Origin of the sequence: Mesorhizobium sp. ESP-6-4, from assembly GCF_020164735.1 — a bacterium.
Lineage (GTDB): Bacteria > Pseudomonadota > Alphaproteobacteria > Rhizobiales > Rhizobiaceae > Mesorhizobium.
The window spans coordinates 1-56,599 of the sequence record NZ_JAIUGS010000008.1 but is presented as its reverse complement, the minus strand read 5'-3'; the positions used below and the strand labels follow the sequence as shown (position 1 = coordinate 56,599).

54 protein-coding genes and 1 tRNA gene (1 of these 55 cut by a window edge) are annotated in these 56,599 nt (G+C 63.2%); 24 read left to right on the top strand and 31 right to left on the bottom strand.

From position 1 onward, the window contains the following. The 4 genes from mgtE to LB523_RS16780 all read right to left on the bottom strand — a co-directional run. Positions 1–1,175 carry the 5' portion of a magnesium transporter gene (gene mgtE / locus LB523_RS16795; protein ID WP_224604778.1) on the bottom strand. The gene continues 190 nt to the left of window position 1, outside the view, so only the first 1,175 of its 1,365 coding nucleotides appear in the window; the start codon lies at positions 1,173–1,175; the stop codon falls past the left edge of the window. A gap of 259 nt (positions 1,176–1,434) precedes the next feature. Continuing rightward, a complete protein-coding gene (locus LB523_RS16790; RefSeq protein ID WP_224604764.1) occupies positions 1,435–3,324 on the bottom strand; it encodes an ABC transporter ATP-binding protein/permease in 1,890 nt (629 codons plus the stop codon). A gap of 670 nt (positions 3,325–3,994) precedes the next feature. Beyond that, a complete protein-coding gene (locus tag LB523_RS16785; protein ID WP_140843327.1) occupies positions 3,995–4,675 on the bottom strand; it encodes a DsbA family oxidoreductase in 681 nt (226 codons plus the stop codon). 38 nt (positions 4,676–4,713) lie between these two features. After that, positions 4,714–6,534: an extracellular solute-binding protein gene (locus LB523_RS16780; RefSeq protein ID WP_224604763.1), complete on the bottom strand. Its 1,821-nt coding sequence runs from the start codon at positions 6,532–6,534 to the stop codon at positions 4,714–4,716. Positions 6,535–6,826: 292 nt separating this feature from the next. Between LB523_RS16780 and LB523_RS16775 the strand changes: the two genes are divergently transcribed. Further along, on the top strand, positions 6,827–7,447 hold the full coding sequence (locus LB523_RS16775) for an invasion associated locus B family protein (RefSeq protein ID WP_095765425.1): 621 nt from the start codon (positions 6,827–6,829) through the stop codon (positions 7,445–7,447). Positions 7,448–7,544: 97 nt separating this feature from the next. Here LB523_RS16775 and hspQ read toward each other — a convergent pair whose 3' ends face one another. Together hspQ and LB523_RS16765 are read right to left on the bottom strand one after the other, a co-directional pair. Next, positions 7,545–7,868, bottom strand: coding sequence for a heat shock protein HspQ (hspQ, locus tag LB523_RS16770; protein WP_224604761.1), 324 nt, complete (start codon positions 7,866–7,868; stop codon positions 7,545–7,547). Between the two features lie 238 nt (positions 7,869–8,106). Next, the gene (locus tag LB523_RS16765) at positions 8,107–9,318 is read right to left on the bottom strand and encodes a UbiH/UbiF family hydroxylase (protein ID WP_224604758.1); all 1,212 of its coding nucleotides are present in this window, start codon (positions 9,316–9,318) and stop codon (positions 8,107–8,109) included. Positions 9,319–9,419: 101 nt separating this feature from the next. Here LB523_RS16765 and LB523_RS16760 point away from each other — a divergent pair, with 101 nt between their 5' ends. The 8 genes from LB523_RS16760 (at position 9,420) to LB523_RS16725 (ending at position 17,960) form a co-directional block, all read left to right on the top strand. Beyond that, the gene (locus LB523_RS16760) at positions 9,420–10,310 is read left to right on the top strand and encodes a DUF2182 domain-containing protein (RefSeq protein WP_224604756.1); all 891 of its coding nucleotides are present in this window, start codon (positions 9,420–9,422) and stop codon (positions 10,308–10,310) included. A gap of 11 nt (positions 10,311–10,321) precedes the next feature. After that, positions 10,322–10,936: a DUF1326 domain-containing protein gene (locus tag LB523_RS16755; RefSeq protein ID WP_224604754.1), complete on the top strand. Its 615-nt coding sequence runs from the start codon at positions 10,322–10,324 to the stop codon at positions 10,934–10,936. Then, entirely contained in the window at positions 10,933–11,751 is an 819-nt protein-coding gene (pcsA, locus tag LB523_RS16750) for a phosphatidylcholine synthase (protein ID WP_181174816.1), read from the top strand. The genes LB523_RS16755 and pcsA overlap by 4 nt, the downstream gene beginning before the upstream one ends. 138 nt (positions 11,752–11,889) lie before the next feature. Next, entirely contained in the window at positions 11,890–12,867 is a 978-nt protein-coding gene (locus tag LB523_RS16745) for a quinone oxidoreductase family protein (RefSeq protein WP_224604741.1), read from the top strand. A gap of 295 nt (positions 12,868–13,162) precedes the next feature. Continuing rightward, positions 13,163–14,740 carry an ABC transporter ATP-binding protein gene (locus tag LB523_RS16740; protein WP_224604738.1) on the top strand — a complete coding sequence of 526 codons (1,578 nt, stop codon included), beginning with the start codon at positions 13,163–13,165 and terminating at the stop codon, positions 14,738–14,740. Then, positions 14,737–15,867 (top strand): ABC transporter permease, encoded by a 1,131-nt coding sequence (locus LB523_RS16735; protein WP_224604735.1) that lies wholly within the window; start codon positions 14,737–14,739, stop codon positions 15,865–15,867. The genes LB523_RS16740 and LB523_RS16735 overlap by 4 nt, the downstream gene beginning before the upstream one ends. Beyond that, on the top strand, positions 15,867–16,841 hold the full coding sequence (locus LB523_RS16730; protein WP_224604731.1) for an ABC transporter permease: 975 nt from the start codon (positions 15,867–15,869) through the stop codon (positions 16,839–16,841). The genes LB523_RS16735 and LB523_RS16730 overlap by 1 nt, the downstream gene beginning before the upstream one ends. 51 nt (positions 16,842–16,892) lie before the next feature. Continuing rightward, positions 16,893–17,960 carry a BMP family ABC transporter substrate-binding protein gene (locus LB523_RS16725; RefSeq protein ID WP_140700241.1) on the top strand — a complete coding sequence of 356 codons (1,068 nt, stop codon included), beginning with the start codon at positions 16,893–16,895 and terminating at the stop codon, positions 17,958–17,960. Positions 17,961–18,036: 76 nt separating this feature from the next. On the opposite strand, the gene rimO is transcribed toward LB523_RS16725, so the two are convergent. From rimO to LB523_RS16695, 6 genes are all read right to left on the bottom strand, one after another. Then, positions 18,037–19,350 carry a 30S ribosomal protein S12 methylthiotransferase RimO gene (gene rimO / locus LB523_RS16720; protein ID WP_224604727.1) on the bottom strand — a complete coding sequence of 438 codons (1,314 nt, stop codon included), beginning with the start codon at positions 19,348–19,350 and terminating at the stop codon, positions 18,037–18,039. Between the two features lie 176 nt (positions 19,351–19,526). Then, positions 19,527–20,213 (bottom strand): TerC family protein, encoded by a 687-nt coding sequence (locus tag LB523_RS16715; protein ID WP_095765435.1) that lies wholly within the window; start codon positions 20,211–20,213, stop codon positions 19,527–19,529. Positions 20,214–20,483: 270 nt separating this feature from the next. After that, positions 20,484–20,891 (bottom strand): DUF930 domain-containing protein, encoded by a 408-nt coding sequence (locus tag LB523_RS16710; RefSeq protein WP_224604713.1) that lies wholly within the window; start codon positions 20,889–20,891, stop codon positions 20,484–20,486. A gap of 271 nt (positions 20,892–21,162) precedes the next feature. Next, the gene (locus tag LB523_RS16705) at positions 21,163–21,486 is read right to left on the bottom strand and encodes a hypothetical protein (protein WP_224604712.1); all 324 of its coding nucleotides are present in this window, start codon (positions 21,484–21,486) and stop codon (positions 21,163–21,165) included. 834 nt (positions 21,487–22,320) lie between these two features. Continuing rightward, positions 22,321–22,506, bottom strand: coding sequence for a hypothetical protein (locus tag LB523_RS16700; protein ID WP_224604710.1), 186 nt, complete (start codon positions 22,504–22,506; stop codon positions 22,321–22,323). 36 nt (positions 22,507–22,542) lie between these two features. Next, positions 22,543–22,632: transfer RNA gene (locus tag LB523_RS16695), tRNA-Ser, on the bottom strand. A gap of 312 nt (positions 22,633–22,944) precedes the next feature. Here LB523_RS16695 and LB523_RS16690 point away from each other — a divergent pair. The 11 genes from LB523_RS16690 to LB523_RS16640 all read left to right on the top strand — a co-directional run bounded on the left by LB523_RS16690 (position 22,945) and on the right by LB523_RS16640 (position 34,464). Next, positions 22,945–23,313: a YybH family protein gene (locus LB523_RS16690; protein WP_224530208.1), complete on the top strand. Its 369-nt coding sequence runs from the start codon at positions 22,945–22,947 to the stop codon at positions 23,311–23,313. Positions 23,314–23,866: 553 nt separating this feature from the next. Further along, positions 23,867–25,129 carry a septal ring lytic transglycosylase RlpA family protein gene (locus LB523_RS16685; RefSeq protein ID WP_224604708.1) on the top strand — a complete coding sequence of 421 codons (1,263 nt, stop codon included), beginning with the start codon at positions 23,867–23,869 and terminating at the stop codon, positions 25,127–25,129. Positions 25,130–25,251: 122 nt separating this feature from the next. Continuing rightward, entirely contained in the window at positions 25,252–26,430 is a 1,179-nt protein-coding gene (locus LB523_RS16680) for a D-alanyl-D-alanine carboxypeptidase family protein (RefSeq protein ID WP_224604704.1), read from the top strand. 72 nt (positions 26,431–26,502) lie between these two features. Continuing rightward, entirely contained in the window at positions 26,503–27,177 is a 675-nt protein-coding gene (tmk, locus tag LB523_RS16675) for a dTMP kinase (protein ID WP_224604702.1), read from the top strand. Continuing rightward, on the top strand, positions 27,174–28,229 hold the full coding sequence (locus tag LB523_RS16670; RefSeq protein ID WP_224604700.1) for a DNA polymerase III subunit delta': 1,056 nt from the start codon (positions 27,174–27,176) through the stop codon (positions 28,227–28,229). Before tmk ends, LB523_RS16670 begins: the two co-directional genes overlap by 4 nt. Positions 28,230–28,356: 127 nt before the next feature. Further along, positions 28,357–29,907 carry a methionine--tRNA ligase gene (gene metG, locus LB523_RS16665; protein WP_224604698.1) on the top strand — a complete coding sequence of 517 codons (1,551 nt, stop codon included), beginning with the start codon at positions 28,357–28,359 and terminating at the stop codon, positions 29,905–29,907. After that, entirely contained in the window at positions 29,907–30,701 is a 795-nt protein-coding gene (locus LB523_RS16660) for a TatD family hydrolase (RefSeq protein WP_224604685.1), read from the top strand. The genes metG and LB523_RS16660 overlap by 1 nt, the downstream gene beginning before the upstream one ends. A 3-nt stretch (positions 30,702–30,704) precedes the next feature. Further along, complete coding sequence (locus tag LB523_RS16655) at positions 30,705–31,526, top strand: MBL fold metallo-hydrolase (RefSeq protein ID WP_224604682.1); 822 nt, start codon at positions 30,705–30,707, stop codon at positions 31,524–31,526. A 340-nt stretch (positions 31,527–31,866) separates the two neighbouring features. Beyond that, positions 31,867–32,709: an alpha/beta fold hydrolase gene (locus LB523_RS16650; protein WP_224604681.1), complete on the top strand. Its 843-nt coding sequence runs from the start codon at positions 31,867–31,869 to the stop codon at positions 32,707–32,709. 138 nt (positions 32,710–32,847) lie between these two features. Then, on the top strand, positions 32,848–33,291 hold the full coding sequence (locus LB523_RS16645; protein WP_224604674.1) for a class I SAM-dependent methyltransferase: 444 nt from the start codon (positions 32,848–32,850) through the stop codon (positions 33,289–33,291). Between the two features lie 258 nt (positions 33,292–33,549). After that, positions 33,550–34,464 (top strand): agmatinase, encoded by a 915-nt coding sequence (locus LB523_RS16640; protein ID WP_224604671.1) that lies wholly within the window; start codon positions 33,550–33,552, stop codon positions 34,462–34,464. A gap of 16 nt (positions 34,465–34,480) precedes the next feature. Here LB523_RS16640 and LB523_RS16635 read toward each other — a convergent pair whose 3' ends face one another. The 5 genes from LB523_RS16635 to LB523_RS16615 form a co-directional block, all read right to left on the bottom strand. Further along, on the bottom strand, positions 34,481–34,891 hold the full coding sequence (locus LB523_RS16635) for a hypothetical protein (RefSeq protein ID WP_224604669.1): 411 nt from the start codon (positions 34,889–34,891) through the stop codon (positions 34,481–34,483). Positions 34,892–34,894: 3 nt separating this feature from the next. Beyond that, on the bottom strand, positions 34,895–35,770 hold the full coding sequence (locus LB523_RS16630; protein ID WP_224604667.1) for an aldose 1-epimerase family protein: 876 nt from the start codon (positions 35,768–35,770) through the stop codon (positions 34,895–34,897). Positions 35,771–35,949: 179 nt separating this feature from the next. After that, positions 35,950–36,666 carry a Bax inhibitor-1/YccA family protein gene (locus LB523_RS16625; protein WP_095765448.1) on the bottom strand — a complete coding sequence of 239 codons (717 nt, stop codon included), beginning with the start codon at positions 36,664–36,666 and terminating at the stop codon, positions 35,950–35,952. Between the two features lie 36 nt (positions 36,667–36,702). Further along, a complete protein-coding gene (locus LB523_RS16620; protein ID WP_224604664.1) occupies positions 36,703–37,476 on the bottom strand; it encodes an anti-sigma factor family protein in 774 nt (257 codons plus the stop codon). Further along, positions 37,473–38,006 carry a sigma-70 family RNA polymerase sigma factor gene (locus LB523_RS16615; protein WP_411966472.1) on the bottom strand — a complete coding sequence of 178 codons (534 nt, stop codon included), beginning with the start codon at positions 38,004–38,006 and terminating at the stop codon, positions 37,473–37,475. Before LB523_RS16615 ends, LB523_RS16620 begins: the two co-directional genes overlap by 4 nt. 133 nt (positions 38,007–38,139) lie before the next feature. Between LB523_RS16615 and LB523_RS16610 the strand changes: the two genes are divergently transcribed. Beyond that, positions 38,140–39,324 carry an aromatic amino acid transaminase gene (locus LB523_RS16610; RefSeq protein ID WP_224604657.1) on the top strand — a complete coding sequence of 395 codons (1,185 nt, stop codon included), beginning with the start codon at positions 38,140–38,142 and terminating at the stop codon, positions 39,322–39,324. A 69-nt stretch (positions 39,325–39,393) separates the two neighbouring features. Continuing rightward, complete coding sequence (mazG, locus tag LB523_RS16605) at positions 39,394–40,218, top strand: nucleoside triphosphate pyrophosphohydrolase (protein ID WP_224604652.1); 825 nt, start codon at positions 39,394–39,396, stop codon at positions 40,216–40,218. 8 nt (positions 40,219–40,226) lie between these two features. Here the strand turns inward: mazG and hflX are convergent, their stop codons facing one another. From hflX to dusB, 8 genes are all read right to left on the bottom strand, one after another. Next, positions 40,227–41,612 carry a GTPase HflX gene (gene hflX / locus LB523_RS16600; RefSeq protein WP_224604650.1) on the bottom strand — a complete coding sequence of 462 codons (1,386 nt, stop codon included), beginning with the start codon at positions 41,610–41,612 and terminating at the stop codon, positions 40,227–40,229. Next, positions 41,613–41,858, bottom strand: coding sequence for an RNA chaperone Hfq (gene hfq / locus LB523_RS16595; RefSeq protein ID WP_006202172.1), 246 nt, complete (start codon positions 41,856–41,858; stop codon positions 41,613–41,615). It abuts the gene before it with no gap. A 143-nt stretch (positions 41,859–42,001) separates the two neighbouring features. Then, complete coding sequence (locus tag LB523_RS16590) at positions 42,002–42,865, bottom strand: D-amino-acid transaminase (RefSeq protein ID WP_140843390.1); 864 nt, start codon at positions 42,863–42,865, stop codon at positions 42,002–42,004. Positions 42,866–42,947: 82 nt separating this feature from the next. Beyond that, complete coding sequence (locus LB523_RS16585; RefSeq protein ID WP_095765455.1) at positions 42,948–44,309, bottom strand: sigma-54-dependent transcriptional regulator; 1,362 nt, start codon at positions 44,307–44,309, stop codon at positions 42,948–42,950. Then, complete coding sequence (locus LB523_RS16580) at positions 44,299–46,590, bottom strand: sensor histidine kinase NtrY-like (protein ID WP_224604646.1); 2,292 nt, start codon at positions 46,588–46,590, stop codon at positions 44,299–44,301. The genes LB523_RS16585 and LB523_RS16580 overlap by 11 nt, the downstream gene beginning before the upstream one ends. A 121-nt stretch (positions 46,591–46,711) precedes the next feature. Then, positions 46,712–48,172, bottom strand: a complete 1,461-nt coding sequence (gene ntrC / locus LB523_RS16575; protein ID WP_095765457.1) for a nitrogen regulation protein NR(I) — start codon at positions 48,170–48,172, stop codon at positions 46,712–46,714. After that, entirely contained in the window at positions 48,169–49,311 is a 1,143-nt protein-coding gene (locus tag LB523_RS16570; RefSeq protein ID WP_140843396.1) for a two-component system sensor histidine kinase NtrB, read from the bottom strand. Before LB523_RS16570 ends, ntrC begins: the two co-directional genes overlap by 4 nt. Then, positions 49,308–50,336 (bottom strand): tRNA dihydrouridine synthase DusB, encoded by a 1,029-nt coding sequence (gene dusB / locus LB523_RS16565; protein ID WP_224604644.1) that lies wholly within the window; start codon positions 50,334–50,336, stop codon positions 49,308–49,310. The genes LB523_RS16570 and dusB overlap by 4 nt, the downstream gene beginning before the upstream one ends. 140 nt (positions 50,337–50,476) lie before the next feature. Between dusB and LB523_RS16560 the strand changes: the two genes are divergently transcribed. Further along, the gene (locus LB523_RS16560; RefSeq protein WP_224604641.1) at positions 50,477–51,706 is read left to right on the top strand and encodes a bifunctional 2-C-methyl-D-erythritol 4-phosphate cytidylyltransferase/2-C-methyl-D-erythritol 2,4-cyclodiphosphate synthase; all 1,230 of its coding nucleotides are present in this window, start codon (positions 50,477–50,479) and stop codon (positions 51,704–51,706) included. Then, the gene (locus tag LB523_RS16555) at positions 51,703–52,191 is read left to right on the top strand and encodes a CinA family protein (RefSeq protein WP_224604638.1); all 489 of its coding nucleotides are present in this window, start codon (positions 51,703–51,705) and stop codon (positions 52,189–52,191) included. The genes LB523_RS16560 and LB523_RS16555 overlap by 4 nt, the downstream gene beginning before the upstream one ends. On the opposite strand, the gene LB523_RS16550 is transcribed toward LB523_RS16555, so the two are convergent. The 6 genes from LB523_RS16550 to LB523_RS16525 form a co-directional block, all read right to left on the bottom strand. Beyond that, the gene (locus LB523_RS16550) at positions 52,188–52,643 is read right to left on the bottom strand and encodes a type II toxin-antitoxin system RatA family toxin (RefSeq protein ID WP_140542906.1); all 456 of its coding nucleotides are present in this window, start codon (positions 52,641–52,643) and stop codon (positions 52,188–52,190) included. The genes LB523_RS16555 and LB523_RS16550 overlap by 4 nt on opposite strands. Positions 52,644–52,649: 6 nt before the next feature. Then, on the bottom strand, positions 52,650–53,615 hold the full coding sequence (gene lipA / locus LB523_RS16545; protein WP_224604636.1) for a lipoyl synthase: 966 nt from the start codon (positions 53,613–53,615) through the stop codon (positions 52,650–52,652). Between the two features lie 128 nt (positions 53,616–53,743). After that, a complete protein-coding gene (locus tag LB523_RS16540) occupies positions 53,744–54,001 on the bottom strand; it encodes a GlsB/YeaQ/YmgE family stress response membrane protein (protein ID WP_095765464.1) in 258 nt (85 codons plus the stop codon). A 155-nt stretch (positions 54,002–54,156) separates the two neighbouring features. Continuing rightward, positions 54,157–55,623, bottom strand: a complete 1,467-nt coding sequence (gene lpdA / locus LB523_RS16535) for a dihydrolipoyl dehydrogenase (protein ID WP_224604633.1) — start codon at positions 55,621–55,623, stop codon at positions 54,157–54,159. A 27-nt stretch (positions 55,624–55,650) separates the two neighbouring features. Next, complete coding sequence (locus tag LB523_RS16530; RefSeq protein ID WP_224604631.1) at positions 55,651–56,289, bottom strand: SGNH/GDSL hydrolase family protein; 639 nt, start codon at positions 56,287–56,289, stop codon at positions 55,651–55,653. A gap of 133 nt (positions 56,290–56,422) precedes the next feature. Next, positions 56,423–56,599, bottom strand: a 177-nt coding sequence (locus LB523_RS16525) for a 2-oxo acid dehydrogenase subunit E2 (protein ID WP_224605151.1), incomplete at its 5' end; no start/stop codon positions are given.

Genomic DNA, 56,599 nt, shown 5'->3' with positions numbered 1-56,599 from the left:
ACCGTCGCCGCGATCAGCATCCAGTGCGGGCCGTAGTCGTAGAAGCCGAAATACTGCCAGAGCGCGATGCGGCAGATGCCGACGATGCCGAGGATCGAGCCGAGCACCAGACCGGTCGGCAGCTCGCGCAAGGCCACCCGCCACCAGTCGCGCAGCCCGATCTCGCGCAGCGCCAGCGCGCGAATGACGAGCGAGGTCGCCTGCGAGCCGGAGTTGCCGCCGGAACTCATGATCAGCGGGATGAACAGCGTCAGCACGATCGCCTTTTCCAGTTCGCCTTCGTAGCTCTGCATGGCGTTGGCCGTCAGCATCTCGCTGAGGAACAGCGCGCAAAGCCAGCCGGCGCGCTTCTGGATCATGGCGAGGAAGCTCATCTTCATATAGGGCTCGTCCAGCGCCTCCATGCCGCCGAAGCGGTGCACATCCTCGGTCGTCTCCTCGATCATCGTGTCGATGATGTCGTCGATGGTGACGATGCCGAGGAGCTTGCCGTGGTCGACGACCGGCAAGGCCAGCAGGTCGTATTTGGAGATGGTCTGCGCCAGGGTCTCGCGATCGGTGAGCGGCGTCACCGTCACCGGCATGCGATCGGGCGCCACCGACAGGATCGAATCCTCCGGATTGCCGGTGATCAGCCGGCGCAATCCGGTCGCCCGCAGTAAAAGATGCGTCTCCGGGTCGACGATGTAGATGGCGTAGATGGTTTCGCGGCTGCGCTCGACCTTGCGGATGTAGTCGAGCGTGCGCCAAACGGTCCAGTCGGAAGGCACGCTGACGAATTCCGTCGTCATGATCGAGGCGGCGCTGCCTTCCGGATATCCCAGAATGGACAGCAGCGTCGCGCGCAGCGGCGGCGCCAAGGCGCCGAGCAACTCCGAGCGGGCCGGCTCGTCCAGCTCGCGTAGGATGTCGGCGGCGCGGTCGACCGACATGGCAGTCAGGAGCTTGCTCGCCTTCGGGCGCGGCAGGGCCTCGGCAAGCTCGGGTGCTGCTTCGAGCTCAGGCTGGTCGAAAATCTCAACCAGCCGCTCGAACGGCACGGCGCAGAGCAGCTCGATCACCGTCTCGCGGGATTCATGGTTGAGGGCTTCAACGACGTCGGCGACGTGATCGTTGGCAAGAACACGGGCGACAGCGATTGCTTCGTCGTCCAATACGGGGGCGAATTCGTTCATGGCTCACTCCTTGCCGTCCGGCAGGACGTGAGCCGTCAGGTCACGTCAGGGCGGACGGCGGTTGCGTTCGACTGTGACTGTCGCCAGGCATGGCGGGTTGACCTTTCTGCTCGCGGGGTTCGAGTTTGACTTTGGCGAGCGGGCGCAACATAGGAGCGGTTTTTGCCGAGTCAATCGCGAAGGGCGCCGAAAAGGGACGCGGGCAGGCCGGATCGCGAGACTGTGATCGAAGACGCCGGTCAAGGGCTTGGTAGGACTGCTATTTCTGCTTCAGCCGGCGGAAGCGCAGCCACTTTTCCTCGACCGGCCGAGGCTGGGCGAGAATGGTGGTGAGCTCGCGCGGCAGGCTGGGCGCAAGCGGCTTCTTGGTGGCCACGCCGTCGGCAATCGAAACCACGCTGTGGTAGAACTCCTCACCGGACAGCGAGCGCGGCGCCACCGCCTCGTGCATGACGCTGATCACGGTGACGTTCGGGCAATTGTCCTTGATCGCCTGGTGGAAGGCGATCTTACCTTCGGGATCGAGCGCGCCGGTCGCTTCGTCGAGGAACAGAAGTCCCGGCTGCTGCAGGATGATGCGCGCGACCACCAGCTTCTGCTTCTGGCCGCCCGAAAGCACCTGGTCCCAGATCTTGCCCTCGCGGCTCTCGTCGGCCAGCTGCCCGATGAAGTCGCCGAGGCCGGCCTTGTGCAGGGCCGCGGCAACCTGCGTGTCGCTGTGATCGCTCTCTGAACCCGGCAGGCAGACGAGCTGCTTCAGCGAGACCTGCTGCAGCTTGACCTCCTGAGCGGCGTAGAAGCTCGTCACGCCCTCCGGGAAGACAATGGTGCCGCGGCCATATGGCCATAGACCGTTGATCGCCTTGATCAGCGAAGTCTTGCCGCAGCCGGACTCGCCCTTGAGGAAGGTCCATTCGCCGCGACGGAAGCGCAGATTGGCGGCGCTGAGGAAAGGCGTCGCGTCTTCGCCCTGATGCGCCAGCTCGAGCTTCTGGATGGTCAGGCCGAACACCGGGTTCTGGGTGGCGTAGCCGAAGTCGGAGCGGCCGGTCTGCTGATAGAATTCGCGCGGGTGCTGGACGTTCTCGATGGCATCGGCGAGTTCGGTGACGCGCTGGCTATTGGCCCTGAGCGTCGCGATCGCCGGCATCACATGGATGAACCACGAGCACTGGCTGATCAACTGGGCGACCATTTCGGAGCCGGTGATGTAGCCTTTGTAGTCGAGGCGGTTGTGGATGAACGACACAAGGCCTGGTGAATAGGCAACAATACGGGCGCCGACGAAATTGTAAATCAGCTCGAACGAGGTGTAGCTGGTGTTAACGATATTGAGCCGCCCCCACGTCTTGTCGATGTCGACATAGAGCCTGTCATGCATCGACTTTTGCACGCCCTCGCCATGCGAGGCGGCGACGTGGAAGCTGCGGCGCAGGAACGTCGTCAGTTCGCTGCGGTAGCTGCCCTCGGCCTGCTGCATGCGCACGTTGAGCCGCTCGAGCAGCCGCCCGAGCTTGACGGCGATCCAGGTGTTCAGCGGCACGTAGATGGCGACGGCGAGGAAAGCCAGCACCGCGGTGCCGTAGCCGCCGAGGAATTCCAGGCCCTTGACCTCGACCGAGGACCCGATCAGGTTTTCGCCGATGAAATAGAGCGAAGTCGCGACACCCAGCACGCCCATGGCAAGCCCGATGGCGCCGCCGGTCATGTCCTTGATCGATTCCTGGATGCGCTGGTCGATGTTGTCCGGAGCGACGATGCCGCCGGCCGCCGAGCCGTGCTGCGCATGAAAATGGGTATGGTTGCCGTCGAGCAGCGCCTGGTTGAACTGGCTGTTCAGCCAGCCCCGCCATTTGCGGTGCAAGGTCGTTGAAACGAGATTGCGCACGCCGGTGAAGCCGGCATCCTTCAGCACGACCAGCAGCACCAATATGCCGGCATTGGTCAGAATGGTCTGCAACGGGTGGGTGTTGGCGGCGTCGTGGAGGAAGGCGATCGAATTGCCCAACTCGCCCAGTGCCAAGGCGAACCAGACGCCAGCCTTGCTGGACAAAGCCGTCAGCAGCGCGATGACGAATGTGAGGGTCCAGGCTTCCTTCCACCGGTCGGAGAACCAGTAGGCTCGCATCAGCCCCCAGAATGTGCGCATCGACGATACCGGCGTCAGCGACGAGGTCTTCGCCTCGTTGGATGTTTGCTCCGGTACTGTTCGTTGCGGTCTACCGACCCCAGTCACGATCCCGCCCAAACCTTTCTTAGTTTTGTTACAACACCAATTGATCATTTTCCATTAATTTTCTGCCAACGAATGTGAACAGGGTTACTCGCCGTGGCATCAGGGCAACAGAAAGGCTGCGCCGGGCGATCGCTATTCGCGGCGATTTCATCTTGTATTTCAGTTTGCTAGAGCTGTTTTTGCCAGCCGGCGGCAACCTTCCCTAAGGGAAGTGGAAAACACGGGTTTGTGAATGAAAAAGAAGTGTCCGCAGGCCGCGATGACTACTGGCGGTGACCGGGATGACCGAAAATTTGCCGCCCGTGAGCTACTCAGGGTTTACCTGATTCGTCTTTTCCGGAGGCGCTGAAAATGGCCGGAAATGGTCTTGTCGGCAGCGTTGTATCTGTCGAGGGCGATCTCGCCGCTGCCGAAACGGACATGGCCGTCCCGGCGATCAGGGCTGTTGAGGCGAGCTGACCAAGCTTGGCTACGGCAACAGCTTCTTCCTGAGCAAAGCCAAGGCGACCGCGAAACAGGAGGACAATTTTCAGGAAGCGCGCGGCGGTCAGGTCGGCGGCTACGGATCGCGCTGACGGAACATTCAGTTCGCGGTTTCGAGCTCGCCGCGCGCCTTGGCCTGGGCCACCTGGCGGATGGCGTCGGCAAGCGTGTCGGCATCCTGCGCGCCCATCACGGCGTATTTGCCTTCGAGCAGGAAGCAGGGCACGCCGGTGATGCCCATGCGCGAAGCGGTGGCGATCTCGTTGCGGACGGCCTCAACGTCGGCGTCGGTCGGCAGCAGCGTCTCGACCACCGACGCATCCATGCCGGCCTCGCCGGCGGCCGTAACCAACACGGCATGGTCGCCGATGTTCACGCCTTCCTCGAAATTCAGCTGGAAGAGGCGGCGCACCAGCCGGTTCTGCACGTCCTCGCCGGCTGCGCCCGCCCAGCGGATGACGCGGTGCGCGTCGAGGGTGTTCGGCGCGACCTTGATGGCGCCAAAGGCAAAGCTGATGCCCTCGGCTTCGCCGAGCGGCTCGATGCGCGCGTGGATCTGATGGATACGCTCCTCGCTGCCGAACTTGCCGAGCATGTATTGGCGGCGATCCATGCCGGCTGGCGGGATGGTCGGATCGAGCTGGAATGGCCGCCAGCGCACGCGCACGTCGATGTCGCTTGCAGAAGCGATGGCCTTGTCCAGCCGCTTCTGGCCGATGAAGCACCAGGGGCAGACGACATCGGACACCACGTCGACGGTGATGGTGTTCTTGGCGCTCATGCTCGTCTCCTGTTTGGTCTCAGCCGGTCGGGCCTGCCTCAGTTGGGCTTTCGCCACCAGGTCGGCAGCTGGTAGCCGAATATGGGGGTCTTTTGCGGATGTTCCAGATAGCTCCAGTAAGCGACCCATTGCTGCGTGTTGTACTGCATCGGCACCATGTAGCTGCCTGAGATCAGCAGCCGGTCGAGCACACGCACCGCCGCGACATAGTCTTCTTTGGTGCGGGCGTTCAGCATCGCGTTGATCGCGGCGTCGATCGCCGGATCGGCAACGCCGGCGAGGTTGAACGATCCTTCCGTTTTCGCGGCGACAGATCCCCAGCGGCCGACCTGCTCGCTGCCGGGCGACAGCGAATTGCTGAAGCCGCTCGTCCCGATCAGAACCTCGAAGTCGAAACGCTGCTTGCGCGACTGGATCTGGTCGCCGTCGAGGGTGCGGATGCCGACGTCGATACCGATCTTTTCCAGTGTGCGCTGATAGACCGCCGCCAGCCGCTCTTCGTCCTGCGACGAGGTCAGGATCTCGAAGCCGAACGGGTTTCCTTGCGCGTCGAGCATCTTGCCGTCCTGCACATGGAAGCCGGCGCTCTTCAGCAATTCGAAGGCGGTTTTGAGCACCTTGCGGTCCTGGCCTGAACCATCCGTCACGGGTGGGCGCCAGGTGCCGTCCATCACGTCCGGCGGCACGCGGCCGGGGTAGGGCGCAAGCAGCGCCTTTTCGCGATCGTCCGCAGGGTGGCCGAGCGCCGAAAGCTCGGAATTCTGCCAATAGCTCATGGTGCGGTTGAACTTGCCGCCGAACAGATTCTTGTTCGTCCATTCGAAATCGTAGAGCATGCCGAGCGCGCGGCGGACGACGGGATCGGCGAATTTGGCCAGCCGGGCGTTGAACAGAAAGCCGGTCACAACCGGAGGAATGCCGGTGTTGAAATACTCTTCCCTCACATCCCCCTTTCGGAAGGCTGGAAAGTCGATGTCGCGCTCACGCTTGACCGGATCGGTCTCGTCATCGAGAGCGCAAATTCCTTTCTTGAACGCTTCCGTCTTGGCGTTGGCGTTGAGAAAATACTCGATCGTGACCTGATCGAAATTGTCGAAGCCGCGCTTCGACGGAATGTCTTTGCCCCAGTAATCCGGATTCCGCTTGAAGACGATACGCTGCCCCGGCAACACCTTGTCCACGGTGTAGGGGCCGCTGCCGATCAGCGGCTTCAGCGTGGTCTTGTCGAACGTGTCCTTGTCGAAGGCGTGCTTGGGGACGATCGGCGTCAACGCGACGATCAGCGGGAATTCGCGATTGGCCTTGTCGTTGAAGGTGAACTTCACGCTGTGCTCGCCGGTCTTCTCCAGCTTGGCGATCATGCTCATGCGGTCGCTGTAGGGCGGGCGGCCCTTCGCGGCGAAGACGTCGTAGGTGAACAGCACGTCCTCCGGCGTCACCGGCTGGCCGTCCGACCATTTTGCATTGGGGTTCAGATGGAACTCGATGCTCTTTCGCTCCGGGTCCATGTCGGCACTGTCGGCAAGCAGCCCGTAAAGGCTGAAGGGCTCGTCATAGTTTCGCTGCATCAGCGGCTCGAAGACGAGATTGCCGTAAACCGTATCGATCATCCCGCGCGCTGTGGTGCGCAGGCTTTTCAGGATAAAGGGATTGAGGTTGTCGAAGGAGCCGACGACGCAATAAGTGACGCTGCCGCCTTTCGGCGCGACCGGATTGACGTAGTCGAAATGCTGATAATCGGGCGGCAGCGCCGGCTCGCCTTGCATGGCTAAGCCGTGCTTCGGCTCCGACTGTGCAGGAAGGAGCGAAAGAGCCAGAAACGAGGTCGCGGCGATCAGCCGGACGAGAACGCGGTCCATGACCGTCTCCTTGCCGGACGGCTTTGTGATTCGCCATGCACCCTAGAGCATTTCGCTATCCGATTGAATCGGCGCGCAATGGGAATCGGGTTCCCCCGCTCCAGCGCCGATCGATGCTTGCCCTGGACATCGAACCGCGAAGAAATCGCGGAAACCGGGCTGGATTCGATGTCGCTGGCAGTGTAACACGCGCTCCGAAGTCATCCTGTTGCCTCATTTGGGCAACAGGTAGCTGGACCACACGGCACGAAGAAGCCGGTCCCCGGGATCATTTGAGAGGAAAGTGCACCATATGACGATCAACGCGTACCGCCTTTCGGTGCTGGCCGCAGGCGTGGTCGGCGTTCTGGGCGCCGGGCTTTTCACCGCCTCGGCCCAACAGCAGCCGCAGATCCCTCAGGGCTGGTTCAAGGCCTGCACCAAGCAGGAAGACGTCGACATTTGCAATGTGCAGAACATCGTCACGGCCGGCAACGGCCAACTCGTCACCGGCGTCAGCCTGATCGAGCTCAAGGGCAAGGTGAACCGCAAGGTCTTCCAGGTCACTGTGCCGACCGGCCGCCTCGTGCCTCCCGGAATTGCGCTGCAGATCGATGCCGGCAAGGCGCAGAAGCTGGACTATGTGATCTGCTTCCCGGATCGTTGCGTGGCGGAAGTGCCGCTGAGCGACCAGCTCGTCGCTTCCTTCAAGAAGGGGCAGGGCATCACGCTCACCTCGATCAACTTCCAGAACCAGCCGAACCCGATCAAGATCGCGCTCACCGGCTTCAGCGGCGCCTATGACGGCCCGCCGCTGCAGCAGTCGGACATCGAGGACCGGCAGAAAAAGCTGCAGGACTTCGTCGCCAAGAACAATCAGGACTTCGCCAAGAAGCTCAAGGACGAGCAGGACAAGGCCAAGACCGCGAACTGATCGCGCGAGCGCGTTTCTCGGAAACAAAAGCGGGGCAAATGCCCCGCTTTTTTTTATTGCTCCGCGCCGCGCGCCCTAGGCGTCGTTCGTTAGCGCTTCAGTGCTTCGACTGGCGCTTCGGCTCGTAGCGGCCGTCCGGCAGCTTGTCGAACATCTCGCCGATCTGCGGATGCCGGACCGGCTCGCCCGACCGGTCCTCGAGCAGGTTCTGCTCGGACACATAGGCGATGTACTCAGTCTCTGAATTTTCCGTCAGAAGATGGTAGAAAGGCTGGTCCTTGCGCGGACGCACGTCAGCCGGAATAGCCTCGTACCATTCCTCTGTGTTGGCGAATTCGGGGTCGACATCAAAGATCACGCCGCGGAATGGAAACAGCCTGTGGCGAACCACTTGCCCGATCGAGAATTTGGCCGTTTTCATCACATCCACCACTTAGGGTCCGAGGCGCCTGTCGTGGCTGCGCGCAAGGCGCCTAAGGCCTTGAATTTACACATCACCCGGCCAAAAATCGACCCCGACTTTCGGCTGGTGCCTATTTGGCGCAGACGCGGCCGCAGTTCAATAGCCAACTGCTTGATCTTGGCTGAAGCAACGGGTTAGCCCGCGCGGGAGTTTTCCGCCTGAGCGAAAAAATTCCGGCATCATCGGCCTTCGAATACTACCGGCCGAGCTCTTTCCTTAGGCCGCCGGCAATGGCGCGAAAGCCGCTGCCCGGCCGCAGCCCCTCGCGCATGAAGAAGGCGCGCAGCGGCGCGAAGCCGCCAAGCGCACTAAGGCCGGCGCTGCGCGCCATCTGCGCCGGCAGCATGTCGGACAAGAGCGACATGTTGAGCAGGTTCACGGCGCCGCTGCGCGCCCAAATGTCAGGCCGGCGCCTCGTGTCATAGGCGGCAAGGCTTCGGCGCGATCCTGGATCATTGCTGTTTTCACTCGCGATTCCAATCAGATCGTCGATGTCCCTGATGCCGAGGTTGAGGCCTTGCGCGCCGATCGGCGGAAACACATGCGCTGCCTCGCCGACCAGGGCTACGCGGTTTTGCGCGAAGCGACCGGGCGAGGCGGCCGACAAAGGATAGATCTGGCGGCCCGGCTCGACAGAGACCCGGCCAAGCATCGATTGCATCTGCTCCTCGATACGCCCCGACAAGGTTGCATCGTCGAGCGCGGCAAGCTCCCGCGCGGTCTCCGGCCTCACCACCCACACAAGGCTCGAGCGCCTGCCGGGCAGCGGCACCTGCGTGAACGGCCCTGTCTCGGTATGGAACTCGGTTGAAACGAAGCCGTGCTCGCTGCGGTGGCCGAAATTGAGCACAAGCGCCGACTGCGGATAGGGACGCGCAAAGGCGCGAATGCCGGCGGCTTCCCGCGCCAGCGACAGGCGTCCGTCGGCGGCGACAGCAAGCGATGCTGAGAGTTCGCTGCCGTCGGCCAGCCGGGCATGGGCCCGATCGGCGTCCAGGCGCCACGACTCGACGGTGGATTTCAGCCAGTGAATGCCATAATGAGCTGAAACCGCCTTGGCAAGAATGGTGATCAGGGCCTTGTTCGGCAGATTGAGCCCGAATTGTTCCTCGCCGATCTCACTGGCGCGGAAGGTCACGGTTGGACTGCGGATCAGCCGCCTTGTGGCATCGACGATGCGCATCACCTTGAGCGCCGCGGCCTGCGGCCTCAGTTCGGCAAGGATGCCCAGTCGTTCAAGGACTTTCAGGGCGGGGTTCATGAGGGCGGTGGTGCGGCCGTCGGCGGTGTTGGCCTCAGGGCCGACCAGCGTCACTTCGAAGCCGGCCTCGGCGAAGCCGAGCGCGGCGATCAAACCGGCCGGACCGCTGCCGGCAACCAGGATGCGGGCTTTGTTATTGTGCTCCACGCCAGGCTTCCACAATGCGAGGCGACCCGTCGGGCCTTTGTCCGGATATAGGGCAGATTGGCCGGCTTGATCAACGCGGCGATTCAGCCCATTCGATTGCCATGAGCGGCGAGCAGCATGATTTCAGCCATCTCGACCGCGCCGGCCGCGCCACGGCTGGCGTGGCGCGCAGCCCGCGCCTCGCAGTCATGCTCACGATCGGCATCGGCATCGCCCTTGCGTGGTTGCTTCTCGGCGCGATGGCGATACGCGGCGCTGAAGGCAGCCCCGTCGGCGCCCCCGGCGATATGCTGCTGAAAAATCTGCCGGGCCTGCCGTTGCCGGATTTTCTCGACCGGTTCTTCGCTCTTTGCCTCGCGCCGGCGCCGCTTGCCGGCCTGGCCGGCCTGCAAGCGGCGGCGCTTGTGCTGATGTGGTTCCTGATGGCCGTGGCGACGATGTTGCCTTCGGCGGCGCCGCTGATCCGCACCTATTGCGAAATCGCCGACACGGCGAGGATCAAAGGCGAACCAGTCGTTCATCCGTTGGTGCTTGTCGCCGGATACCTCGCCACATGGCTCGGCGCATCCGTGGGTTTCAGCGTGCTGACGCTCGCGGTGTACGCATTTGCCGGTTCCGGCCGGATGCTCGACCCCGCCGTCGGGCTTGCCGGCGCTATCGCGCTGCTTGTCGCCGGCCTCTATCAATTCAGCGGCCTGAAACAGGCATGCCTGGAAAAGTGCCGCAATCCGTTCTCGATCCTGTTCGCCAGGTGGAGCGCGAAACCAGGCCGCATCTTCCGGCTCGGCCTGGAACAGGGCGTCTGGTGCCTCGGTTGCTGCTGGGCGCTGATGCTGGTGATGTTTGCGGTCGGGGCGATGAACGTCTTCTGGATGGCACTGATCGGCCTGTTCACGCTGATCGAAAGACAGACCGCCGGCAGGGTGGCCAGCCGTGTTGCCGGTGCGATACTGCTTGTGTGGGCGGCTGCCCTGCTATTAGTTTCGGCGTGAGGGAGAATTCGATGACCGACCAAAGCTGGGTAATGAAAGGGGAGCTGGTACTCTCTTGCAATTGCACGGTTTTCTGTCCCTGCGTGCTGTCGCTTGGCAGCCATCCGCCGACCGAGGGCTATTGCCAGACATGGGCAGGCTTCCGCATCGATGCGGGCCATTTCGGCGAGGTCGAATTGTCGGGCCTCAATCTCGGCCTGATCATGGAAATTCCCGGCTATATGAGCCGCGGCAACTGGACGGCCGGCCTGTTCATCGACAAGCGCGCCTCGATCTATGCGGCGAAGGCGCTAACCAAGATCTTCACCGGCAAGGCCGGCGGCACCACCTCGCTGTTGTCGATCCTCGTCGGGAAATTCCTCGGCGTCGAGCAGGTGCCGATCACCTACGAGACGCGCGACAAGACGCGCGTTTTCCAGATTCCCAAGATTATCGACGGCGCAGTGACGCCCATTCCCGGCAAGGACCGTGAGAAAGATACGGTGATCGCCAATTCGGAATATTGGATCGCGCCGGAAATCATCGTGGCGAAGTCCGACAAGAGCAAGATGCGCGCCTTCGGCCGCAACTGGAATTTCGCCGGCCGCTCGGCCGAAATCTGCAAGCTGGACTGGCGGGGACCGTGAGCAAGAACACAAGGGCCGGCAAGGCAGCCAAGAAGATCGCGCAACGCATCCCGCTGCCGAAGAAAAAGGTGACGTGGCCGCAGGCGCGCGCGTTCTCCGTGCACCTGCTCACCGCGTCGGGATCTTTCCTTGCCTTCCTGTCGCTGGTGGCAGCGAGCGAGCAGCGCTGGACGGCGATGTTCTGGTGGCTGGGGCTGGCGCTGTTTGTCGACGGTATCGACGGCCCGATCGCCAGGAAGCTCGAGGTCAAGGAAATTCTGCCGACATGGTCGGGCGAACTCCTCGACAACATTATCGACTATGTCACCTACGTGCTCATTCCGGCCTTCGCGCTCTACCAGCGCGGCTTCATGGGCGAGAATCTGTCCTTCCTGTCGGCGGCCATCATCGTGGTCTCCAGCGCGATCTACTACGCCGACACCGGCATGAAGACGAAGGAGAACTTCTTCAAAGGGTTCCCCGTCGTCTGGAACATGGTGGTGTTCACGCTCTTCGTCATCGAGCCTGGGCAATGGGTGTCTTTCGCCGTGGTGGTGGTTGCCGGCATTTTGACCTTCATGCCGATCAACTTCATTCATCCGGTGCGTGTGGTGCGGCTGAGGCCGGTCAACCTCTTTATGACGCTTTTGTGGTGCGCCTTCGGCGCGCTGGCGCTGGCGCAGGCAGCACTTGCCGCCTTCTATGACAAGATCGGCGTGCTGGGAGAGCAGGTCAGCAACTTCACCAAGATCGGCATCACGATCACCGGCCTCTATCTCGCCTGCATCGGAGGCATCATGCAGATGTTTCCCAATCTGGGCGCCAAGAAGTCCTGATCCTGGATCAGGATATTTTTGGCTGAATGGTCATCCTGGCCCTAGCTGTATATCGGCGTATGATTTTCCGAAAATCGGTTCTCCTCTTTGGCAATCATGTTTCCAGATTTGTGCACTTACCCTTCAGAGAGCTGAGCGATGTCCAAGGCAATCCGCATCCACGCCCATGGCGGTCCCGAAGTCCTGGCCTATGAAGACGCCGACCCCGGCCAGCCGGGAGACGGCCAGATCCTGGTCCGGCACACGGCAATCGGCCTCAACTTCATCGACGTCTACTATCGCTCCGGGCTTTATCCGCCACTTGGCGGTTTTCCGCTGATCCCAGGCGGCGAGGCAGCGGGCGTCGTGCTGGCGCTCGGCCCCGGCGTCGACTGGCTGAAGCCCGGCGACCGCATCGCCTATGCCGTCAATGTCGGGGCTTACGCTGAGCAACGGGTGATCGCGGCCGACCGTGTGGTTAAAGTGCCGGACGGTATCGGCGACGAGCAAGCGGCGGCGATGATGCTGAAGGGCATGACGGCCGAATACCTCTTGCGCCGCACCTTTCCCGTCAAGGCGGGCGACACGATCCTCTACCATGCAGCCGCAGGCGGCGTCGGCCTGATCCTCGGGCAATGGGCAAAGCATCTCGGCGCGACCGTGATCGGCACCGCGAGTTCCGCCGACAAGATCGAACTTGCGCGGGCGCATGGGTTCGATCACGTCATCAACTACAAAGAGCAGGATTTCGTCGCCGGCGTCGAGGCGCTGACGGGCGGGAAGAAATGCGACGTCGTCTACGATTCCGTCGGCGCCGACACTTTTCCGGCATCGCTCGATTGCCTGCGGCCGCTCGGCATGTTCGTCAGCTTCGGCCAGTCGTCGGGGCCGATCCCGCCTTTCTCGATATCGCTGCTGGCGCAGAAAGGCTCGCTCTATGCGACGCGGCCGACGCTCTTCGTCTACAATGCCAGGCGCGAGGATCTGGTGAAGTCGGCCGAAGCGCTTTTCGACGTGGTCAAGAGCGGCGCCGTCGAGATCAAGATCAACCAGCGCTATGCGCTGAAGGATGCTGCAAAGGCGCAAGCGGATCTCGAGGCCCGCAAGACGACGGGAACGACCGTCCTCATTCCCTAAAGCGCTTCACGGAAGCGGCGTACCGCTCTATCGCAATTCCGGACGGAAAACCGCTTTACACCCTTCGGCACGGTGCTCTTTCGGGCTGCCTTGTTTTTCAGCGGCTTGCCGAGCCCGAAGGCACGGCTTGCCTGAAAAGGGATGCGGATTTTGCCGTTGTTCTCAAGAGATCTATCTTAGCCCTTGAGTTTCCGCTGAAATTCTTGAAGCTCTTTCAAGTCGGGTGCTGCTTTCCGACTGGAGCCGGCCGCGCATACCATGCTTTCGGGAACACAGAACATGTCTGGGAAACCGGATGGGAGGCACTGTGAGTGCAAATCATGACAGGGCGAACCTGCTCGAGGTTCGCGGCCTAACCAAGATATTCGGCACGCTGACGGCGTGCGATCACATCGATCTCAATATCGCAAAAGGCGAGATCCACGCGCTGCTCGGCGAGAACGGCGCCGGCAAATCGACGCTGGTCAAGATGCTGTTCGGATCGCTCGAGCCGAACTCGGGCGAGATCTTCTGGGACGGCAAGCCGGTCAAGATTACCAGCCCGGGCGCGGCCAAGAAGCTCGGCATCGGCATGGTGTTCCAGCATTTCTCGCTGTTCGAAGCGCTGACGGCGGCCGAGAACATCGCGCTTTCGCTCAATGACGGCTCGCCGATCAGCAGCATCGCCGCGAAGGCGAGGGCATTGTCCTATAGCTACGGCCTGCCGCTCGATCCGGACTCGCTGGTCGGAGATCTCTCCGTCGGCGAACGCCAGCGCATCGAGATCATCCGCTGCTTGCTGCAGACGCCGCAGCTCATCATCCTCGACGAGCCCACCTCGGTGCTGACGCCGCAGGAAGCCGACAAGCTGTTCGAGACGCTGGAGCGCCTGCGCGCCGAAGGCAAATCGATCCTCTACATCTCGCACCGGCTGGAAGAGGTCAAACGCATCTGCGACCGCGCCACGGTGCTTCGCCACGGCAAGGTCGTCGGCCACTGCAATCCACGTGAGGAGACGGCCGCATCGCTTGCCCGCATGATGGTCGGAAGCGAGGTGAAGGCGGTGGTGCGTGCGCCGGCGGAAGGCATCGAAACGGCGCCGGCGCTGCTGGAAATCCGCAGCCTCAGCCGCAAGCCGGCGACACCCTTCGCCATCCCACTGAAGAACATCAACCTCACCGTACGTGCCGGCGAAGTGATCGGCATCGCGGGTGTGGCCGGCAACGGCCAGGGCGAGTTCTTCGAATCCGTCTCCGGCGAAGTGCTGCAGCAGGATGCCGGTTCCGTGCGCATTCGCGGCAAGGACGCCGGCGGCCTTTCGATCACCGGCCGGCGGCTGATGGGGGCCGCCTTCGTGCCGGAGGAGCGGCTCGGCCATGGCGCTGCGCCGCGCATGAAGCTTTCGGAGAACCTGCTTCTGTCTCGTCACGCCACTGACGGCAAGGCTTTTGTCGGTTCGGGCGGCACGGTGAAGAACGGCGCGGTTTACAGCGCTGCCCAGCGCATCATTAAAGCCATGGACGTGCGCAAGAGCGCGCCCGATCCGGAGGCCGCCGCATTGTCGGGCGGCAATCTGCAGAAATTCATTGTCGGCCGCGAGCTCGACCGTAGGCCCAGCGTCATGGTCGTCAACCAGCCGACCTGGGGCGTCGACGCCGGTGCGGCCGCTCACATCCGCCAGGCTTTGATCGAGCTCGCCCGCAGCGGCTCCGCTGTCCTGGTCATCAGCCAGGACCTCGACGAATTGTTCGAACTGTCGGACGCCATCGCCGTCATGCACAACGGAGAACTGTCGACGCCGCTGCCAATCGCCGAGGCGACTTTCGAGAAGGTCGGCCTGTTGATGGGCGGTGCCGAGCCCGGCCACGCCGAACACAGGATGGAGGTGGCATGATGCGCATCGAACTCGTCAAACGCCCGCAGCGCTCGGCGCTGTTCTCGATGCTGTCGCCCTTCATCGCCTTCGCGCTGACGATCATTGCCGGCGCCATCATGTTTGCGCTGCTCGGCGTCAATCCGCTCAACGCCTTCGAGATCTATTTCGTCGAGCCGATCAGCCAGGTCTGGCAGTTGCATGAGCTGGCGATCAAGGCAGCGCCGCTGATCCTGATCGCGGTCGGCCTGTCGGTCTGCTACAAGGCCAACATCTGGAACATCGGCGCCGAAGGCCAGTTCATTTTCGGCGCGATCTTCGGCTCGATCATCCCGGTGCTGTTCCCGCAATTCGAAGGCCCGTTGGTGATCCCGCTGATGCTTTTGCTGGGCATGGTCGGCGGCGCCTTCTACGCATCTATTCCGGCGCTTCTGAAGACGCGCTTCAGCACCAACGAGATCCTCACCAGCCTGATGCTGGTCTATGTCGCGCAGCTTTTCCTCGACTGGCTGGTGCGCGGCCCATGGCGCGATCCGCAAGGCCACGGCTTCCCGCAAACCATCCAGTTCGGCGATTCCGCCGTGCTGCCTGAGTTGATGCCGGATGCCGGCCGCGCCAATTGGGGTTTCGTCTTCGCGCTGGTCGCCGCGGTAGCAATCTGGCTGATGATGAGCCGCATGCTGAAAGGGTTCGAGGTCCGCGTGCTGGGGTCAAGCCCAAGGGCAGGGCGCTTTGCCGGCTTCGGCTTCAACAAGATGGTGTTCTTCGCCTTCCTTCTATCCGGCGCGCTGGCCGGTCTGGCGGGCATCTCGGAAGTGTCCGGCGCCATCGGTCAATTGCAGCCGGTGATCTCGCCCGGATACGGCTTCACCGCCATTATCGTCGCCTTCCTTGGGCGCCTCAATCCGCTGGGCATCGTCGCGGCGGGCCTGGTGCTGGCGCTGACCTATCTCGGCGGCGAGGCGGTGCAGAGCGCGCTCGGCATTTCCGACAAGGTGGCGCGCGTCTTCCAGGGCATGCTTTTGTTCTTCGTGCTCGGCTGCGACACGCTCATCCATTACCGCATCCGCCTGATCGGCATGGCGCTGACGAAGTCGAAGAGCGCGGCGCAGCTCGAAGCGGCGCCCAAGCTCGAGGAGGCTCGCTGATGGACATCACCGTCAATATCCTTTTGACCATCGCGACCGCGGCGACGCCGCTTCTGATCGCGGCGATGGGCGAGCTGGTGGTCGAGCGCTCGGGCGTGCTCAATCTCGGCGTCGAGGGCATGATGATCATGGGCGCCGTCGGCGGCTTCGGCGCCGGTTACCTCACCGGATCGCCGTGGATCGGCCTGCTAGCGGCTATCATCGTCGGCGCGCTGTTTTCGCTGCTGTTCGCCGTCATGACGCTGTCTCTAGCCACCAACCAGGTGGCGACCGGCCTGTCGCTGACGCTGCTCGGCCTCGGCCTCTCGGGCATGATCGGCACCAGCTTCGTCGGCCAGCCGGGCGTGAGATTGCCTAGTTTGGACATCCCGGGGATCAGCTCGATCCCGGTGGTCGGCAAGCTGGTCTTCGGCCAGGACCCGGTCTTCTACATCTCGATCGCCCTGACCGCGGCGGTGATGTGGTTCCTGTTCAAGACGCGCACGGGCCTGACGCTGCGCTCGATCGGCGACAGCCATACCTCGGCGCATGCGCTCGGCATCAAGGTCATCCGCTACCGCTATCTCGCCGTGATCTTCGGCGGCGCCTGCGCCGGTCTTGCCGGCGGCCACCTGTCGCTGGTCTACACGCCGCAATGGGTCGAGAACATGAGCGCTGGCCGCGGCTGGATTGCGCTGGCGCTGGTGGTGTTCGCTTCCTGGCGCCCGTGGCGGGTCCTGGCCGGCGCTTACATCTTCGGCGCCATTTGGATCGGCCAGCTTCACGTGCAAGCAATCGACCTTCAGAGCTTCATCAATGCCCCATGGGTGATTTATCAGGTCATCGCTTTCATAAAATCGTTCCCCGCCCAACTGCTTTCTTCGCTGCCCTATCTGGCAACGGTCGTGGTTCTCGTTCTAATCTCGCGCAACAAGCGGCTGACGATGATGAACACGCCGGCTTCGTTGGGGCAGCCATTTGTTCCGGATCGTTGACAACAACAAAAAGACGGGAAGCTCCAAGGCTTAACTCAGAGAGGTAACACAATGAAAAAACTGCTTATTGCGTTGATGACCACGGCCGCGGCCCTGTCCCTGGCGGCAACCGCCCAGGCCGCCGACAAGCTCAAGGCCTGCTGGGTCTATACGGGTCCGATCGGCGACTTCGGCTACTCCTATCAGCACGACCAGGGCCGGCTCGAAGTCGAGAAGGCGCTCGGCGACAAGGTCGAGACCGCCTATCTCGAAAACGTCTCGGAGGGTCCCGACGCCGACCGCGCTTTCGAACGCCTGGCACGCGAGAAGTGCAAGATCATCTTCGGCACCTCCTTCGGCTTCATGGATGCAGAAGTGAAGGTCGCCAAGAAGTTTCCCAAGGTGATGTTCGAGCATGCCACCGGCTTCAAGACCGGCGACAATCTCGGAATCTACAATGCCCGCTTCTATGAAGGCCGCTATGTGCTCGGCCAGATCGCGGCCAAGGAATCGAAGAAGGGCCTCGCCGGCTACATCGTTTCCTTCCCGATCCCGGAAGTGGTGATGGGCATCAACTCCTTCATGCTCGGCGCGCAGTCGGTCAATCCCGACTTCAAGGTGAAGATCGTGTGGGTGAATTCCTGGTTCGATCCCGGCAAGGAAGCCGACGCCGCCAAGGCGCTGTTCGACCAGGGCGCTGACATCATCGTCCAGCACACCGATTCGACCGCCGCTCTGCAGGTCGCGGAGGAGCGCAAGCTGCACGGCTTCGGCCAGTCGTCCGACATGATCAAGTTTGCACCGCACGCGCAGCTGACCTCGCTGACCGACGAATGGGGCCCGTATTACATCAGCCGCGTCCAGGCGGCGCTCGACGGCACCTGGAAGCCTGACAATGTCTGGCTCGGCATCAAGGACGGCGCCGTCAAGCTCGCCCCCTACACCAACATGGCTGACGACGTGAAGGCGATGGCCGAGGCGACCGAGAAGAAGATCGCCGGCGGCTGGAACCCCTTCACCGGACCTGTCTCCAAGCAGGATGGTTCGCCCTGGCTGAAGGACGGCGAGGTCGCCGACGACGGCACGCTGCTCGGCATGAATTTCTACGTCAAGGGCATCGACGACAAGCTGCCGCAGTAAGCGGCAAATCGCTGAGCCGAAAGAAAAAGGGCGCCGCAGGCGCCCTTTTTTATGCTGCGTGGGTCCGCGTGGGCCGTCAGACGGCCGAGCCGTAGAGGTCATAAGCATCGGCGCGGTCGATCTTGACCGTGACGATCTCGCCGGCACGCAGCGGCCGCCGCGACTGGATGTGCACGGAGCCGTCGATCTCCGGCGCGTCGTATTTGGTGCGGCCTTTGCCGGATGTGCCATGCGCCTCGTCGATCAGCACCGGCAGGCGCTTGCCGACTTTCTTGGCGAGCTGCGTTGCCGAGATCTTCTGTTGGCGCTGCATGAAGCGGTGCCAGCGCGCTTCCTTGACCTCCTGCGGCACCTGCTCCAGCCCGAGGTCGTTGGAGCGCGCGCCCTTGACCGGCTCATATTTGAAACAGCCGGCGCGGTCGATCCTGGCTTCGTCCAGCCAGTCGAGCAGCATCTCGAAATCGTCCTCGGTCTCGCCGGGGAAGCCGACGATGAAAGTCGAGCGGATGGCGAGATCCGGGCAGACCTCGCGCCAGCCGCGGATGCGGTCCAGCGTCTTTTCGCCATGCGCGGGGCGTCGCATGTTCTTCAGCACCTGTGGCGAGGCGTGCTGGAAGGGAATGTCGAGATAGGGGAGGATCTTTCCGTCCGCCATCAGCGGAATGACGTCGGCGACGTGCGGGTAGGGGTACACATAATGCATGCGTATCCAGATGCCGAGCTTGCCGAGCTCCTCGGCGAGGTCGAGGAATTTCGCCCGCACCTCGCGATCGCCGAACATCGACGTCTGGTACTTGATGTCGATGCCGTAGGCGCTGGTGTCCTGCGAGATGACCAGGATCTCCTTGACGCCTGCCTTGGCGAGCTTTTCGGCTTCGCGCAGCACGTCCGCGGCCGGGCGCGAGACGAGATCGCCGCGCAGTGCCGGAATGATGCAGAAGGTGCAGCGGTTGTTGCAGCCCTCGGAAATTTTCAGATAGGCGTAGTGGCGCGGCGTCAGCTTCACGCCCTGCGGCGGCAACAGGTCGACATAGGGATCGTGGCTGGGCGGCGCCGCCTCGTGCACCGCCGCCATCACGCTTTCATAGGCCTGTGGGCCGGTGATCGCCAACACATTGGGATGCTTTTCGCGGATGACCTCCGGCTCGGCGCCAAGGCAGCCGGTGACGATGACGCGGCCGTTTTCGGAAAGCGCGGAGCCGATGGCGTTGAGCGATTCGTCGCGGGCGGAATCGAGAAAGCCGCAAGTGTTGACGACGACGAGGTCGGCGCCGTCATGCTTGCGTGCGATCTCGTAGCCCTCGGCGCGCAGCCGCGTGATGATGCGCTCGGAATCGACGAGCGCCTTCGGGCATCCAAGACTGACGAAACTGACGCGTGGGGCGGACATAAATTTGTTTTCCAAGAGATGAGGGCAGATCGAGGGGCCTCAGGCTCCGAAGATCGATCTACGGCGCGCGGCTTTGAGCCATTTCGCGCGGCGCAATAGCACGCTTCGGCACAGAAGCAAACCTGCCAGCCGGCCACGACAAGAGGCGATGCGGCAGATGCTCGCGTGAAGGAGCGTCAGTGGCCGTCCGATCCGAACCAGGGCGCCAGGAAAGCAAAATGGTCGGGAAATTGCTGCACGGCGCCTCCCAGAAGCATGTTCACCGCGACATAGAGGATGATCAGCAGGCCGACATAGGCGATCCAGCGGTATTTGTGCAGCAGGCGCGCGACGAAGGATGCGGCAAAGCCCATCAGCGCGATCGAAAGGACCAGTCCGATGATCAGCACCGTGGGATGCTTCATGGCTGCGCCGGCGACGGCGAGCACGTTGTCGAGCGACATCGAGACGTCGGCGATGACGATCTGCCAGGCAGCCTGCGAGAAGGTCTTGCGCGGGCCTTTGCCGGCGATCTTGCCGTCCTTGTTATAATCGCCGTTCGACAGCGCTTCTGTTGCGTCGCGCTCATCCTCGTGGCTGACGCGCAGCTCGCGCCACATCTTCCAGCATACCCACAGAAGCAGGAGCCCGCCGGCGATGAGCAGCATCGGGCCGATGCTCAGCAGCCATTGCGTGATCAGGGCAAAGACGATGCGCAGGACGGTGGCTGCCGCGATGCCGACCAGGATGGCGCGCTTGCGCTGATCGACGGGAAGGCCGGCTGCCGCGAGGCCGATCACAATTGCATTGTCGCCGGCAAGCGCGAGATCAATTGCAACGACCTGGAGGAGAGCCGAAAGGCCTGCGGCAGTGAATATTTCCATCGACTAGAAATCCTTGCCTGAAATGAGCGTAGCCCTCTACCGGGACGGGCCTAAAGGCACGGTCCATCGGCGTCAAGACGCAGGGTTGGACATCGCCGGAAAACAAGGCCGGCAGCGCAAGTCCCCAAGGATCTAGGGTGATCGCCGGCAAGCTGACGAGGCCGAAAACTAGAGCGTTTCACCGTTTCACGGAAACGGCGAACCGCTCTATCTCTTTGTTTTGACGCAATTCCGGACGGGAAACCGCTACGCACTTTCCCTGGAATTGCTCTAGTCGTAGAGGTTATATTTGGCCCAGTCGGATTCCGGGATTTCGTCGCCGATCTTGTAGCGGAACTGCAGCACCTGCATGTGGTCCGGCGCGGTCTGGCATTTGAACTTCAGCCGGTACCATTGGCCATTGCTGCGGAAAGCGGCGCCCGAGCTCTTGATGGCATCGGCGCTCATCTGCGGCGTGGCGAAGGCGTAGGCCACGACGCGGTCGGCCTTGTAGTTGTGATCGTCATGGCTGATCCGGTCGAGCACCTCGGCGTCACACCGCTGCTCGAGGCGGGTCTGCGGATCGAGTTTCATCAGGCCGGCGCGCAACGCATTGTCCATCGCCTTGGCCGGGAAGACCGGCGTCAGCGACGCCAGAACCATCAGGCAGAGCTTTTTCATGGGCGCGACAAGCAGCATATTTTGTCCGATAAATCAAATAAACGGTGGTTTACCGCTTTCGGCTGCCAGCGCCGCATCGGCTCCAAGGAATGCACCCGTCTGCAACCGTTCGTCACCTGGTGAGGAAGGGCATGATATCCACGTTATTAGCGGCCTCGTGCCGCTACAGTTTCGCAATGGCTGGTGTAATAAACGCTATTGCTTGTTGCCAATGGGCATTTTTGGGCGGGGGTCTTTCATCCCCGCTTTCGAAATTCCTATCGCTCCATTTGCAGACATACGCCCGAGCCTATGGGTCGCGGACAATGAAGGCGATCAAATTAGCCTGTAATGCGAGATAATCCGGCCGCCGGGGGTGACCGACGCCCGGCTCGGACAGAACATCATCCATAACAAACTTGGAGTAGGACCGCGCCGACATTATCGCCGCCGCCTGCTGATAGGTCAGATTGCCAAGGGGCGGCTCACAGGTAGTGCGTTCGATCGCGTCGATCTGGTTCTTGGTGGCTGGAGTGCCGTCATCGCCGGGGATCGAAACCGCAATGTCGGAAATAAGCGGGCGCCCTAATTGGGTCTTCGCCCCGCTCCCGAAGAGCCAGCTAAAAAGCCCCATTTTGCTTCCACCTTCCCAGTGGGCATGATCAAAAGAACAGAGACAGAACAAAACTCTTGTGGGAAACTCCCGCCCTTGCGGGCATAGGACGACCGATGCTTGTAGATTGAGCGGGCCAGGTAGGGTTGCGGCGTCCTCAGCAACGATTAGCGCCGCAAGCCCTGTAGCCTTGGCTGGCACGGGCAGGCGGGAGGTAGTTAGCGCTACCTCCCGCTTCCATTCGGCCGTAACCAGAATGGTTACAAGTTGCGTTTTTCGCAACACCTCACCGGGCGATGTCTACAGCTTTCTCCGTCCTTTCCCAAAAGCAAGCAGTCGCGCATCACCATCACCGCAGTCGGCGGAACGTCATAGACTGGCTGGCTATCAAAGAAGCTGATGGCTGCACGTTCTCCGGCAGCAGGAATAGACCTCCTCCATCACGCCTCTGGCCGGGGTTGCGGCCCTGTAGTCGCCACTCGTTGATTTGATGAAGGCGACAAGCAATCTATCCGGTGGACCGCCGCCGCGATCTTCGGCCGACGATGCAGAAGCGCCCAACCGGTCGCTTTAGCCGCTGGACCATCGGAAAGCGTAGCCGGCGTGTCTCGCGGCATCGCTGGCGTTGCCGCCGTTGGAGTAGTAGCGACCATGAACTCGACTTGGCGCGGATTGAGGTCGGATGGTCCGGATCGGGCCAAGCTCGGCTAGGACGGGTTGCTGCGGTTTGGCCAAGGGATCGGCCGGGGCAGGCTTGGCGGCTTCGGCGAGCATTGCCCGCCATGCCGCTGCTGCCGTGGCGAAAGAAACTCCTAACTATGGGGGAGGGGTTGCAATGGCATGGCTGCGGACTCGTCAGTGATGGATGGCCGCCCAGATTAGAAACCCAACCAAGATCACGCCAGCCGCTACAACCGTGCGTACGACTCCGCGTTGCACCGTGGTAGTGAGGCCAAACCTTTCGATCGCCTCGCGCGGGTCGGACCGGAAGTCGGCTTGCATCTGGCGGCGGATTTTTTGCTGCAAATCCTCTTTCGACATCTGAATCTCATGGCCCGGCGGCGCCGGGCGCTCTTTTGGCGGAGGGAGTGGGATTCGAACCCACGGTGAACTTGCGCCCACGCCGGTTTTCAAGACCGGTGCCTTAAACCGCTCGGCCATCCCTCCACTATGGTTTTTCAACCATTTTGGTCATCGCGACCGGTTGATTCGGTTGGCACCGAAGGCATTCCCCGGCCGGTTTGCGCTTCATTCCTGTAGTGCGGCTTTCAGGGCCGCGTCAACCACTGCGGCGGCACCTTCCAACTGTCACGGCAAAAGGTGGGCATAAATTCGGAGTGACCCGACGGCTACGTTGCCGGGGCCGGCGGAAACGACATGCACCTGAACGGCTGGGGGAAATCCGCTGGAAGAGACGGCGATCTAGTCAGTAGAATTAGTATTCTCTAAACTATGTCCGGGCGCCGAAGGAGGGTAACTATGTCGACCCGAGATGATCTACAGGAGCTTTGGGACTTGTATGTCGCAGCGTACCGATCGAGGAATGCATCTGGCTGTGCTGCCATCTTCACCGAGAACGCGGAAATGCATTCACCCTATGGGCCTCCGGCGCGGGGGCGAGCGGCAATAGAGGCGCTGCACGAAATTTGGGTTCAACATGCCGGGCCGAATAAAACCCTTCAGGTGATCGAAGCGGGTAGCTCCGGAAATCTGGCTTGGACATTGGCTGGCTATTCGGAGGGAGAGGCGGTCGGCAACGGCACCTCGCTGAGTGTCTTTGAGCGTCAGGCTGGCGGAGGTTGGCTGATCCGGATGTGCAGTCTCAACAGTACTGACACCACCGGATAGGTGTATAGCTGGCCACAACGGCACGGCGGCAATCATCCCAATCGCGCTGACGTACGGCACGGCTTACGAATGGTAGCCCGACCTAACGTAGCCAGATTAGCTCCCCGCTTCGTCCTGGCGGACGGTTCGGCGCATTGACAATGACGTGATGACCCTGCCAATCTCAATTTGCTAATATTTCAAACAGGGGACAATCGTGAAGAAAGCCTACGAGAAACCCGTACTGACAAAGCGTGGCATGCTTTCTCGGGCGACCGCCCAGCAGGCGCCATCCAACCTGGAATAGCGCACAAACCTTTACTCTCTTATTCGGACTGGACGCGCCGGCCGTCTTATGGCTGGCGCTGTTGGCAGCCAAGATACTCGAACGAGCACGGACTTTCCGAGCGACGGGTGTCACCGCCCCTCGCCATAATCTCGCCCTGTTGTGGCCATAATCGATTAACATCGTGATAAGCAATTCCTGTGCAAAAGGGATTGGGGATCAAGGTGTTGGCCTGGCGGGCGACTTCTGGCCCCGTCTGGTGACAGCACGGTAGGGGACAATCGAGACATGCAGACCCTGACGCGCCCGCGTCTTCGTCGCGCTTCTGCTTACGCCCTGTGCGCCCTTTCGGGCCTGCTGCTGGCTGCCTGCGCCTCGCAACCCGAACCGAAGGGGATGGTCTACAAGAAGGCCCGCTCCAAGGAATATTTCGCCGAATCCGAATATGGCGTGAAGGCGAGCCCGCGTGTCCAGTTCATGCGGCGCGGCGGTGGCCGCGACCAGCTCGGCAAGCCCTATCAGGTGCGCGGCAAGTGGTACTATCCCAAGGAAGACAAGGGCTACGCAAAGGTCGGCCTGGCTTCCTGGTACGGCGATGCGTTTCATGGCCGCCTGACCGCCAATGGCGAAGTCTATGACATGACGCATCTGACGGCAGCGCACCCGACGATGCCGCTGCCGAGCTATGCCCGCGTCACCAATCTGGAGACCGGCAGTTCGGTGATCGTGCGCGTTAACGACCGCGGCCCCTATCACGAAGGCCGCATCATCGACGTTTCCGAACGCGCGGCGCAGATGCTCGACTATGCCAAGGTCGGCACGGCCAGGGTCAAAGTGGAATATGTCGGCCGCGCGCCGCTCGACGGCAATGACGACCAGTATCTGGTGGCCTCCTATCATCCCGGCAACAACCGGCCGGATCCTTCGGACGGCCTGCCGACCGGCGTGATGGTGGCCATGAACGGCCCGTCGCCGAGCGTGCCGGTCGCGGCGTCTCCGGCCGCCGCGCCGTTTCCGGGCGAGTTGACCAATTCGGGGCGGGCCTTTGCAGCGCAGCCGGGGCTTTCGGATCAGCCGGCCGTGCAGCCGGCCGCATTCGCCGTCCAGGGCGCCAGCGATGTCGCGCTGCCGGATTTCGGTCCAATCGTCCCAGAACGGCCGGATTTCACGCTTCCGCCGAACTCGCCCTTCGCCATGGCCTCCCTGTCTTACGCGGATGAGCGGATAGAGCGCGCCGATGTCTTTGCCGCGCTCGATTCCGGCGGCATGTCGCCGGCCGATATCCTGCGTTCATGGAAGAAATCGAACCGAGAGCTACAGGCGCCCGCGTCCGACTATGTCGCTGCCGGTTCCTTCGACGAGGCCGCGGAGGCAAAGCGCGTGGCCACGGCGCTCGAGCCGTTCGGCCGGACCGAGATCCAGCGCACCGAGCTCGACGGCAATGACTGGTATGCGGTCAATGTCTATCCAGACGGCCATGGCAGCGTCGACGACCTGCTCCAGGCAGCCTGGTCGCATGGCGCGCCGGACGCGCTTGTTGTGCGTAACTGATCAAATTCGCGCTGCCCGTTGATCCGGCCGGAAAAACCCTGATAGCTTGGCCGTGGGGTAGTCTTTGCGCACTCTGGAGTGGCTCTGCGCTTTCCGGGTTGCTCAGATCGGGTCGACATTTCATGCAGTTCCGCATTTTTCTGCCTTTCGCCAGCCTTCTGGGATTGGCGCTGGTGTTGCTTTGCGCCGCCCCGGCGAGCGCGCAGCTCTTCGAGACCAAGGCGGCGCAGGCGTTCATGATCGATGCCGACACCGGCACGGTGCTCTTCGCCAAGGACCCCGACAAGCCGATTCCACCGGCCTCGATGGCCAAGCTGATGACGATGGAAATGGTCTTCAATGCCATCAAGTCGAAGCGGATCACGCTCGACGACACTTTCGTCGTCAGCGAAAACGCCTGGCGCACCGGCGGCGCGCCGTCCGGTACCTCGACCATGTTCGCCAAGCTCAAATCCGAGGTCCGTGTCGAGGATTTGATCCAGGGCGTCACCGTGCAGGCCGCCAATGACGGCTGCATCGTGCTGGCCGAGGGCATGGCGGGCTCGGAAGCGAATTTCGCCACGCAGATGACCGATCGCGCCCGCCAGCTCGGCCTCTCGAAATCGACCTTCGTCAATTCGACAGGCCTGCCGGCCGACGGGCAGCAGACGACGGTGCGGGAGCTGACGATGCTGGCGCTGCATCTGTGGCGCGACTATCCGGAGTTCTTCCACTATTACGGCCAGCCGGACTTCACCTGGAACAAGATCTCGCAGAGAAACCGCAATCCGCTGATCGCCATGGGCATCGAGGCCGATGGCTTCGTGGCAGGTGCCAGCGAGCAGGGGGGCTTCGGCCTGGTCGGCACCGTCAGCCACAACGGCACGCGCGTGATCGCCGCGCTCAGCGGACTGGCCAATGACCGCGAGCGCTCCGAAGAGGCGCGCAAGCTGCTCGAATGGGGCTCGCGGTCATTCCAGAAGACCGAGATCTTCGCCAAGGACGAGGTGGTCGGGGAAGCACAGGTTTTCGGCGGCGCCAAGTCCGGCCTGGCCTTGAAAGCCAAAGGCCCCGTGGACATCTTTCTGCCGATAGCCAACCGCGACAAGCTGACCGCCAGGATCGTCTACCAGGGTCCGGTGTCGGCACCGGTCGAGGAGGGGCAACCGGTCGGGGAATTGCGCGTTTGGATAGGCGAGACGCTGAGCCAGCAGACGCCGCTCTACGCCGCAGAATCGGTCAAGGTGGGCACGCTGCCGCAGCGCGCGTTGGACGCGGCCAAGGAACTCGCTGTCGGCTGGCTGCGGCAGAAACATTTGTGATCGGGCAAGTTCGTGGACCTTTTGTCGGACGGGAGCTATGACAGCGGCCAGCGCGAGCAGAGGCAATCTCGATTGGCGAGTGGATTTTTCATCACCTTCGAGGGCGGCGAAGGAGCAGGCAAGTCGACGCAGATCGAGCGGCTGGCGCGGCGCATGCGCGCCAAGAAATACGAGGTCCTGGTCAGCCGCGAACCGGGTGGATCGCCCGGCGCCGAGGCCGTAAGGCATGTGCTTCTGTCCGGGGCGGCCGAACCGTTCGGCCCGAAGATGGAGGCGATCCTGTTCGCCGCCGCGCGCTCCGACCATGTCGAGCAGGTCATCCGGCCGGCGGTCGAGCGCGGCTCGATCGTGCTGTGCGACCGTTTCATCGATTCCTCGCGCGTCTACCAAGGCGTCACCGGCGGGCTCGATGCCGATTTCATGAAGGCGCTGGAGGCGGTGGCCATCAACGGCATGATGCCCGACTTGACCCTGATCTTCGACATCGATCCCGCTGAAGGCCTGAAACGGGCCGCCGCGCGGCGCGGTGCCGGTGACGCCGCCGACCGCTTCGAGAAGGAGACCCTGGCCATCCACCGGCGGCGGCGCGAGGCTTTCCTGGCCATCGCCGCGGCGGAGCCGGAGCGCTGCATCGTCATCGACGCTTCCGCCGATCCCGATACGGTGGAGAACGTCGTCACCGCCGCCGTCTTCGCGGCGCTGGAAGAGCGGATGCCGGCGCAAAGGGTTGAGACGGCGCCGGCATGATCTTCGAACGCATCGCTCCCGAACAGCACGACACGCTGGACGGCGTGCCCGAGCCCGCCGAAACGCCGCGGCTGATCGGCCACGCGTCCGTGGCAGGCATGCTTGCCAGCGCCTACCGCGCCGGCAAGCTGCCGCATGCGCTGATTTTCACCGGGCCGCAAGGCATCGGCAAGGCGACGCTGGCGTTCCACATGGCGCACCATCTTCTGAGATATCCGGATTTCAAGACGGCGCCCGACACGCTTGCCGTCCCTGATCCCGCCTCATCGCTGTTTCGCCAGATCGCCACCGGCGCGCATCCTTCGGTGCTGCATCTCACCCGTCCGGCCAACGAGAAGACCAAGAGCTTCAAGACGGTGCTGACCGTCGACGAGATCCGCAAGGTCAGCCGCTTCCTGTCGATGACCTCGCATGACGGCAGCTACCGGGTCGTCATCGTCGATCCGGCCGACGACATGAACACCAACGCCGCCAATGCCTTGCTCAAGAATCTCGAAGAGCCGCCGGCGCGCACCCTGTTCATTCTGGTGGTGCATGCGCCGGGCAGCCTGTTGCCGACGATCCGCTCGCGCTGTCAGATGGTGCGGCTGGCGCCTTTGGCCGCCGACGAGCTGATGGCGGTGCTGGAAAATGTCGAGCCGCCGCCGCCGGAGGATCCGGGCGCGCGCGCAGCGCTGGCCGAGCGGGCAGGGGGCAGCGCCCGCAACGCGATCCTGCTCACCCAATATGGCGGGCTGGAGATCGCAGGCGCGCTCGACACGCTGGTGGCGGCCAGGAAGCCCGACATTGCCGACGCCCATCGCCTTGCCGAAGCCGTGGCGGGACGCGACCAGGCGATCCAGTTCGACATCTTCAACCGCCGCGCGCTCGACCTGCTTTCGACCGCCGCCAGTGACGCCGCGCTTGCCGGCGATCTCGCCCGAGCCAAAACCCTGTCCGAGGCTTGGCACGAGGCGCTGAACACGATATCTGAGGCTGAGACCTACAACCTCGACAAGAAGCAGCACGCCCTGACCATGATCGACCGCCTGAATTCTGCGATGCGAATGTGACGGCTCGTTCGATGCATGCCGTTGGCCCAGTTTTGGGCGGCATGCATTGGCCTCGGGATGGCAATCGACGTTCCGATGCGATATCCACCGCCACAACTCACATTCAGATATTCATGACGGTTCATTCATGTCACGCGACACATTCTACATCACGACCGCGATCTCCTACCCAAACGGCAAGCCTCATATCGGCCATGCCTATGAGCTGATCGCCACAGACGCGCTTGCCCGCTTCCAGCGGCTGGACGGCAAGGATGTCTTCTTCCTGACCGGCACCGACGAGCACGGCATCAAGATGCTGCAGACGGCGCGCAAGGAAGGCATCACGGCGCGCGAGCTCGCCGACCGCAACTCGGCCGAGTTTAGGCGCATGGCCACCGCGCTCAACGCTTCCAACGACGATTTCATCCGCACCACCGAGGAGCGGCATTATGCATCCTCCCAGGCGATCTGGAAGGCGATGGCAGCCAATGGCGACATCTACAAGGGCGGCTATGCCGGCTGGTATTCGGTGCGCGACGAGGCCTATTACGGCGAGGAGGAGACCGAGGTTCGCCCCGACAATGTCCGCTACGGGCCGCAGGGAACGCCGGTGGAATGGGTCGAGGAAGAGAGCTATTTCTTCCGGCTCTCGGCCTACCAGGACAGGCTGATCGCGCTTTACGAGAGCCAGCCCGATTTCATCGGTCCGGCCGAGCGCCGCAACGAGGTGATGAGCTTCGTCAAATCGGGGCTGAAGGATCTGTCGGTCTCGCGCACCACTTTCGATTGGGGCGTGCCGGTACCGGGCGACGAAAAGCATGTGATGTATGTGTGGGTCGACGCCTTGACAAATTACATCACCGGCATCGGCTATCCCAATGAAAACGATGAGAAATGGCGCTTTTGGCCAGCGGATGCGCACATCATCGGCAAGGACATCGTGCGGTTCCACGCCGTCTATTGGCCGGCCTTCCTAATGTCGGCGGGAATCCCGTTGCCGAAGCGCGTCTTCGGCCATGGCTTCCTGTTCAACCGGGGCGAGAAGATGTCGAAGTCGGTCGGCAACGTCATCGACCCGTTCACCATGGTCGAGCACTACGGTGTCGACCAGGTGCGCTATTTCTTCCTGCGCGAGGTGCCGTTCGGCCAGGACGGCAATTACAGCCATGAGGCGATCGTCAACCGCACCAATGCCGATCTTGCCAACGGCCTCGGCAATCTGGCGCAGCGCTCGCTGTCGATGATTGCCAAGAACTGCGGCGGCAAGGTGCCGGCGCGCGGCGACCTTACCGAGTCCGACACGGCGATCCTCGACCAGGCGGTCGAAGCGCTGGCCGTTTCTCGTCGGGCGATGGCGGAGCAGGGCATCCATCTGGCGCTGGCGGCGATCTTCGGCGTTGTTGCCGAAGCCGACCGCTATTTCGCCTCTCAGGAGCCGTGGGCGCTGCGCAAGACCAATCCGGAGCGCATGGAAACCGTGCTGTGGACGACGGCCGAGCTGGTGCGCCGGGTGACGCTGCTTTGCCAGCCCTTCATTCCCGGATCGGCCGCCAAGCTGCTCGACCTATTGGCAGTGCCTGCTGACAGCCGCGCTTTCGAGCACGTCCATGCCGACCACGCGCTGGAGCCAGGCACTGCCTTGCCGGCGCCGGAGGGCGTATTTCCGCGCTATGTCGAGCAGGATGGCAACAGCTGATGCTGGTCGACAGCCATTGCCATCTCGACTTCCCGGACTTCGGCGAGGAGCGGACGGCTGTCGTCGCCCGCGCTCTCGCCGCCGGGATCGGCCGCATGGTGACGATCTCGACGCGCGTGAGGCGATTTCAGCAGGTCCTTGAAATCGCTGAATCTTTCAATGAGGTCTATTGCTCTGTCGGCACCCATCCGCACAATGCGGCGGAAGAGCTCGACGTCACCACTGACGAGCTGGTGCGGCTTTCCGGCCATCCCAAGGTGGTGGCGATAGGCGAGGCCGGGCTGGACTACTATTACGACAAGGCGCCGCGCGTTGCGCAGGCGCAAGGCTTTCGCACCCACATCGCCGCCGCGCGCCGGACCGGCCTGCCGCTGGTCATTCATGCGCGCGATGCCGACGAGGACATGGCGGAGATCCTCGAGGACGAAACAGGGAAGGGCGCCTTCCCCTTCATCCTGCACTGTTTTTCGTCCGGACGCAGGCTGGCTGAAGTCGGCGTGGCGCTGGGCGGCTATGTCTCTTTCTCCGGCATCCTTACCTTCAAGAACTCCGCCGAACTGCGCGCCATCGCCGCCGACGTCCCGCGCGACCGGCTCCTGGTCGAAACCGACGCGCCCTACCTTGCGCCGGTCCCGCATCGCGGCAAACGCAACGAACCGGCCTATGTGGCGAACACGGCCAAGATGCTCGCCGAGACCATCGGCGTCAGCGAGGCCGAGATCGCCGATATCACCACCGGGAACTTCTTCAGGCTGTTCACCAAGATGCCGCGTCACGAAACGGCTGCGGGCTGAGGCATGAGCGACCGGCTGCGCTTTACCGTTCTTGGCTGCGGCTCATCGCCCGGCACGCCGCGCATCACCGGAGATTGGGGCAATTGCGACCCCAAGAACCCGAAGAACCGGCGCATGCGCACGGCCGCGCTGGTCGAGCGGATTGCCGCCAACGGCGCGCGCACCACGGTCATCATCGACACCGGGCCGGATTTCCGCGAGCAGATGCTGCTGGCCTCCGTCAAGCGCATCGATGCGGTCGTCTACACGCATCCGCATGCCGACCACATCCACGGCATCGACGATCTGCGCGGCTATGTGCTCGAGCAACGCCATCGCATCGACATCCATGCCGACGAACCGACCATGCTGCGGCTGCGCCAGGCGTTCGGCTATTGCTTCGAGACGCCGCCAGGCAGTTCCTATCCGCCGATCGTCAAGTCGCATCTTATCGACCACGCCAGGCCGGTCGTGATCGAAGGCGAGGGGGGCGCCCTCACCCTTGAGCCGCTGCCGCAGTTCCATGGCGACATCATCTCGCTCGGCTTCCGCATCGGCGGGCTTGCCTATTGCCCTGATATCAGCGGCTTCCCCGACGCCACCGTTGAGCGTTTGCGCGGCCTCGACACGCTGGTCATCGATGCGCTGCAGTACAACACCCATCCCAGCCATCTGTCGCTCGGTCAGGCACTGGAATGGATCGAAAAGCTGGCGCCGAGGAACGCCGTGCTGACCCATATGCATGTGCCGCTCGACTACGCTATTGTGATGGCCGAGACGCCGGAGCATGTCGTGCCGGCCTATGACGGCATGGCGATCGAAATTCCTTACGAGTCAGAGCGGTAGCGACAGCTGTTCAGTCGGCGCCGCAGTTTGTCCGTCGAAAGCTTCGCTGCGATCTCGAAGCCGAAGCGCTGCCGCGAAGCTTGTCGCCGGCAGGGAAAGCCGCAGCAATTTCCTGGATATGCCCACTACGCCTCAGTTCCATAATCTATCTTATGCGACTTTCCGATATGGCAACGGAGATGCCGGCAGCGTGATGTCACACAGCCCTGCTCGCCAGCCGCACGGAGCTGTTGTGCATTGACGGGTACGAACAGGAGTCGTCCCTCATTGCGGCAGCGAGTGCTCGGAACTCAACCACCGAACCTCGCGTTGGCCTGGTGAACGGTTTGAGGACCTTTGCATGCGTTCACGGCTTGAGTTGGCAAGCGGCACGGAATTGTCTTTCCTCACGGCTGGAGAGCGCTCCAAACCGGCTCTGCTGCTTCTTCACGGTTTTCCGAGTTCCTCCAGGACCTTTCGCCACGTCATTCCCGCATTGTCGAAGGTGGCTTATGTGGTTGCTCCCGACATGCCGGGGTTCGGCATGTCGGATGCTCTGCCAGAGCCGTCCTTCGATGGTTTTGCCGATGCGGTCTCGGAGTTGCTCGGCCAGCTCTCGGTCGGCTCCCGCTACATCTACCTTCATGACTTTGGCGCGCCGGTCGGGCTGCGGATAGCCATGCAGGCTCCCGATGCGGTGTTGGGCTTGATCATCCAGAACGCCAACGCGCATCGGAGCGGAATGGGGCCATCCTGGAAGGCGACGCAGGACTTTTGGGCCAATCCGAACCCAGACAATGAAGCGAAAGCCACCGCGCATCTGACCTTCGAGGGCACGCGAGATCAGTATGTGGCAGGTGTTCCCGACGATGTGGCCGCACAAATTCCGGACGAGAACTGGGAGGAAGACTGGCGCGTGATGCAGCGACCCGGAGGCATGGAGACGCAGCGCGCGCTCATTGCGGACTATGGCAATTACGTCGCTCGCTTCGACGCGATTGCCGACTATCTGCGTCGCAGGCAGCCACGCGCCCTGATGCTGTGGGGCCGGCACGACGCGTTCTTCGACCTGGCAGAGACGCTGTCATGGATGCGGGCCTTGCCGAGGATGGAAGCACACATTCTCGACGGGCCTCATTTCCTGCTGGAAACGCATGCCAACCAAGCTGCGTCGCTGATGGTCGACTTCCTGCAACGGCAATAGAACAGTCCTTGAGTCTTGCCAACCCGAACGCGGTCGACGCCTGGGGCTACATTGTCCGGGATCAATGTTCTGGCCGCTGCCCTGTCAGCCATTTCCGTCTCGCTTGCCTGGCGCAGACCAGCTTGGATAGTTTATTTCATGGCTGCCGGAATCTCGGATCGGATATCCGCCTTCGTCGAAGCGCTTCCGTTGAAGCCGGGACTTCGCGTCCTGGAGATCGGATGCGGTCCCGGCGTAGCCGCTCGCGATGTCGCTCGCCGCATCGACGGTGGTTTCATTCTGGCCATCGACCGCTCGGAGAAGGCAATCCGATTGGCGCGGGCGCGATCGGCTGATGAGATGGCTTGGGGCTGCCTTGATTTCAGGCATGCGGCAATCGAAGACTTCGCATTGAGTGCTGACGAGGCTCTTTTTGACATCGCCTTCGCCATGCGGGTCGGCGCGCTCGACGGGCGTCACCCCGAGGCGCACCGTGCGGCCCTGACGCGGATCAAGGCGGCGCTGCAGCCGCATGGCAGGCTTTTCATCGACGGCGGCGATCCGCTGAAAGAGATCGATTTGGTTCGTGGCTTACCGTCCTAAAAACCACCGAGAAACGTCGCCAGGATATTTCAGGCATTCGGCAAGCGCCGCCTTGTCCGAAGCACGTGGTTTTTCCCCGGCCACGCAGGCGAGATGGCGCAAGGAGCAAAGCACAAACCGGCGGCATCAGAACGTTTGTCATTGCCGTAGCCCTACTGTGTTGCGCGAGACGCGAATTGTCGCAAAACTCCAGGCCGAAGCAGCTACCCTGCCCAAGCTGCCATAGCGCCGCGGCGCAACAAGGAAAGCATCCAGAAAATGACCGCCTCGCCTTCCTTTCTCGGCTTTCCCGATCGCCTCGCCGACGGGCGCGTGCCGCGAGCCGTGATCTTCGGGGCGGGTCATGGAAGCACCTATCGCGGTCAGAACAGCAGCGGCCATGCCTCGGCCGCCGGCGCCATCCGAGCTGGAAGCCAAGATGACATTCCGCTGATGGAGCACTGGGATTTCGACCTCGGCGGCCCGCTGTTCGATGGCGGACCGGTCTGCTGCGTCGATGCCGGCGATGTCTTGACCACCATGCATGACAATGCCGGCAACCGGGCCCGTATCGAGGCGAAGACGCGCGAGGTGCTGGTACTGCCGGCGGTGCCGATCCTGCTTGGCGGCGACGATTCCGTCGTCATTCCCTTCCTCGCCGGCTTTGCCGATCACGGACCGGTCTGGATCCTGCAGATCGATGCCCATATCGACTGGCGCGAAGAGGTGCATGGCGAACGCTACGGCTATTCGAGCCCGATGCGGCGGGCGAGCGAGATGGCGCATGTTGCCGGCATCGTGCAGGTCGGGCTGCGCAGTGTCGGCAGCGCCCACCTCGCCGAAATCGAAGCGGCGCGGCGCTACGGCAGCCGCTTCGTAACCGCGCGCGAGGTACATGCCCTGGGCGTGGAAGCTGCTCTCAAGCATATACCTGACGGAGCGTGGGTTGTCGTCACTCTCGACTGCGATGGCCTCGATCCCGGCATAATGCCGGGCGTGGCCGCGCGCACGCCTGGCGGCCTCAGCTACACGCAGGCGATCGACCTGATCGCAGGCCTCGGCAAGCGGGCGAGGATTGCGGGATTCGACCTTGTCGAGCTCTATCCTCCCGCCGACATTGACGGTCTGTCGGCCATCACCGCGTCGCGTCTTGTTGTCAACGCGATCGGCGCCATTGTCCGGCATACCGGCTGAGATCCGACCGGGTGGTCTAGAAAAAGCAGTTCAGAAACGCCGCCGTCACGTCCGAGATGCCGACGATCTTGTTGGTCGCCTGGCGGTAGAATTTGAAGTTGAGCTCGGTCTCGGGCCGGCTGTCCTTCCAATCCTTGAAGCGCTTGAGCTCATTGCGACCCAAATGTCTCGTCGCCAGGGCGGTGCGGCGGACGGCAACGGTGACGCGCGGCGTCTGCCGTTCGAGATCCGGACGCCTGGGGGTGGCCTCGGAGGATGTCACGACGCCGCGGGCGACAAGCCCCTGCCCGCCCTCGCTTTCGCTGGCGAACAGGAAGATGACGTCGCCTTGGGCGATGCACTTGCCGCCATACATGGTTTTCTGGGCGGCGAACACGAACGTCTCCGCCGCCGGGTCCTCGATCTCGGTCTTGATCGCGTATGCCATGCCCTACGGTTCCCGGGTGAGGCCTATCCGGTAGCTCAGCACGCGCCGGCCGCTCGGTTCGATCAACATGAGGCCCGGCTTGTCGGCGAATTCGCCGTCGAAATCGACGGGACTGGCGACGCCGTGCCAGGGCTCGATGCACAGGAAGGGCGCGCCGCCAGGCTTGGACCAGATGCCCAGCTCATTGAATCCCTGCCACGACATCTCGATCGCCGGCCCGCGGCCGGCGCCGTAGCGCACGCTCTTGCTCATCGGCTTATCGAGGATGACGGCGTCGTCAACGAACAGTCTTTCGGACAGCGGCAGCGTCCTTCCCCGGACGGGCGTCATTTGCGGGTCCGGCAGCAGCAGCCCGTCCTTCAGGCGGCGGATCGGCGCCGGCTCGTTGTCGGCGAAGGTCAGCCGATAGGCCTCCTTCGGCAGTTCCGGCAACAGCGGCCAGTTGAACGCCGGATGCGCGCCGATCGAGGCCGGCAGAGGCTCGTCGCCGGTATTGGCGATCTCGAAGGTCACGCCGAGTTGCCGTGGTTTCAGCTCGTAGCTGATGGCGAGACGACAGGCGAAGGGATAGTGCGTTCGCGTCTCGGCGTCGTCCGTCAGGACCAATGTGCAGGAGGCCGGCCCCTGCTCCGCCCAGGCAAAGCGCCGGTCGCGGGCAAAGCCGTGCTGCGTCATCGGATAAGTTTGGCCGCGATGCCGCAGCTGATCGCCTTTGAGCCGGCCGACGATTGGGAACAGCACGGGCGAATGACGACGCCAGGCGGGGCCTGCCTGCCACAGAAGCTCGGTGCCGTCGCCATCGCGCAGCGAGACCAGTTCGGCCCCCTGCCCGACGATGGTCGCCGAAATGCCGTCAGCGTGAAGCGTCAGCTGGTCCATTGCGTCCTCGCGGCTGGCAGGTTTGGCTGGCAGGCTAGCAAAAGGCCGCGCGTGAACTCAAGCGCGGCAGGCAGATCGCCCTTTGGTCGTCAACGCTTGGTGCGCAGTCGACAAAAAAGTGGCCGGAGGTTTCCCTCCGGCCGTGGCGAGGTCAACAGTGTTGCCTGCTGCGGTCCGGCCTATTCGCGCTCGCCGGTGAAATTCAGCAGCAGCTGGAAGATGTTGATGAAGTTCAGATAGAGCGAGAAGGCGCCGAAGACGGCAAGCTTCTGCTGCGATTCCGCATCGAAATTCTCGGCATACTGCTCCTTGATCGTCTGCGTGTCCCAGGCGGTCAGGCCAATGAACACGGCGATGCCGATCACCGAGATGGCGAACTGCAGCGCGGTCGAGCCGAGGAACAGGTTGACCAGGCTGGCGATGACCACGCCGATCAGGCCCATGATCAGGAAGGACGAGAACTGCGTCAGGTCGCGCCTGGTCGTGTAGCCGTAGAGGCTGGTGGCGCCGAACATCGTGGCGGCGATGAAGAAGGTGCGCGCGATGCTGGTCGAGGTGAAGACCAGGAACACCGAGGCGAGCGACAGGCCCATGACGGCGCAGAAGGCCCAGAACATCGCCTGCGCGCTCGCGGCCGACATGGTCTGCATCCTGAACGAGAACAGCATGACGAAGGCGAGCGGCGCCAGCATCACCACCCATTTCAGCGGGCTGGAGAAGATCGGTACATAAAGCGCCGGCGTCGAGGCCACGAAGAAGGCGACGAGGCCGGTAACGACGAGACCGAGGCCCATATAATTGTAGACGCGCAGCATGTGCTTGCGCAGGCCCTCGTCATAGACGGCTCCGGCCTGGACGCCGGTGCCCATTCGGTATCCCAGATTGGGGCTGTTCATTCGGTTTCTCCTTGGTTCTCGGCAGAGGGTTTGTTTTCAATAGAGAGTTCTGGCGAGTTTCTCGGCGGCACGGTCGAGGCTGCCGGCGTCGCCGCGTCCGACCACCGCATAGGCGACCTCGCCGATCTGGAAATACGCGGTTGAGATGTCGTCGGAGGGCGCGATCGCCGGCTTCACCACATCGAACCTGCCCGGCCTGATGGCGAACAACGAGACAAGACCGAGGTCCTTGGTGTCGACCGCTACCTCGACGCTCGGCCCGAATTGCGAGGGATAGACCTGGACGTCGCGAATCTTCCAGTCGTCAGGCAGCGACGGCATGACGATCGCGGTGGCGGCGCGAATCTCGTCGGGATCGTAGCCCGGAGCCTCTTGCTGCGACGGCATCGTCTCGCGCACCAAGGTCGTCCTGTGCGCCCGGACCGCGTCCTCGACATAGGCCGGCGGCTGCGTCGAGGCGACCACCTTGGTCACGGCGATCGGCCCGAAGGCGCCGTTGGCAAGCCAGCCTGCCGCGACCAGGACGGCCGCTGCCGCCGCCCGCTGCAGCACGGCAAGCATGCGTCCCCTGGCAAGGCCTCTTTCCAGCCGGCGCGCCGCTTCTGTCGTGGCCGGACGCGCCCTGCCGACAGGGCTGGCAAGCGCGACGCGCAGTTCGTCGCGCGTCCTCAGATCGGACATCACGCGCGCCGCCACTTCCGGGCGCGCGGCGAGGTGCGCCTCGACCTCGATGCGGCGGGCGACATCCAGCTGATCGTCGACATAGGCGTCGAGATCGGCATCGGTCACGGGGTCGACAATAGCGGTCATTGATCGTCTCCCACGATCCTGAGATGAGGCCTGGCTTTTGGCGCCGCGCCCTCTTCCATCTCGCGCAGCGCGGCACGCGCGCGGCCGATGCGCGACATCAGCGTTCCGGGCGGCACGCCGATGACTTCGGCGGCCTCCTGATAGGAAAGCCCTTCGATGGCGACGAGATGGAGCGCGGAGCGCTGTTCCTCCGGCAGCGAAAGAAACGCTTCCCGGACCTGCGACAGGCGAACCGAATGGTCCTGCGACGCCGGCACGCTCTGGTCGGCGACAAGGCCGGCCTGTTCGATGCGCGCCGCCTCGGAGCGGCGCGAGCGCATGCGGTCGATGAAGACGTTGTGCACGATCGCCAGCAGCCAGGCGCGCAGATTGCCGCTTGACCGAAAGGTCGCGCGCCGCTCATAGGCGCGCACCAGCGCGTCATGGACGAGATCCTCGGCCTCAGTGCTGTCGCGCGTCAGCGAGCGCGCATAGCGCCGCAGCGAACCCAACTGCCCGACGATATCGAAGCGTGCCATCGACCGTTTCATGCCCTGTTTACGGAGCATGTAGGGGTTTTAATCCCCTGCCCGGCATTTCTTTTCGTGTTGCCGCCACAGCGGAAACCGCTGGCGCGGCGGGATCGATTTGCGTATCACTCCGCCGCCATTGGAGTCCTTTTCGATGTTCGAGACCCTGCAGCCCGCGCCCGCCGACAAGATCCTTGCCTTGATCGGCCTCTATCGCAACGACCCACGGCCCGGCAAAGTCGACCTCGGCGTCGGCGTCTACAAGGATATCGACGGCAAGACGCCGGTGATGCGCGCGGTGCGCGAGGCCGAGAAGCGGCTGCTGGCGAGCCAGGACACCAAAACCTATCTCGGCCTTGCCGGCGACACCGGCTTCAACGCCGCCATGATCAAGCTCGCCTTTGGCGAGAAGGCCGACCATTCGCGCATCCGCGCGGCACAGGCGCCGGGCGGATCGGGCGCGCTCAGGCTGGTGGCCGAGCTCGTGCAGCGCACGCGCCCCGGCGCGACGGTTTGGCTGTCCGATCCTACCTGGCCGAACCATCTGCCGGTGATGCGCGCCGCTGGTCTGCAGGTTCGCGACTATCCCTATTTCGATGCCGCATCGGGCGCTGTCCGCTTCGACGAGATGCTGGCGGCGCTAAAAGTTGCCAACAGCGGCGATGTCGTGCTCCTGCATGGCTGCTGTCACAACCCGACCGGCGCCAACCTCGATATCGCGCAATGGGCCAAGGTCGCCGATGTGCTTTTGGATCGCGGCTTGCTGCCTTTCGTCGACATCGCCTATCAGGGCTTTGGCGAAGGCCTCGATGCCGACGCCGCCGGTCTGCGGCTGCTGGCCGGCAAGGTGCCGGAAATGGTCGTCGCCTCGAGCTGCTCGAAGAATTTCGCCGTCTATCGCGACCGCGTGGGCGCGGCGATGATCATGGCCAAGGACGGCGCGCAGGCAGATGTGGCGATGAGCCAGATGCTGGCGGCGGCGCGCGCGCTGTATTCGATGCCGCCGGATCACGGCGCGGCGGCGGTGCGCATGGTGCTCGAAGACGCCGCCCTGAGGAAGGACTGGGGGACGGAGCTCGAGGAGATGCGGCTGCGCATGTTCAGGCTGCGCGTCGCTTTTGCCGAGGCGTTGCGCCGGCAGTCCAATTCCGACCGCTTCGATTTCGTCGCCAGCCATCGTGGCATGTTTTCGAGGCTTGGGTTGACCGAGGCGCAGGTCGAACGCCTGCGTGCCGAGCACGCCGTCTATATGGTCGGCGACAGCCGCATCAACGTGGCCGGCCTGCCGGAGGACGGCATGGACGATCTCGCCAAGGCGATCGTCTCGGTGCTTGACTGAGGCTGTGGACAACTCGTTTCGGTGTCCGGCCAGGTTGGTCGGACGCTGGCCGCGGGATAGGCTCAATTCATGAAGCCCTCCAAGGACATTTCACGCCTGATCGAGATCATGGCGGCGCTGCGGGCGCCGAAGACCGGCTGCCCTTGGGATATCGAGCAGAATTTCGCTACCATCGCGCCCTACACGATCGAGGAAGCCTATGAAGTGGCCGATGCGATCGCGCGCGGCGATCTCGACGATCTGCGCGAGGAACTGGGCGATCTGCTGCTGCAGGTCGTCTATCACGCGCAGATGGCTGAGGAGATCGGCGAGTTCGCTTTCGGCGATGTCGTCGAGGCCATCACCACCAAGATGATCCGCCGCCATCCGCACGTCTTCGGCGACGAGAAGGCGCGCAGCGCTGGCATGGCCAAGGGCATGTGGGAGAAGATCAAGGCGGTTGAAAAAACCGAGAAGCGCGACGCCCGCATCGCCCGTGGTCTCGACCCGGAGGATCACGGCAGGGGCTATCTCGACAGCGTGCCGGTCGCGCTCCCTGCCCTGACGCGTGCCCTGAAACTGCAGGAAAAGGCGGCACGCGTCGGCTTCGACTGGAGCGAGGCAGCTCCCATCCTCGACAAGATAGAGGAAGAGATCGGGGAATTGCGCGAGGCGCTCGCCACCGGTGACGCGGCTCCCATCAAGGACGAGTTCGGCGACATGCTGTTTGCTATCGTCAATCTCGGCCGCCACCTCAAGCTCGACTCCGAAGCCTCGCTCAGCGGCACCAACGAAAAGTTCCGTTCGCGCTTCCATTATGTCGAGCAGGCTCTGGAGGCCTCGGGCAAGTCGCTGGAGAAGGCAACGCTCGACGAGATGGAAGCGCTCTGGCAGCAGGCCAAAAGCACCAAATAAACAGCCGGTTAGCTGCCGCTCCTGCGATGCAGGCGGTTCTCTATCTCTTGCCGGGCGCTGTGCGTGGCTGTCAGCGAGAGCGTGACGCTGCCGTCTTCATTGTCGGTGCGCGAAACGACGTCGCCGTTGCGGTAGAGCCAGTCGACCTGGCCAAGCTGGGCGGGGCTCAACGTCACCGTCATCCTTTCCAGCTCGCCCGACACGCGCGTCTCGATGAGCGCTTTCAGCGCGTCGATTCCTTCGCCGGTGACGGCCGATATAGAGATCGGCGGCGCCTTGCCGCTGGCGCTCTCGGCAAGCAGTCGCTCGCGATTGCCTTCGTCGAGCAGGTCGACCTTGTTCCAGACCTCGATCACGCGGTTCGCATCGGCAGCGTCGACGCCGAGATCGCCGAGGATGCGTTCGACGTCCTCGGCCTGGGCGGCGGTGTCCGGATCGGAGATGTCGCGCAGATGCAGCACCAGATCCGCCTCGACGACTTCTTCCAGCGTTGCCCGGAAGGCCGCCACCAGATGCGTCGGCAGGTCGGAAATAAAGCCCACCGTGTCCGACAGGATAACCGGCGTGCCGTGCGGTAGCCGCACGCGCCGCAGCGTCGGATCGAGCGTTGCGAACAGCATGTCCTCGGCCAGCACCCCTGCTCCGGTCAGCCGGTTGAACAGCGTCGACTTGCCGGCATTGGTGTAGCCGACGATCGCCACCACCGGGAACGGCACCTTCTTGCGCTTGGCGCGGTGCAGGTCGCGCGTGCGCCGAACCGTCTCCAGCTCGTGCTTCAGCTTGGTGATCTTGTCCTGCAGGATGCGCCTGTCGGATTCGATCTGGGTTTCGCCCGGACCGCCGAGGAAGCCGGCGCCGCCGCGCTGCCGCTCGAGGTGGGTCCAGCTTCGCACCAGACGACCCTTCTGGTAGTTAAGATGCGCAAGCTCGACCTGCAGCGTGCCTTCCTTGGTGCGCGCCCGCTCGCCGAAGATCTCGAGGATGAGCCCGGTGCGATCGAGCACCTTGGCGTTCAGTTCCTTTTCGAGATTGCGCTGCTGCACCGGCGTCAGCGGATGGTCGACGATGACCAGCTCCGCCTTGCGCTCCTTCACGATTTCAGCAAATTCAGCAACCTTGCCGCTGCCGAGCAGCGTGGCCGGCCGCGGATCGGCAACCGTCACCACCGCGGTGTGAACCGGGTTGAGGTCGATGGCGCTGGCAAGTCCGACCGCTTCGTCGTGGCGTGCATCCGCCGAACGGCTCAGGCGCGGACGGCTCGACTCATCGTCGCGCGGCTGGCGGGTAAGCACCGGCACAATGACCACTGCGCGGGTCGGATCCTTGGATTCCGGCCCGAGTTGATGTCCTTGTTTTCCGCGAACGCTGCGGTCCGCGTCCTTATCACGTGCCAATCAGGCGCCCTGGCTTTCCTCGCCATCGAACATCTGAACCGGCTGGCTCGGCATGATCGTGGAAATAGCGTGCTTGTAGACGAGCTGGGAGTGCCCGTCGCGCCGCAACAACACACAAAAATTGTCGAACGAAGTGACGACGCCAGTCAGCTTCACACCGTTGATGAGGAAGATGGTAAGTGGATTTTTGCTCTTGCGAACTGAATTCAGGAACAGGTCCTGAAGGTTTTGCGATCGTTCCGCCATTTTTCTTGTCTTTCGCCGATCCCCTTCGGTTTACGGGCCAATGCGCCAAATTACGAGGCACCTGTCAAGCGCGCAAACCCCCTCTTGCCGACACAATGGCAAGCAGAATGAGATAGTTGAGGTTACTTCCAGTTGTGCGGTTATCAGGCTGGACTTTTTTCCGCAACGTGAAAAAAGGCCTGCCGCAACGAAAGTGTCATCGAACCGGGATGGCCATTTGCGATCGGCGCCCCGTCGATTTCGACCACCGGCATGGCGATTGTGGTCGCCGAACTGATGAATGCTTCCCTTGCCGCCTTGGCTTCGGCGACCGAAAAACCGCGTTCCTCGATCTTGAGGCCAAGCTTGGCGGCGACATCGAAAAGCGTCGTGCGGGTGATGCCGCGCAGGATGCCGTGCTCGGCCGGCCGGGTCACGAGGACGCCGTCCCGGGTGACGATCCAGGCGTTGGACGAGCCGCCTTCCTTGACGTTGCCGTCGGTGTCGACGAACCACGCTTCCTGGGCGCCGGCTTCCTTGGCCTTCTGTTTGGCGAGCACATTGGGCAAGAGGCCGGTGCTCTTGATGTCGACGCGGTCCCAGCGATTCTCCGGGACGGTGATGACCTTGATGCCGGTCTCCACCCGCTTCGCGCTCGCGGCCGGATCGGCTTTCCTGGCGGTTATGACCAGGGAAGGCCTTGTGCCCGCGGGCGGAAACACGAACTCGCGGCTGGCGACGCCGCGCGTCACCTGCACATAGACAAGGCCGTCGACCACGCCGTTGCGATTGACCACCTCGCGCAGCAGCATCGGCAAGACGCTTTCCGAGACTGGCCAGGCGATCGACAGTTCCTTCAGCGAGCGCTTGAGCCTGGCAAGGTGGCGCGGCATGTCGACGATATGGCCGCGCGCCACCTCGCAAACCTCATAGACGCCGTCCGCGAACTGGTAGCCGCGATCCTCGATATGGACGCTGGCTTGAGCATGGACGACATAGCGCCCGTTGACATAGGCAATGCGCGGCATGGGCATCCTCAGGGAAAATGTCCGGCTTTCTTAGGCGATTCCGCCCCTGCCGTAACGAACAATCACGTGGGCCAAGGGCTCGCTACACACCCAGCGACTTCAGCTTGCGGTGGAGTGCTGATCGTTCCATGCCGATGAACTCGGCGGTCTTCGAGATATTGCCGCCGAAGCGGTTGATCTGGGCGATCAGATAATCCTTCTCGAATTGCTCGCGGGCCTCGCGCAGCGGCAGCGCCATGATGTGCTGGTCCGACTGGTTGGGCGTGCGCGGCATGACGTCGCCGATCTCGGACGGCAGAAGGTCGGCGGTGATCGGCGCATCGGCGTCTTCGCCGCGCGCCAGGATCATCAGCCGCTCGACATTGTTGCGCAATTGGCGAACATTGCCCGGCCAGTTGTGCGCCTGCAGCACGGCCAGCGCATCGTCGCCGATGCGGCGCGGCCTTATGCCGGCCTGGCGCGCGATCTGCTTCATGAAGTTGTCGACGAGGTAGGGAATGTCCTCGCGCCGCTCAGCGAGCCCCGGCACTATGACCGGAACCACCGCCAGGCGATGGTAAAGATCCTCGCGGAAGCGGCCGTCGGCGATCATCGCTTCGAGGTTCTGCGAGGTCGAGGAAATGATGCGGACATCGACCTTGACGCGCTTGGTGCCGCCTACCCGCTCGAATTGCTGCTCGACCAGCACGCGCAGGATCTTGTTTTGCGTTTCGCGCGGCATATCGGCGACTTCGTCGATGTAGAGGATGCCGCGATGCGCCTCCTCCAGCGCGCCGACCTTGCGCTCGGTGCCGTTCGATTCGGTACCGAACAGCTCGATCTCCATGCGCTCGGGCGTGATGGTGGCCGCGCTCAGCGTGACGAACGGACCGGACTTGCGAGACGACAGCGTGTGGATGGCGCGCGCCGTCAGCTCCTTGCCTGAGCCGGAGGGGCCGATGATCATGACGCGGCTGTTGGTCGGCGCGACGCGCTCGATGGTCTGCCGCAGCTGGCTCATCGCCGACGACATGCCGATCAGGTCGAAAGTCTCGCCGCTGCGCTGCTTGAGGTCGGAGACCTCGCGCCGCAGCTTGGACGTTTCCAGGGCGCGCTCGGCGATCAGGATGAGGCGATCGGCCTTGAACGGCTTCTCGATGAAATCATACGCGCCGCGCCGGATGGCCGACACCGCCGTTTCGATGTTGCCGTGGCCGGAGATCATGACCACCGGCATGTTCGGATGCATGGTCTTGATCTCGTCGAGCAGCGCCAGGCCATCGAGGCGCGAGCCCTGCAGCCAGATATCGAGGAAAATCAGCCGCGGCGCGCGATCGGCTATCGCCGCAAGCGCGCTGTCGGCATCATGGGCCGTGCGGGTTTCGTGACCCTCGTCGCTCAATATACCGGCGACAAGTTCGCGGATGTCTTCCTCGTCATCGACGATGAGAATGTCAGACGCCATTACCGACCTTTTCAGTTTCTCGTTCGTGTTCGCTTCGACCTTCACCGCGTGGCGGCGCGGCTACGATCGTGGCCGGGGGCAGGATGATCGAGATCATCGCGCCCCGGCCGCCATGGAAATCCGCTGGCGCGTCGTGCAATTCGAGACGGCCGCCATGGTCCTCCACGATCTTTTTGACGATAGCGAGGCCAAGCCCGGTGCCCTTCTCGCGCGTCGTCATATAGGGCTCGAGAAGCCTTTGGCGATTCTCGCGCGGCAGCCCCTTGCCGTTATCGATAACGTCGATTCGTATGGCGCCATCTTGCCGTCCGGCCTGAATCCGGATTGTGCCGCCCGAACGGTCCTGCGCATCAAGTCCGTCGATCGCCTCGGCCGCGTTCTTGATGACGTTGCCGAAGGCCTGAGCCATCAGGCGGCTGTCGAAAGTGCCTTTCAACGGCTCACTGCCGAAATCGCGCTGGAAGGCAATGTCCGAGCGGCTGACCTCGACCAGGAAAGACGCCTCGCGCAACGACTCACGAAGGTCGATCGCCTTCATCTCCGGCTTCGGCATGCGGGCGAAGGCCGAGAATTCGTCGACCATGCGGCCGATGTCCTCGACCTGGCGGATGATGGTGTCGGTGCACTGGTCGAACACCTCGCGATCCTCGGTGATGACCTTGCCGTAGCGGCGCCTGATGCGCTCGGCCGAAAGCTGGATCGGCGTCAGCGGGTTCTTGATCTCATGCGCGATGCGCCGCGCCACATCGGCCCAGGCCGACGAACGCTGCGCCTGGACGAGATCGGTGATGTCGTCGACCGTCACCACATAGGATTTCTCTTCTTCGCCGTCGTCGCCGGATTCGACCGTTACCTGGACATTGAAGGTGCGCTCCAGACCGGTGCGGAAGAAGGTCACCTGCTCGCGATAGACCGGCTTGCCGGACTGCCGCCCGATCTCGAACACGCGACCGACAAGCGGCAGGACTGTCGAAAGGTTCTGGCCGAGCGTCGCATTCGCCGAAATCGTCAGCATGGTCTCGGCCGAGCGATTGACGATGGTGATGATGCCGTAGGGGTCGACGCCGATGACGCCGGCAGTGACGCCGGCAAGCACCGCCTCGGAGAAACGCCGGCGCTCGTCGATCAGATCCTTGGCCGAGAGCAGCTCGTTGCGTTGCGACTTGAGCTCCAGGATCATGTTGTTGAAGGTCTCGCCGAGCGAGGCGACGTCGCCATCGGACTGGCGCACTGGAACGGCAACGTCGAGATTGCCGGTCGCCACCTCGTCGGCGGCGCCGATCAGCTGGCGGATCGGCCGCACGATCCGGTCGGCGACCGCGATGCCAGTCCAGATCGCCGAGAGCGTGATGATCAGCGTGAGCGATAGATAAGGCAACGCGAAGGCGACCTGCGAGGTCCGGCGATTGTCCTGCAGATTACGGTATTCGTCGGTGTTGCCCCTGACGATCTGGCGCGCCTTGATCACGTCGGGATCAACCAGCCGGATCGTGTAGAGGTAAAGCCCTTCGATCTCGCGCAGCTTGATAATGGCGCCCATGATGTTGCGGGTGCGCGGCTCGATCAGCACCGGCTTGCCCTCGGCCGCGGTGTCGACAGCGCCCGAGGGCGGCTCGGGCATGGGGAAGTCGGCGTCGGTCTTGGCGTTCATGACGAACGAGCCGTCCGGCTTGATAAGGGCCGCATGCGCTAGGCCGCGCCCGACGGCCTCCTTGTTCAACAGATCGAGGAAACCGCCCTTGTCGAGACCGTAAAGCGTGCGCGAGGCATCGAGATCGTATGCCATCGACAATGTCGTGCCCTGCAGGTTACGCGCGTTCTCCTGCACATAGGCGTCGGCGATCGACAGCGACGAGTTGACGATCGTCTTGGTGCGGATTTCGAACCAGCGGTCGAGGCCGATGTCGAGCGTGATCGAGGCGATGATCGCCACCATGATGGCCGGGATGGCGGCGACCAGCGCGAACATGGCGACGATGCGCACATGCAGCCGCGAGGCAGCCCTGCCGTGGCGCCGCGCCAGCACGATGCGTCGCACCTCGCGCGCGATCAAGGCGATGAGGAACAGCACAAAGACGGCATTGGCCGCGATCAGAGCCCAGGTCGCGTCGGCGGTCGGCGCGATCGGCGTTGCGCCGACCAGGATCGCAAACGATATGGCCGCCGTGATCACCGCGCCGGCAATGGCGACCACGCCGGGCAACGCCAGCAACCGTCGCCCGTCACGCGTGCCGGTCTGGTTGAAAAGCGGTTGGGTCAGGGTCGGAGCCTCAGCTGCCATGTCGCGGTACAGAGTCGGTCATCGCGTCGGATGTATGCAACGCATTGTGGCGATTATGCAACAAGTGTGGCCGGGAAGATAATCTTTCCCAGACAAAATTCACCGACGGGACGAGGTGACGTTACGGCTGCCTGGCTGATTTGTAGACGTTGACGCCGAGCTCGCGGATTTTCTTGCGCAGCGTGTTGCGGTTGAGCCCCAAAAGCTCCGCCGCCTTGATCTGGTTGCCGCGCGTCGCCGTCATCGAAGCCAGCACCAGCGGATACTCGACCTCGGCAAGAATGCGCTGGTAGAGCCCGGCCGGCGGCAATTCGCCGGCGAAGGAGGCGAAGTAGCGCTGCAGGAAATGCTCGACAGCCTGGCCGATCGACAGATCGTCGGGGATGAGCGCGCCGCCATCGGGCACGACCGGCCTTTCGCCGGTTTTCAGCTCCGATTCTATGATTTCAGATGAAATCTCGTCCTGCGAGTAGAGGGCGGCCAGCCGGCGCACCAGGTTTTCGAGCTCGCGCACATTGCCCGGCCAGGGATAGCGTTTCATAAGCTCGATGCCGCCGGAGGATATGCGCTTGGTCTGCAGGCCCTCGCTGGCGCCCTGCTTGAAGAAATGCCGCACCAGGTCGGGAATGTCCTCGGAACGCTCGCGCAGCGCCGGCAGCCTGAGCGGCACGACGTTAAGACGATAGAACAGGTCCTCGCGGAACAGGCCCTGGTTGATGAGCGTGCGCAGGTCCTTGTTTGTGGCCGCGACGATACGGACGTCGGTCTTGATCGGCGTGCGGCCGCCGACAGTGGTGTATTCGCCCTGCTGCAGCACGCGCAGCAGCCGGGTCTGCGCTTCCATCGGCATGTCGCCGATCTCGTCGAGGAACAGCGTGCCGCCCTCGGCCTGTTCGAACCGGCCGCTGGAGCGGTTCTGTGCCCCGGTGAAGGCGCCCTTTTCGTGGCCGAACAGCTCCGATTCGATCAGGTCGCGCGGGATCGCCGCCATGTTGATGGCCACGAACGGGCCGCCGCGACGGCGGCCATATTCGTGCAGCGCGCGCGCCACCAGCTCCTTGCCGGTGCCGGACTCGCCGCTGATCATGACCGTGAGGTCGGTCTGCATCATGCGCGCCAGCATGCGGTAGATGTCCTGCATGGCGGCGGATCGGCCGACCAGCGGCATTGTCTCCGGCTGGTCTTCCGCGCGGCCATCGAGCTTCGGCCGCTTCGGCTCGGCCAACGCCCGGCTGACGATGTTGAGCAGCTCCGTCAGGTCGAACGGCTTCGGCAGATATTCGTAGGCGCCGGTCTCGGAGGCGCGGATGGCGGTCATGAACGTGTTCTGGGCGCTCATGACGATGACCGGCAGCTCGGGCCGCGCCTTCTTGATGCGCGGCAGCATGTCGAAGGCGTTTTCGTCGGGCATCACCACATCGGTGATGACGAGATCGCCCTCGCCCGCAGCCACCCAGCGCCACAGCGTCGAGGCATTGGAGGTCACACGCACCTCGTGGCCGACGCGTGACAGCGCCTGGTTGAGCACGGTGCGGATGGCCGCATCGTCATCGGCGACGAGAATATTGCCGCGAGCGGTCATGTGCGGTCTCCTTCAGCTTCATCGCCGGCGCTTGGTGCGGCCTCCTTCCAGGCCGGAAGCAGGATGCGAAACGTCGTCCCGCGCGGCGTCGAATCGCATTCGATGATGCCGCCATGCTCGCCGACGATCTTGGCGACCAGCGCAAGGCCAAGTCCGGAGCCGTTCGGCTTGGTGGTGATGAACGGATCGAACAGGATCGGCAGGATGTCCTCGGAAACGCCTGGACCGTTGTCATGCACGCAGAATTCCAGCGGCAACGACACCCGGTCCTGCGTTCCGGGTACCGAGACGCGGATGCCTGGGCGGAAGGCCGTCGACAGCGCGATCTCGCCTTGCGGGTCGGCGCCGATCGCCTCGGCGGCGTTCTTGACCAGGTTGAGGAAGACCTGGATCAGTTGATCGCGGTTGGCGAAGACCGGAGGCAATGATGGATCATATTCCTCCAAGATCTTGATCCGTCTTGCAAAACCGTTCTTGGCAATCGCCTTCACATGGTCGAGCACGACATGGATGTTGACCGGATAGCGTTCGATCGGCCGCTCATCGGAGAACACTTCCATGCGGTCGACCAGTGAGACGATGCGGTCGGTCTCGTCGGTGATCAGGCGGGTCAGCGCGCGGTCTTCATCGGAGGCGGAAAGCTCGAGCAACTGGGCGGCGCCGCGAATGCCGGAGAGCGGGTTCTTAATCTCATGCGCCAGCATCGCGGCAAGACCGGTGACGGAGCGCGCCGCACCGCGATGCGTCATCTGGCGGTCGATCTTGTCGGCCATCGAGCGTTCCTGGAACATGACGACGACCGAGCCCGGAAATTCCGGCACCGGCGCGACGTAGAGATCGACCATCTTTTCGATGCCGAGGCGCGGCGACGAGACGTCGACGCGGTATTCGTTGACCGGCGCGCGGCGTTCGCGCACTTGGTCGACCAGCGTCAGCAACGGGCTGCCGAAGGGCACCAGCTTGGAGAGCGTGTTGCGCGCGAGCATATTCGCGCTGGAGCGGAAGAAGTCCTCGGCATCGGCGTTGGCGAATGTGATGAAGCCGTCGGGATCGACCATGATCACCGGGCGGCGGATGGTGTTGAGCACGATATTGGCGGCATCCGCCATATCGGCCTGCTGTGGCACGTCCGCCTTCATGCCGCGCTCCGCAGGCTGTCCGGGTGCGCGCCGTCGGCGAAGACACGGCACAATTCGGCCACGACTTCACCCGGTTTGAAGGACGTGAGAATGGCTTTGCGCTGCTCGGCTGAGACATCGGGAGCGTGACGGTCGAGATACCAGCCGAGATGCTTGCGCGCCTGACGCAGGCCGCTTTCGGCGCCGTAGAGCGAGAGCATGTCCTCGTAATGCGACACGACATAGTCGGCGAGCGCCTGCGGCGTGTGCGGAATGCCGGGCGCAGATACACCACCGGCAATTGAGGCGATGCTTCCTGCAATCCACGGCGCGCCGTAATGCGCGCGACCGATCATCACCGCGTCGGCGCCGGCCTGTTCGAGGATTGTCGCCGCCTCTTCCGGCGAGCCGACATCGCCATTGGCCACCACCGGGATCGAGACGGCCTGCTTGACGCGGGCGATGGCGCGCCAGTCGGCCTTGCCTTGATAGAATTGGCAGCGCGTGCGGCCATGCACGGTCACCATGCTGACGCCGGCCTGTTCGGCGCGCCGCGCCAGCATCGGCGCGTTGAGCGCGCTTTCGTCCCAGCCGAGCCGCATCTTGACCGTCACCGGTACCGCAACGGCGCCGACCACCGCCTCGATCAGCGACAGCGCATGGTCGAGGTCGCGCATCAGCGCCGAGCCGGCATAGCCGCCGGTCACCTTCTTCGCCGGGCAGCCCATATTGATATCGATGATATCGGCGCCCTCGCCCGCCGCGATTCGCGCGCCCTCAGCCATGTGCACGGCCTCGCGGCCGGCAAGCTGCACCATATGCACCGGCAGGCCGGAATGACGGATGCGAAGGTCGCAGCCTGCCCTGCCCTTAGCCAGTTCGCCGCTCGCCACCATTTCCGAAACGACCAATCCCGCGCCATGCCCGTACGCGCGCTGCCGGAACGGCTCGTCGGTGATGCCCGACATCGGCGCCAGGAAAACCCGATTACGGATTTTCACGCCGCCGACATCAAGAGGCGATGCCAATGTGGTCAGTTCAGCCATGCACAAAAACCAAGCATGTTCGATCGTTGCACATTCTCTAGCCAGAAGTGTGGCATTGTGCAACGCGCAATGACGTCACATTAAGGCGCATTTTGGAAAAAGCTGGCCTTCGGCCATCACCCCGACTAGGACCGATCGGAATGAGCGAGGCAAGTGAAAAGCAAGCGACAGGCCTGAATGGCGGGATCGGGGTGGTGATCGTTGCCGCCGGCCGTGGCGCGCGCGCCGGACAGGCGGACGGTCCGAAGCAATATCAGCGCATCGGCGGCCGTGCCGTCATCGCGCATACGTTGGATACCTTCCTCTCCCATCCGATGATCGGTCCCGTGGTCGTCGCCATCCATGCCGACGACGCCGAACTCTTCCAACGCGCGGCCGAAGCGCATGGCAATCGTCTTGTCGCCGTTATCGGCGGCCCTTCGCGCCAGGCGTCCGTGCGGCTCGGCCTGCTGGCGCTGAGGGACCAGGCACCGGCAAAAGTGCTGGTGCATGACGCCGTGCGACCCTTCGTCGACGCCGGGCTGATCGACCGCACCATCGAAGCCATCGGCGAGCGCCAAGGCGCGTTGCCGGCGCTGCCTGTCGCCGACACGCTGAAGCGGGAATCGGCCGCCGGCATGATCGACGAGACGGTGTCGAGAGCCGGCCTTCATGCCGCGCAGACGCCGCAGGGCTTTCCGTTCTGGCCGCTGCTCGCGGCGCATGAGAAGGCGCATCATCTGGGCAAGACGGAATTCACCGACGACGCGGCGATCGCTGAATGGGCACAGATACCGGTCAAGATCGTTCCCGGATCGCCGGACAACGTCAAACTCACCTGGGCAAGGGACATCGCATTGGCCGACCAGCGGCTTTCGAGCGCGCAGCAGCGCTTCCCGGATATTCGCACCGGCAACGGCTATGACGTGCACGCGTTCGAGCCCGGCGACCATGTAACGCTCTGCGGCGTCGCCATTCCATATGATCGCAAACTCTCCGGCCATTCGGACGCCGATGTCGGGCTTCACGCGCTGACCGATGCGCTGCTCGCCACCTGCGGCGCCGGCGATATCGGTACGCATTTCCCACCGTCCGATCCGCAATGGAAGGGTGCTGCCTCGAAGATATTCGTCGAGCACGCGGCGAAGCTGGTGCGCGAGCGCGGCGGCCGTATCGCCAATGCCGACATCACGCTGATCTGCGAGGCGCCGCGCGTCGGGCCGCATCGCGCGGCAATGACGCAAGCGCTCGCAGCCATGCTCGGCATCGCGCCCGAGCGCATTTCGATTAAGGCAACAACCAACGAGAAGCTCGGCTTCGTCGGGCGCGGCGAAGGTATCGCCGCGATCGCCACCGCCAGTGTCGTCTATCCGGGCGAGGTGCCGGCATGAGCAACGCCGAACTCGCAAACGCGCTGCTCCAGGCCTGCCAGCAGCGCGGTATTATGCTGGCGACGGCCGAAAGCTGCACCGGCGGCCTGATCATCGCGGCGCTCACCGATATCGCCGGGTCTTCCGCCGTGGTCGATCGCGGCTTCGTCACCTATTCCAACGAAGCAAAGATGGAGATGCTCGGCGTCTCCGCCGCCACGCTCGACGCGCATGGCGCGGTCTCGCGCGAGACAGTTCTGGAAATGGCGGCGGGGGCGCTGACGCATTCGCAGGCAAGCCTGGCGCTCGCCGTCACCGGCATTGCCGGCCCCAGCGGCGGCTCGGCCGACAAGCCGGTCGGTCTTGTCTGGTTCGGGATAGCGCTTGCCGGACAGCTGGTAATCGCTGAGCGGCAGCTGTTCGGTCACAAGGGCCGCGAATTCATCCGGCACGAGACGGTGCGGCACGCGCTGCAACTCGGCTTGCGCGCGCTCGGCGAACGTTAGGCGGGCTTTACACCGTAAATCACGTTTGCCCGCTTCTCGAAGGCTTCCGAGAACATGCGGAAGGCGCGGTCGAACATCGTGCCCATCACCGCGCCGAGGATGCGGCTCTTGAACTCGTAGTCGATGAAGAAATGCACCTCGCAGCCGCTGGTCGCGGGATCAAAGCGCCAGATATTGCTGAGATATTTGAACGGGCCGTCTATGTATTTGACGTCGATCGCTTTCTCGTCGGGCTTCAGCAGCACCTGTGTCGTGAAGGTCTCGCGGATCGCCTTGTAGCCGATGCTCATGTCGGCAACCAGGATGGTGCGTCCGTCACGCTCCTTGCGCGAGCGCACGGTGAGCGATTCGCAGAGCGGCAGGAATTGCGGGTAAGCCTCGATGTCCGCCACCAGCGCGAACATCTCGTCGGGCGTATGCGCGACGCGGCGTGTCGCCTCGAATTTCGGCATTGAAGGTCAGCTGGCCTTCGCGAGCTGCGCCTCGCGCGCCGCGCGCAGCCTGGCGAAATCCTCGCCGGCATGGTGCGAGGAGCGGGTCAGCGGGCTCGACGCCATGAGGAGAAAACCCTTCGTCTTGCCGATCGTCTCATAGGACTTGAACTCGTCCGGCGGGATGAAGCGGATCACCGGGTGGTGCTTCTTGGAAGGCTGCAGATACTGGCCGATGGTCATGAAGTCGACATTGGCCGAGCGCAGATCGTCCATCAACTGCAGCACCTCGTTCCGCTCCTCGCCGAGGCCGACCATGATGCCGGATTTGGTGAAGATCGACGGGTCGAGTTCCTTGACCCGCTGCAAAAGCCGGATCGAGTGGAAATAACGCGCGCCGGGGCGAACCGTCAGGTAGTTCGACGGCACGGTTTCGAGATTGTGGTTGAAGACATCGGGCTTGGCCGCAACGACGATCTCCAGCGCGCCGTCCTTGCGCAGGAAGTCGGGCGTCAGGATCTCGATCGTCGTCGAAGGCGTTGCCGCGCGGATGCAGCGGATGACTTCGGCGAAATGCTGCGCGCCGCCATCGGCAAGATCGTCGCGGTCGACGGAGGTGATGACGACGTGGCTCAATCCCATCTGTTTCACGGCGTGCGCCACGCGCGCCGGCTCATCCGGATCGAGCGCGGTCGGGATGCCGGTCGCGACATTGCAGAAGGCGCAGGCGCGCGTGCAGATCTCACCCATGATCATGAAGGTGGCGTGCTTCTTGTCCCAACATTCGCCGATATTGGGGCAACCGGCCTCCTCGCACACCGTCACCAGCTTGTGCGACTTCACGATCTCGCGCGTTTCGGCATAGCCCTTGGAAACCGGCGCTTTGACGCGGATCCAGTCGGGCTTGCGCAGCACCTCCTGGTCGGGCCGGTGCGCCTTCTCGGGATGCCGCGGGCGCGGCCGGTTGGCGATCGTGTCTACGACTGTGACCATCTCAAACCCTTCGCGGCCGCGATTTCGCCAGCCACCTGTCTTGCGTCATCTAGGACTTTTCGGGACAAAGAAAAAGGCCGCGGCAGCGCATGCCGCCACGGCCATTTTCGCATAACGGTGGCTTTGGGTCAGCGACGCACGAGCCGTCCGACGAAGATCAGCAGGCAGGCGCCGATGAAGCCGGTGATCAGATAGGCGACCCAGCCGACGCCGAACGACTGGATGTTGAGAGCCTGCAGGATCGCGTTCAGCACTATGGCACCGACGATCCCCATGATGATGTTCATGAAGATACCGGTGTTGCTCTTCATGACCATCTCGGCCAGCCAACCCGCCAAGCCGCCGACGATGATGGCTGCGATCCAGCCGACGCCATTCATATGCATGTCCAATTCCTCCTCGATCAGGTGAAAATGCATCCGGATACGAACCGCCTTGCCGTCAGCTTTCTCCGGCTGCCGCGTGTGAGTCTCGCCCGACCACGTTAGCACGGATTGGCCATCGATCACCGATTGGTGACTTATCACCGATTGGTGGCTCATCAGGCGTTCAAGACGCGGCCATAGGCATCGAGCACGCTCTCCTTCATCATCTCCGACAGTGTCGGATGCGGGAAGATCGTATGCATCAGCTCTTCCTCGGTCGTCTCCAGGTTCATAGCCACGACAAAACCCTGGATGAGCTCGGTCACCTCGGCGCCGACCATGTGCGCGCCGAGAAGCTGGCCGGTCTTCTTGTCAAAGATGGTCTTGACGAAGCCCTGATCCTCGCCGAGCGCGATGGCCTTGCCGTTGGCGCTGAACGGGAAGCGGCCGACGCGGATGTCCTTGCCATCCGCCTTTGCCTTCGCTTCGGTCAGGCCGACGGACGCGACCTGCGGGCTGCAATAGGTGCAGCCGGGGATCTTCAGCTTGTCGATGGGGTGCACGCCCGGGAAATTGGCTATCTTCTCGACGCAGACGACGCCTTCATGCTCAGCCTTGTGGGCGAGCATGGGCGGGCCGGCGACGTCGCCGATGGCGTAGATGCCGGGCACATTGGTCTTGCCGTAGCCGTCGACGACCACGCAGCCGCGGTCCGTCTTCACGCCAAGCGCTTCAAGGCCGAGATTCTCGATGTTGCCCTGCACGCCGACGGCCGAGATCATGCGGTCGGTGGTGATCTTCTCGACCTTGCCGTCCTTCATCTCGACATGCGCGGTGACCGAATTGGCGCCCTTTTCAACCTTGGTCACCTTGGCCTCGAGGAGGATCTTCATGCCCTGCTTCTCGAACTGTTTCTGCGCGAATTTCGAGACTTCGGCGTCCTCGACCGGCATCACCGCCGGCAGCAGCTCGACCACCGTCACATCGGCGCCCATGGTGCGGTAGAACGAGGCGAATTCGATGCCGATGGCACCCGAACCCATCACCAACAGCGATTTCGGCATTTCCTTCGGCACCATGGCCTCGAAATAGGTCCAGATCAGCTTGCCGTCCGGCTCGATGCCGGGCAGCGCGCGCGGCCTGGCGCCGGTCGCCAGGATGATGTGCTTGGCCGTGTAGGTGCCCTCGCCCTTGACGCCTTTCGGCACCGGCGGCTGCGGCTCCATCGCCTTCTTCGCGGTCTTTGAGACGACGACCTCGCCCGGTTTGTCACCGGCTGGGGCTTTGGAAAGCTTGGCCTCGCCCCAGATGACGTCGACCTTGTTCTTCTTCATCAGGAAGCCGACGCCGGTGTTCAGCCTGAGCGAGACTTTTCGCGAGCGGTCGACCACGGCAGCGGTGTCGGGGACGATTTTACCGCCTTCAAGCTTCAGCCCGAAATCCTTCAGATGATCCGAATAATGCATGATCTCGGCCGAGCGCAGCAGCGCCTTGGTCGGAATGCAACCCCAGTTGAGGCAGATGCCGCCAAGATGCTCGCGCTCGACGATCGCCGTCTTGAAGCCGAGCTGGGCGGAACGCACCGCCGTGACATAGCCGCCCGGGCCTGAGCCGATGATGATGACGTCGTAGGATTCAGCCACGGGTTTTCTCCCTGATCTTTCTGAGGGTTAGAGCGAGAGCATGACGCGCACGAGCGGCGCCAGAGCCTTGCCGATGTTTCGCGTGTTCTCGGCATCGAGATGGACGCCGTCGAGCGGCGTGGTGGTTGCGACCGTGCCGGCGTCGAAGAAGCCGCAGCCGGCCTCGTCGGCCAGCAAGGAATACTGCGGCGCCAGACGCTTGGAAGCGTCGTCGCCGCCGGCGAACATTTCCTTGAACTCGGCATTGTCGGTGCGCGTCACGACAGGCGGCGCGACAATGAGGATCTGCGGCGCCGGCCATTCGAACGGATAGTCATGGCCGCGCACGATATCGATCAGCCGCTGCACGCCTTGCTTGGCTGCGACCGGATTGCCGTGAATCCAAGGCTTCATGTCGTTGGAGCCGAGCATGATGATAACGAGATCGAGCGGCGCATGGCTGGTCAGGATTGTAGGCAGAATGCGGGCGCCATTGCGATCGGCGCCGGCCAGATGGTCGTCGAAGGCGGTGGTGCGGCCGTTGAGGCCTTCGGCGATGACTTCGACATCGTTGCCGAGTTCAGCCCCAAGCACACTAGGCCAGCGGTCCTCGAGCGCATGGCGGCCGAGATTGGCGGCGTCATAGCCCCAGGTCAGCGAGTCGCCATAACAGAGAATTGTCTTCATGCGATTGCCCCACCCTTGCCGAAAGCTGGCTGCGAGCGCCTGCCGCGCCGGCGTGCGAAGAGCTCGCCGTCGGGATCGAAAATGATCAAGACGGAAAGGCTGGTGAAGAATTTCCGCACCGCCTTTTCCCTTCTTACACCAGCATGCCCATCGGGTTTTCGATCATGCGCTTGAAGGCGCCGAGCAGTTCGGCGCCGAGCGCGCCGTCGACGGCGCGGTGATCGGTCGACAACGTCACCGACATCACGGTGGCTATTCTGATCTCGCCCTTCTTGACCACCGCCCGCTCCTCGCCGGCGCCGACCGCCAG

What these genes read in the sequence shown, in the direction of transcription:
- LB523_RS16790 (WP_224604764.1), bottom strand. Translation starts at nt 3,324, where the DNA reads ATGCGCACATTCTGGGGGCTGATGCGAGCCTACTGGTTCTCCGACCGG.
- LB523_RS16785 (WP_140843327.1), bottom strand. Translation starts at nt 4,675, where the DNA reads ATGAGCGCCAAGAACACCATCACCGTCGACGTGGTGTCCGATGTCGTC.
- LB523_RS16780 (WP_224604763.1), bottom strand. Translation starts at nt 6,534, where the DNA reads ATGGACCGCGTTCTCGTCCGGCTGATCGCCGCGACCTCGTTTCTGGCT.
- LB523_RS16775 (WP_095765425.1), top strand. Translation starts at nt 6,827, where the DNA reads ATGACGATCAACGCGTACCGCCTTTCGGTGCTGGCCGCAGGCGTGGTC.
- hspQ (WP_224604761.1), bottom strand. Translation starts at nt 7,868, where the DNA reads ATGAAAACGGCCAAATTCTCGATCGGGCAAGTGGTTCGCCACAGGCTG.
- LB523_RS16760 (WP_224604756.1), top strand. Translation starts at nt 9,420, where the DNA reads ATGAGCGGCGAGCAGCATGATTTCAGCCATCTCGACCGCGCCGGCCGC.
- LB523_RS16755 (WP_224604754.1), top strand. Translation starts at nt 10,322, where the DNA reads ATGACCGACCAAAGCTGGGTAATGAAAGGGGAGCTGGTACTCTCTTGC.
- LB523_RS16745 (WP_224604741.1), top strand. Translation starts at nt 11,890, where the DNA reads ATGTCCAAGGCAATCCGCATCCACGCCCATGGCGGTCCCGAAGTCCTG.
- LB523_RS16740 (WP_224604738.1), top strand. Translation starts at nt 13,163, where the DNA reads ATGGGAGGCACTGTGAGTGCAAATCATGACAGGGCGAACCTGCTCGAG.
- LB523_RS16735 (WP_224604735.1), top strand. Translation starts at nt 14,737, where the DNA reads ATGATGCGCATCGAACTCGTCAAACGCCCGCAGCGCTCGGCGCTGTTC.
- LB523_RS16730 (WP_224604731.1), top strand. Translation starts at nt 15,867, where the DNA reads ATGGACATCACCGTCAATATCCTTTTGACCATCGCGACCGCGGCGACG.
- LB523_RS16725 (WP_140700241.1), top strand. Translation starts at nt 16,893, where the DNA reads ATGAAAAAACTGCTTATTGCGTTGATGACCACGGCCGCGGCCCTGTCC.
- rimO (WP_224604727.1), bottom strand. Translation starts at nt 19,350, where the DNA reads ATGTCCGCCCCACGCGTCAGTTTCGTCAGTCTTGGATGCCCGAAGGCG.
- LB523_RS16715 (WP_095765435.1), bottom strand. Translation starts at nt 20,213, where the DNA reads ATGGAAATATTCACTGCCGCAGGCCTTTCGGCTCTCCTCCAGGTCGTT.
- LB523_RS16710 (WP_224604713.1), bottom strand. Translation starts at nt 20,891, where the DNA reads ATGCTGCTTGTCGCGCCCATGAAAAAGCTCTGCCTGATGGTTCTGGCG.
- LB523_RS16705 (WP_224604712.1), bottom strand. Translation starts at nt 21,486, where the DNA reads ATGGGGCTTTTTAGCTGGCTCTTCGGGAGCGGGGCGAAGACCCAATTA.
- LB523_RS16700 (WP_224604710.1), bottom strand. Translation starts at nt 22,506, where the DNA reads ATGTCGAAAGAGGATTTGCAGCAAAAAATCCGCCGCCAGATGCAAGCC.
- LB523_RS16690 (WP_224530208.1), top strand. Translation starts at nt 22,945, where the DNA reads ATGTCGACCCGAGATGATCTACAGGAGCTTTGGGACTTGTATGTCGCA.
- LB523_RS16685 (WP_224604708.1), top strand. Translation starts at nt 23,867, where the DNA reads ATGCAGACCCTGACGCGCCCGCGTCTTCGTCGCGCTTCTGCTTACGCC.
- LB523_RS16680 (WP_224604704.1), top strand. Translation starts at nt 25,252, where the DNA reads ATGCAGTTCCGCATTTTTCTGCCTTTCGCCAGCCTTCTGGGATTGGCG.
- LB523_RS16670 (WP_224604700.1), top strand. Translation starts at nt 27,174, where the DNA reads ATGATCTTCGAACGCATCGCTCCCGAACAGCACGACACGCTGGACGGC.
- metG (WP_224604698.1), top strand. Translation starts at nt 28,357, where the DNA reads ATGTCACGCGACACATTCTACATCACGACCGCGATCTCCTACCCAAAC.
- LB523_RS16660 (WP_224604685.1), top strand. Translation starts at nt 29,907, where the DNA reads ATGCTGGTCGACAGCCATTGCCATCTCGACTTCCCGGACTTCGGCGAG.
- LB523_RS16655 (WP_224604682.1), top strand. Translation starts at nt 30,705, where the DNA reads ATGAGCGACCGGCTGCGCTTTACCGTTCTTGGCTGCGGCTCATCGCCC.
- LB523_RS16650 (WP_224604681.1), top strand. Translation starts at nt 31,867, where the DNA reads ATGCGTTCACGGCTTGAGTTGGCAAGCGGCACGGAATTGTCTTTCCTC.
- LB523_RS16645 (WP_224604674.1), top strand. Translation starts at nt 32,848, where the DNA reads ATGGCTGCCGGAATCTCGGATCGGATATCCGCCTTCGTCGAAGCGCTT.
- LB523_RS16640 (WP_224604671.1), top strand. Translation starts at nt 33,550, where the DNA reads ATGACCGCCTCGCCTTCCTTTCTCGGCTTTCCCGATCGCCTCGCCGAC.
- LB523_RS16635 (WP_224604669.1), bottom strand. Translation starts at nt 34,891, where the DNA reads ATGGCATACGCGATCAAGACCGAGATCGAGGACCCGGCGGCGGAGACG.
- LB523_RS16630 (WP_224604667.1), bottom strand. Translation starts at nt 35,770, where the DNA reads ATGGACCAGCTGACGCTTCACGCTGACGGCATTTCGGCGACCATCGTC.
- LB523_RS16625 (WP_095765448.1), bottom strand. Translation starts at nt 36,666, where the DNA reads ATGAACAGCCCCAATCTGGGATACCGAATGGGCACCGGCGTCCAGGCC.
- LB523_RS16620 (WP_224604664.1), bottom strand. Translation starts at nt 37,476, where the DNA reads ATGACCGCTATTGTCGACCCCGTGACCGATGCCGATCTCGACGCCTAT.
- LB523_RS16615 (WP_411966472.1), bottom strand. Translation starts at nt 38,006, where the DNA reads ATGAAACGGTCGATGGCACGCTTCGATATCGTCGGGCAGTTGGGTTCG.
- LB523_RS16610 (WP_224604657.1), top strand. Translation starts at nt 38,140, where the DNA reads ATGTTCGAGACCCTGCAGCCCGCGCCCGCCGACAAGATCCTTGCCTTG.
- mazG (WP_224604652.1), top strand. Translation starts at nt 39,394, where the DNA reads ATGAAGCCCTCCAAGGACATTTCACGCCTGATCGAGATCATGGCGGCG.
- hfq (WP_006202172.1), bottom strand. Translation starts at nt 41,858, where the DNA reads ATGGCGGAACGATCGCAAAACCTTCAGGACCTGTTCCTGAATTCAGTT.
- LB523_RS16590 (WP_140843390.1), bottom strand. Translation starts at nt 42,865, where the DNA reads ATGCCGCGCATTGCCTATGTCAACGGGCGCTATGTCGTCCATGCTCAA.
- LB523_RS16585 (WP_095765455.1), bottom strand. Translation starts at nt 44,309, where the DNA reads ATGGCGTCTGACATTCTCATCGTCGATGACGAGGAAGACATCCGCGAA.
- LB523_RS16580 (WP_224604646.1), bottom strand. Translation starts at nt 46,590, where the DNA reads ATGGCAGCTGAGGCTCCGACCCTGACCCAACCGCTTTTCAACCAGACC.
- ntrC (WP_095765457.1), bottom strand. Translation starts at nt 48,172, where the DNA reads ATGACCGCTCGCGGCAATATTCTCGTCGCCGATGACGATGCGGCCATC.
- LB523_RS16570 (WP_140843396.1), bottom strand. Translation starts at nt 49,311, where the DNA reads ATGAAGGCGGACGTGCCACAGCAGGCCGATATGGCGGATGCCGCCAAT.
- dusB (WP_224604644.1), bottom strand. Translation starts at nt 50,336, where the DNA reads ATGGCTGAACTGACCACATTGGCATCGCCTCTTGATGTCGGCGGCGTG.
- LB523_RS16560 (WP_224604641.1), top strand. Translation starts at nt 50,477, where the DNA reads ATGAGCGAGGCAAGTGAAAAGCAAGCGACAGGCCTGAATGGCGGGATC.
- LB523_RS16555 (WP_224604638.1), top strand. Translation starts at nt 51,703, where the DNA reads ATGAGCAACGCCGAACTCGCAAACGCGCTGCTCCAGGCCTGCCAGCAG.
- LB523_RS16550 (WP_140542906.1), bottom strand. Translation starts at nt 52,643, where the DNA reads ATGCCGAAATTCGAGGCGACACGCCGCGTCGCGCATACGCCCGACGAG.
- lipA (WP_224604636.1), bottom strand. Translation starts at nt 53,615, where the DNA reads ATGGTCACAGTCGTAGACACGATCGCCAACCGGCCGCGCCCGCGGCAT.
- LB523_RS16540 (WP_095765464.1), bottom strand. Translation starts at nt 54,001, where the DNA reads ATGCATATGAATGGCGTCGGCTGGATCGCAGCCATCATCGTCGGCGGC.
- LB523_RS16530 (WP_224604631.1), bottom strand. Translation starts at nt 56,289, where the DNA reads ATGAAGACAATTCTCTGTTATGGCGACTCGCTGACCTGGGGCTATGAC.